Raw genomic sequence first — 57,671 nt, 5'->3', positions numbered from 1 at the left:
GCGCGCTGACCCTCGCGGCCGCGCCGTACCTGTTCGCGTTCTTCGCGGCGGAATTCTTCTCGACCCTTGGCACCGCGCTCGCGGTCGGCGCGAAGGCGAACCTGCTCGACGAACAGGGGAACCTGCCGAACATCAACCGGCCGTTCCTGGTCGACTCGCTCGCCGCGACGCTCGGCCCCGTGTTCGGCATTCCCGCGTTGACCGCGCTGATCGAATCGGCGGCGGGCGTCGAGGCCGGCGGCCGCAGCGGGCTGTCGTCGCTGGCCGCGGCCGTGCTGTTCGCCGCGATGCTGCTGTTCGTGCCGGTCGCGCTCGCGATCCCGAAGGAGGCGACCGCGCCGGCGCTGATCCTGATCGGGCTGTCGATGTTCGCGACGATCCGTCATACGCATTTCGACGACTTCACCGATGCACTGCCCGTGATGTCGATGGTGCTGCTCACGCTGATGTCGAACAGCTTCGGCACCGGCATTGCCGGCGGGCTGCTGTGCTACGTGCTCGTCAAGCTGCTGGCCGGCCGCCGGCGCGACGTGTCGTGGGGGCTCGTCGTGCTCGCGCTGCCGCTCGGCTATTACTTCTGGACCGTCGTGAAGCCGCACTGAGCGACGGCTTTCGCGACGCATCGACACTACCGCACAAGAGACTGAAATGAAGGGAACACCAGGCAACGTCCCGGCCGCGCGCACGGGCATCGAGATCACGCCCGTCCATCGGGCTTTCTTCCACGCGCTGCCGAAGGTCGAGCTGCATTGCCACCTGCTCGGCGCGGTGCGGCACGACACGTTCGTCGCGCTCGCGGAGCGCAGCGGCGCGCCGATCGAGCGCGCGGAGATCGACGCGTTCTATGCGCGCGGCGAAAAGCCGGTCGGCGTGCTGCACGTGCTGCGTGCGCTCGACAAATTCCTGCTCACGCGGCCCGACGACCTGCGGCGGATCGCGTACGAGTATCTCGAGGATGCGGCCGCGCACAACGTCCGGCATGCGGAATTCTTCTGGAATCCGACGGGCACGGTGCGCGTGTCGGGCATTCCGTATGCGGATGCGCAAGCCGCGATCGTCACGGCGATTCGCGATGCCGCGCGCGACTTCGGGATCGGCGCCAGCCTGATTCCGAGCATCGACCGCGAGCAGGATCCGGACGAAGCGGTCGCGATCGTCGACTGGATGAAGGCGCATCGCGCGGACGAAGTCGCGGGGATCGGGATCGACTATCGCGAGAACGACCGGCCGCCGGAACTGTTCTGGAAGGCGTATCGCGACGCGCGTGCGGCCGGGTTCCGCACCACCGCGCACGCGGGCGAGTTCGGGATGCCGTGGCGCAACGTGGAGACGGCCGTCGATCTGCTGCACGTCGATCGCGTCGACCACGGCTACACAATCGTCGACAACCCCGAGCTGTGCGCGCGCTATGCGGAACGCGGGATCGTCTTCACGGTCGTGCCGACGAATTCGTACTACCTCCGCACGCTGCCGCCAGAGCAATGGGCGGAGCGGCATCCGATGCGCAAGATGCCGGGCCTCGGGCTGAAGATCCATCCGAACACCGACGATCCGACGCTGCACAAGGTGAATCCGTCCGAGGCGTGGGAGCTGATGTTCAGCCATTTCGGCTTCACGGTCGCCGACCTGAAGCAATTCATGCTGAACGGGATCGACGGCGCGTGGGTCGACGACCAGACGAAGGCCGCGTGGCGCGCGGCGTGGGCGCCGGAGTTCGACGCACTGGCCGCGACGCTCGCGGCGGATTGAACGCGTCGCCAGCCCTATCGGCCGGCCGCGCGCATGATGCGACGGGCAGACGCTTCGGCAATACGGGCAACCGTCATGCGCGCCGGCGTTGACCGCCGGCGGCACGATCAGCGGAAAATTTTCAACCAGTCGAACAGGCCGGGGTGCGGACGCCGCCTCGGTGCCGGCGCCGGTGCGCTGCGCGGCCGGAAGTCGGGCGAGAACTGCGCATGCGGATCGATCGCACTCGCACGCAGCGCCGCATCGTAGAACGTACCGACGATCGGCAACGCGCTGTGCGCCCCTGCACCCCAGTAGTCGCTGCGCAGCGTCACGCTGCCGTCGTCGAAGCCGACCCACGCGCCGGCCACCAGTTGCGGATGCATCAGGATGAACCAGCCGTCCGTATTGTCCTGCGTCGTGCCGGTCTTGCCCGCGACGTCGATGCGAATCCCGTAGCGCGAGCGGATGTCGGCACCGGTCCCGTAATCGACGACGCCGCGCATCACGTCGACCAGCGTCTGGGCCGCGGCCACCGGTAACGCGCGTTCGGGCAGCGCGCTGCCGAATGCGGCGAGCACCTTGCCGTCGCGATCCTCGATGCGCGTGATCATCTGCGGCGCGACATACACGCCGCGATTCGCGATCGTCCCGTACGCGGACACCATTTCCTTCAGCGTGACGGGGCTCGTACCGAGCGCGAGCGACGGCACCGCGTCGAGCGGGCTGTCGCGCACGCCCATTGCGCGTGCGATCTGCGCGACCCTGGGCGCGCCTTCGCGCTGCATCACCTGCGCGGTGATGCGATTGCGCGACAGGGCAAGCGCGTCGCGCAGCGTCATCGGCGCGTCCGTCGGCGGCTCGGCATCGGTCGGTCGCCACACCGCGTGCGCGCCGATCGGGATCGCGACGGAGCGATCGACGAACGTATCGCCCGGCCGCATCCCGTCCGCGAACGCGGCGCCATAGACGAACGGCTTGAACGTCGAGCCCGGCTGGCGCCGCGCCTGGACGACGTGATCGAACGGCTCGCTGCCGAAATCGGGGCTGCCGACCCACGCGCGGATCGCGCCATTGCGCGGATCGATCGCGACGAAGCCGGCCTGGACCTGCGTCTTGCGCTCGCACAGCGCGCGCATGAACGCGCGATTCGCGCCGAGTTGCTTCAGCGCCGCCGCATCGGCGAGCCCCGCGTCGCGCGCAGCGCGATAGTCGGGCGTCTGCCGGATGAAGCCGCGGAACAGGTCGTTGCGCAGTCCGCAGCCGGACGGGTTGTGCCACGCGCTGTCGGCGATCGCCTGCAGGCGATCGGTTTGCTGCGTCAGCGCTTGCGTCGCCATGTCCTGCAGCTGCGCATCGAGTGTCGTGCGCACGACGAGGCCGTCCGAGTAGAGGTCGTAGTTGTTGCGGTCGGCCCAGGCGATCAGCCACTTGCGCAGCTGCACCGCGAAGTGCGGGGCGGGGCCCGGCTGCGCGGTCTGCGGCTCGAAGTCGACGCGCAGCGGCCGGCGCTGCAATTTCGCGAGTTGCTGCGGCGACAGCATGCCCATCGCCGCCATCCGCGCGAGCACGATGTTGCGGCGCTGGACCGCGCGCTCCGGATTCAGCACCGGGTTGTAGTAGCTGTTGCCCTTCAGCATCCCGACGAGCGTCGCGCTCTCGACGATGTCGAGCTGGTCCGCCGATTTGCCGAAATAGGTGCGCGCGGCCATTTCGACGCCGTACGCGTTGTACAGGAACGGCACGGTGTTCAGGTAGGTCTCGAGGATCTCGTCCTTGCTGTACACCGTCTCGATCTTGAACGCGGTGATCAGCTCCTTCATCTTGCGCGTGAGCGTCGGCGCGCGGCCGACTTCATCCGGATACAGGTTGCGCGCGAGTTGCTGGGTGATCGTCGAGCCGCCCTGGCGGCTGCCCGAGAACGTATGCAGCCCGGCCGCGAGCGTGCGGCGCCAGTCGATGCCGTGATGCGCGTAGAAGCGGTGGTCCTCGGTCGCGATCAGCGCGTTGACCATGTGCGGCGAGATCTGCTTGAGCGGCACCCATTCGCGGTTGACGGGCCGGAACTCGGCGATCAGCTGACCGTCGGCCGACAGCACGCGCGCGGGTCGGTCGATGCGCGCCTTGCGGATGTCGCCGATGCTCGGCGTGAACGGCACGAACGCGAGCAGGACCAGCAGGCCGAGCACCGGTATCGCGGCGAGCGTCAACGCGACGCCGCGGCGCGTCGGGTGGCGCAGGCGATGCCACGCGCCGGCGCCCAGCGCGCGGGCGCCGGCGCGGCAGCGAAGCCACAGATTGCGAAGAAACGGCACGAAGCGATTCACGGCGGCAGGAGCGCGAGCGGAAAAGGCGCGATCCTAGCAAACCGCGCGGCGTTGCCCCTGGCCAAAAAGCCCGTTTTCTTGCAGGAGTTACAGACGATTACGTTTGTTGCCCGTGGACAACTTTTGACCGTGTAATCGTCGCGATTCATCCGACGAATTACCGGCCGCTGCGTCGCCGACCACGTCCGCGAGCCGCTGCGCGGCCGCTTCCACCCGCGCGCGATCGAACCCGCCGAAGCCGAGCACGAGCCCGGGGCGCGCGGTGCCGGGCGCGAACATCGGCGACACCGCGCGCACCGCGACGCCCGCCTGCGCGGCGCGTGCCACCACGTCGAGATCGTCGATCCCTTGCGCGAGCCACAGCACGACGTGCATCCCCTGGTCGCCCGGTTGCACCCAGGCGAGTTCGCGCGGCAGCCGCGCGCCGAGCGTGTCGATCAGCAGCGCGCGCTGTTCCGCGTAGACGCCGCGCACGCGGCGAATGTGGCGGTCGAGATGGCCTTCCGCGATGAAGGCGGCGAGCACGTGCTGATCGGCGGTCGGCGCGTGGCGATCCATCAGCACGCGCGCGCCGCAGAACGCGGGCACGAGGTCGTCGGGCGCGATCACGTAGCCGAGCCGCAGCGACGGGAACAGGATCTTGCTGAACGTGCCGAGATAGACCACCCGGTCGGGATCGAGCCCTTGCAGCGACGGAAACGGATAGCCTTCGTAGCGCAGCTCGCTGTCGTAATCGTCCTCGACCACCCACGCGCGATGCGTACGCGCCCAGCCGAGCAGCGCGTTGCGCCGCGCCATGCTCATCGGCATCCCGAGCGGGTACTGGTGCGACGGCGTGACGAACGCCGCACGTGCGTTCGGCGCGAGATGGATGCCGGCCTCGACGTCGATGCCGTCCGCGTCGACCGGCACGCGGACCATCGCGTCGCGCCGCCCGGTGCTCTCGAGCAGCGCGGTGATGCCGCGATAGGCGGGATTCTCGACCCACGCGCGATCGTTCGGGCCGAGCAGCAGCTGGCTCGCGAGGTGCAGCCCCTGTTGCGTGCCACTCGTGATCACGACCTGATCGGCGCTGCAGCGCACCGAGCGCGAGCGGCGCACGTAATCGGCGATCGCTTCGCGCAGCGGCAGCGCGCCTTGCGGATCCGCATAACCGGACGGCGCACCGGCGCCGCGGGCGCGCAGCCGGTTGCCGAGCCGGCGCCAGATGTCGTCGGGCGCGGTGAGCCCGACCGGCACCGAGATCGCGAACGGCACGGCCGGCAGCGGACGGAATTCGCGGGCGATCCGCGCGAACGTCGCGGCCGGTTCGGGCAGGCCGGCGTGCGCGACGCGCTGGCGGGCGGCGGGTGGGTCGCCCGCTGGCGGCGATGGCTCGGCCAGCGCGTTCGCGACCCGCGTGCCGGCGCCGCCGCGCGACTCCAGGAAGCCTTCGGCGACGAGCTGCGCATAGGCGTCGACGACGGTGCCGCGCGCAACCTGGAGTGATGCCGCGAGCAGCCGCGTGGACGGCAGCGTGTCGCCGGGCCGCACGTCGCCGCGGCGCACCGCGTCCCGCAACGCCTGCGCGAGCTGGCGGCTCAGGTCGCCGGCTGCGCGGTCGAGCGCGCCGAGCGACGGGATTTCGACGATCCGGGCGGTTCTGGCCATGATTCTGGTCTGCTGAAAATTTTCTAAACCGGCTCTACAGCATAAACCAGTTAGCGATCACAATCGGGGCATGACGGGCCGGTTCCCGGCCTGTTCCCTCCGAACCCTGTCCGACCGTGGAGCCGCCATGTATGTCCCCGCCGAATTCGCCGAATCCCGTCCCGACGTGCTGCGCGAACTGATCGTCCAGCATCCGTTCGGCACCCTGGTCACGCACGGGAAGAGCGGGCTCGACGCGAACCACCTCCCGTTCGAACTGCTGCCGGGCGACGGCGGCCCTGACGAGCTGCATGCGCACGTCGCGCGTGCGAATCCGGTCTGGCAGGACGTCGCGAACGGCGACGAGGTGCTCGTGACCTTCCGCGCCGGCGATGCGTACATCTCGCCGAACTGGTACCCGAGCAAGCACGTCGCGCATCGGCAGGTGCCGACGTGGAACTACGTGGCCGTGCATGCACAAGGCCGCATCACCGTGCGCGACGACGAGAAGTTCGTGCGCGGCGTGGTCGCGCGGCTGACGCGCACGCACGAGGCGTCGCAGCCGGCGCCGTGGAAGATGGCCGACGCGCCGAAGGACTATCTCGACACGATGCTGCAGTCGATCGTCGGGCTGCAGATCGAGATCACGCGGCTGGTCGGCAAGCGCAAGCTCGGGCAGAACAAGGCGGTCGACGATATTCGCGGTGCGGGCGACGCGCTGATCGCGAACGGGAATCTCGCGATCGGGGAGGCGATGCTGGCGGAAGCGGAGGCGAAGCGGGGGTGAGCGGCGGTGAATCGCACGGGGGCGCAAGCCGTGCCCCCGCCGGCCCACGCTACTGCGTCCGCGTCGCGTTCTTCGTTTCGTTTCCCGCCTTCGCCTGCGCCAGCGCCCCGCGAATCGCCGCCTCCGTCTTGTCATATCCGCCCTCGCCATACCGCGTATAGACGACCTTCCCGTTCGCGTCGATCAGGTACAGCGCGGGCCAGTACTGGTTGCCGTACGCGCGCCACGTGTCGTAGCGGTTGTCCTGCGCGACCGGATACTGGATGCCGAAGCGCTTGAGCGCATCGGCGACGTTCTTCGCATCGCGCTCGAACGGATACTCGGGCGTATGCACGCCGACCACGACGAGCCCCTGGTCGCGATACTTCCGGTACCACTCGTTCACGTACGGAATCGTATGAATGCAGTTGATGCACGAGTACGTCCAGAAATCGACCAGCACGACCTTGCCGCGCAGCTGGTCGAGCTTGAGCGGTGCGCTGTTGTGCCAGCGTTCGATACCGGTGAAGTCGGGCGCCGGCGTGCCGGCCAGCGAGGCGGTCATGCCCGCGTCGTCGCGGGTGCCGGCGAACGCGGCGAGCCCGGCCGTGGCGGCGAGGGCGATCACGAGGGCGGCGGTCTTGAGTCTGGGCAGCATGGCGATTCTCCGGTTCGGCCGGCCGCCGCGCGAGCGTGTGGGCCGGACAGGTTTCGACAGCCCTCATTGGGCCGCGCCGACGTATCTGCGGTGTGTCCGGCAAGCCGTGCGTGTGCAATGTTGTATGTCGTCGCGGCGGCGCGATACATTGGGATACAAACGCGTGACCGCGGTGCGGTATAAAAGCGGACATCGCCAGCCGGAACCTCACGACAACGACACCGACTCATGGACAAGATCGACCACGTACTGATCGTCGACGACGATCGCGCGATCCGCGAACTGATCGCGGACTACCTCGAGAAGAACGGCATGCGCGTGTCGCTCGCCGCGAACGGCCGCGAGATGCGCAACGTGCTCGACGACGGCGCGCCCGACCTGATCGTGCTGGACCTGATGCTGCCCGGCGAGGACGGTCTCACGCTGTGCCGCGATCTGCGCGCCGGCAGGTTCCGCACGGTGCCGGTGCTGATGCTGACCGCGCGCGGCGAGGAAACCGACCGCATCATCGGCCTCGAGATGGGCGCCGACGACTATCTCGCGAAGCCGTTCGCGGTGCGCGAGCTGCTCGCGCGGATCCGCTCGGTGCTGCGCCGCGCGCGCATGCTGCCGCCCGGCATGCAGGTGACGGAGACGGCCGCGATGCTCGCGTTCGGCGAATGGCGGCTCGACACGACGGGGCGTCATCTGCTCGACACCGAGGGCACGCTGGTGGCGCTGAGCGGCGCCGAGTACCGGCTGCTGCGCGTGTTCCTCGACAATCCGCAGCGCGTGCTGACGCGCGACCAGTTGCTCAACCTCACGCAGGGCCGCCAGTCCGATCCGTTCGACCGGTCGATCGACCTGCTCGTGAGCCGGCTGCGCCAGCGGCTGCGCGACGGCGCGCGCGAGCCGCGCTACATCAAGACGCTGCGCAACGAGGGCTACGTGTTCTCGTCGGCCGTGACTGCCGTCGAAGGCGACGCATGAGCGCGCGCACCCTGTGGCACTGGCCGCGCTCGCTGTTCGCGCGGCTCGCGCTGATCCTGTGCGTGGGCCTCGCGCTCGCGCAGACGCTGTCGTTCTGGCTCACGATGACCGAGCGCGACCAGGCGACCACCAACCTGATGATGGGCTACATCGAGCGCGAGGTCGCGAGCTCGGTCGCGCTGCTCGACCACCTGCCGCCCGACCAGCGCGCCGCGTGGCTGCCGCGTCTCGCACGGCGCAGCTATGCGTTCATCCTCGGCCCCGGCGAGACGGGCACGCCAGCCGAGGCGCGACTGTCCGCGCGCGTCGAGCGCTCGATCTCGGACGGCATCGGCGGCGACTACCCGCTGACCGCGAACGCGATCCCCGGCGATCGCGAGCATCTGCAGGTGCATCTGCGCCTGACCGACGGCTCGCCGCTGACGATCGACATCCAGCCGATGTCGACGGTGCCGCTGTCGGGCTGGCTGCCTTACGTCCTCGCGCTGCAGCTCGCGGTGCTGGCCGCATGCTGCTGGCTCGCGGTGCGGCTCGCGACGCGGCCACTGAACCAGCTCGCGCAGGCGGCCGACGCGCTCGGCCCCGACCTGAAGGGCGAGCGCCTGAACGAGGACGGGCCATCCGAGGTCGCGCGCGCCGCGCGGGCGTTCAACGCGATGCAGGACCGCATCGCGCAGTACATGGCCGAACGCATGCAGATCCTCGCGTCGATTTCGCACGACCTGCAGACGCCGATCACGCGGATGCGGCTGCGCGTCGACACGATGGACGACGACGTGCAGGGCGCGAAGCTGCGCCAGGACCTGCTCGAGATGGAGCATCTGGTGAAGGAGGGCGTCGCGTATGCGCGCACGCTGCACGGCACGGAAGAGGCCGCGCGCCGCATCGATCTCGATGCGCTGCTCGACAGCATCGTGTGCGATTACACGGATGCGGGGCAGGACGTCGCGCTGCACGGCGGCGGGCCGCTCGCGCTCGTCACGCGGCCGAAGGCGCTGCGCCGGATCGTCGGCAACCTCGTCGACAACGCGCTGAAGTTCGCCGGCGCGGCCGAGATCGCCGTGCAGGCGGCGCCGGGCGGCGGCGCGGTCATTGCGGTGCTCGATCGCGGGCCCGGTATTCCGGACGATCAGCTCGACGCGGTGTTCGAACCGTTCCGGCGCGTGGAGACGTCGCGCAATCGCGAGACGGGCGGCACGGGGCTCGGCCTCGCGATCGCGCGGCAGCTTGCGCTCGCGATGGGCGGCACGCTCACGTTGCGCAACCGGCCGGATGGCGGCGGGCTCGAAGCGCGGCTGACGCTGGCGAATGCCGCGTGATGCGTGATGCGACGCCGCGTGCGGAGACGTCACGGGTGTCGCGGACGTCGAGTCGAAACGGGCGGCATCCGTCGCGCTGCACATGCGCGTCGATGGCGAAACGGTTGTCCGGTGAACGTAGCAGGGTGAGCGGCAGGCGGCGGCGATGCGTCAGCACCGGCCGGTGCGCAGCGCGACGCTCCAGTCGTCGCGGCCGCGCGCGGCTGCGGTGGCGGCGGCCGTGTGCCAGTCGTATTCGACCGCGTGGAATTCGGCGTGCCAGCCGGCCGGCGTGCGCGACACCATCGCGTAGCGCGCATGCGGCGAGCCCGTTTCGATCCGGTGCGGATGCGGTTGATCGTCCGTGTACGCCTGCAGGCCGACGCTGCCCGGGTTGACGATCAGACGGCCGTCGTCGAGCTTCGCGATGCGCGGCACATGCGTGTGGCCGCACAGGATCAGCGAGGTCGGCGCGTCGCCCGCGCGCCGCGCGATTTCATCGGGCGTCGCCGCGCGGCAGCCGTCGGGCGTCACCGTTTCGAGGAAATAGGCGAGGTCGCTGGCGGGCGTGCCGTGCACCATCAGCACGTCGTCGCCGAGCGTCAGGCGTTCGGGCAATGCGGCGATCCACGCGCGATGGTCGTCGCGCAGCGTGTCGTGCGCCCAGCGATCGGACAGCCGCATCGTGTCGCGATCGCCGGTCAGCAGTTGCCGTTCGTGATTGCCCTTGATGGTCGGCAGGTCGAACGCGATCAGGCGGTCGGCCGTTTCGGCCGGATGGAGCGCGCCCGATACGATGTCGCCGAGGTTGACGATCAGGTCGGCGCCGCGGCGGCGTACGTCGTCGAGCACCGCGTCGAGCGCGGCGAGATTGCCGTGGATGTCGGACAGCGCGGCGATTTTCATGGCGAGGCAGTCGATGCGGGGAACGGCGATTGTCGCCAATTCGGCGTGGCGCGTCCAATCGCGTCGACGGCGAGAGGTCCGTGCGGTCGAGCTGCCGGAGCGACAGGCCGGGAAAGCCGGAGCGGGGCGGCGCGCCGATTCTCATCGCGCACGCGTTGCGAACGATGCGGCGCGCATGCCGATGCCGCTACGCGGCATGACGCCGGTACAGCGCAAGCGACCCGGCCAGCGCGAGCAGCATCGCGCCGCACGTGCGTTCGAGCCACAGGGCGCCCGAGCGCTTCAGCAGCCGCACCGCGCGTGCGCCGAGCAGCGCGTAGCCGAACATCACCGCGCCGTCGAGCAACGCGAACGTGACTGCGAGCGCGACGTACTGCGGCGCGAGCGGCGCGGACGGATCGAGGAACTGCGGCAGGAACGCGGAGAAGAACAGATAGCCCTTCGGATTCGTCACCGCGGTCAGGAAGCTTTTCGCGAAGATCGACGCGTTGCGTTCGGGCGTCGCGCCGCCGTGCGCGGCGGCGACGTCGAGCGAGCCCTTCGACGCGAGCAGCCGGATGCCGACGTACGCGAGATAGGCGGCGCCGAGCCATTTCACCACCGAGAACCAGAACGCCGACGCCATCAGCAGCGCGCCGAGGCCGAGCGCGACCGCGACGATCAGCACGAAGTCGGACAGCATCGCGCCGGCGAAGCCGTAGGCCGCGCGGCGCACGCCGTAGCGCGAGCCGTTGGTCAGCGCGAGCAGCACGGTCGGGCCGGGCGTCGCGATTCCGACGAACGCGACGGCGGCGAAGATCAGCAGGGTCGTTTCATGCATGACGGAGGCTCCCGGTAGCAGGTGCGCGCTCGATTATCGAGTGCGCGTCCCCGCGCTGTACAGGGACGTTCGCTGCGCGACCCATTATCTCGATATTGGCAAGAAGCTGTTTTCATTATTGCGCTATCGACAGGAACCGGTTCCAACTACCATGGCGGGCCGCAGCGGGCTTGCCCGCCGCGACGTCGCGCGCGCCTTGTCGCATGCGCGCATTCCCGCGTGCGGACGCCGCCGGCCTCGCATGCCGGCGGATCTCGCCGAGCGCACGCGCTACTCGCATAGAACAACGGGTTCACGCCCGGAGACGCTAAAACCATGAACAAGCAACTGATCGCAGCACCGCTGCTGCTCTCGCTCGCGGGCATCGCCTCCGCGCAAGGCTCCGTCACGCTGTACGGCATCGTCGACGCGGGCGTGACCTATCGCAGCAACGAACGGGTCGGCTCGCCGGGCGCCTACACCGGGCATTCGGATGTCGGCCTGACCACCGGCAACCTGTCCGGCAGCCGCTGGGGCATCAAGGGTTCCGAGGATCTCGGCGGCGGGATGCGCGCGCTGTTCGTGCTCGAGAACGGCTTCGACATCACCAACGGCACGTCGGGCCAGGGCGGCCGCCAGTTCGGCCGCCAGGCGTTCGTCGGTGTCGGCAGCGACCGCTATGGCACGGTCACGCTCGGCCGCCAGTACACGTCGCTCGACGACTTCGTGAGCCCGGTCGGCCCGTCGTCGTTCATCGGCGGCTTCGGCGCGCATCCGGGCGACATCGACGATCTCGACCAGACCGCGCGCGTCGACAGCTCGATCAAGTACACGAGCGCGAACTACTCGGGCTTCACGTTCGGCGCGCTGTACGGCTTCGGCGGCCAGCCGGGCAGCATGAAGCAGCGCAACACGTGGAGCGTCGGCGCGGCGTACGCGGCGGGGCCGCTGCGCGTGGGCGTCGGCTTCGAACGCTCGGACAACAGCAAGACGGGCGCGACCGACCCGACTACGGGCAAGTGGCGGAGCACCGACGATGGCCTGTTCAACTCGTCGATCAACGAGGGCTATGCGAGCGCGCAGTCGCAGCAGGTCATCGCGACCGGCGCGACGTACGACTTCGGCCCGGCCGTGGTCGGCGTGAACTACAGCAACGTGCAGTACCGCAGCGGTGCGCAGTCGCTGTTCAGCGGCCATGCGACCTTCAACGTCGCGGGCGTGTTCACGCGCTGGAACGTGCAGCCGCAGACGCAGCTGTTCGCCGGCTACAGCTATACGCGCGGCAGCGACGTCGACGGCATCGACAACCGTGCGCAGTACCACAACGTCACGCTCGGCGCGGTCTACGACCTGTCGAAGCGCACCAGCGTGTACCTGCTCGGCGCGTACCAGCATGCGTCCGGCACGACGCTCGACGCGCTCGGCCGGCCGGTGGCCGCGACCGCGTCGGTGTCGGACAAGGCGAACGGCCACTCGTCCGACTCGCGTTCGCAGGCGATCGTGAGTCTCGGGCTGCGCCAGAAGTTCTGACGTCACGCGCGTGACCGGCCGCCCGCGCGCGATGCGGGCCGCCGGTCGCACGGCTCGCCGCCCATGCTGTCGCGACCTTTTTCCAGGAGACGCAGGAGACCGCGCGCGCGGCGCATCTTCTCCCTGTCTCCATCTTCAGCGGCAACGGCGTTCCGCCACGCACGCCTTACTTCGCTTGTTCACGATTTTCCCGGCAATGCGGCATGCATCCCGCACGCTCGATCGCGCAATGCAGCATGCACCGGATAATATTTTTTCTCTTTCATTTCAATTTCGATTTGTAATCATCGATACGATTTTCCGGCAATGAATATTCAATGCGGGCGCATCAGAAAAAATGACGCGTCTGCATCGGGGGATTCGGAACAAAATGCCGGCGATGACGAATCGCAACAGCGCTGCCGGACGGGGAGGTACGGTGCCGGTCCCGGCATGCCTCATCGTTGGTCGACCAGCGTTGCGCGGTAAAAGAACGTAACGAGTAGTTCGCAGTGGAAATGAACGGTTTTTTTCAAAAATCACCGATATTTCATATGCGGCGAATTAGAGTGTCGAGAAACGATCGTCCGGGAGCATCATTCATGGTATCGAAACAAATTCGCGCGGCATTGCTTGGGTTGTGCATGGCGATGCTGGCGCCGGTCAGTCACGCCCAGGCGCAATACACGACGGACTGGCTCGCGAACACGTTCGGCACACTGGCCGCGCATGTCGGCAACGGCGCACGCTCGCTGTGGGTCGCGCCCGAGGGCGTGATCTATACGGCATCGCGCTGGGACGAGAACGCGGGCGGCGTCGCGATCTACCAGAACGGGCAGACGCTCGGCACGATCGGCATCCATGACGAATTCCATGGCGGCGCGATCACCGGCAACGCGAACTCGCTGTTCGTCGCGCTCGGCTACAACCGCACGTTCGGCAGCGGCTCGGTCGGCCGCTACAACCGCAGCACGAACCAGCGCGACTTGCGCATTCCGGTCAGCACGTGGACGGGCATCCAGTACGCGGACGTGATCACGGGCCTCGCGACGACCGGCAACCTGCTGTACGTGAGCGACTTCTACGGCAACCGCGTGCGCGTCTACACGACGGACGGCGTGTGGCAGCGCGACATCGGCGTATCGGGGCCCGGCGCGCTGGCGCTCGACGCGGGCGGCAACCTGTGGGTCGCGCGCAAGAGCGCGGGCCTCGTCGCGCAGTTCAGCCCGACCGGCACGGCGATGAACACGATCCAGATGGCGGCCCGCGCGCGGCCGGCGTCGCTGTATTTCGATGCGCCGCGCGGGCAGTTGCTGGTGGGCGACGAAGGCCCCGACATGAACATCAAGGTCTACGCGCTTGCCGGCCAGCCCGCGCAGATCGGCACGTTCGGCGTGCAGGGCGGCTATCTCGACACGACGTCGGGCATCAAGGGGCAGGTCGGCGACAAGCGCTTCACGCGCGTCGCGGGCATCGGCAAGGACGCGGCCGGCAACCTGTACGTGCTCAACAACGCGTGGGGCGGCGGCTGGGATCTCGGGCGTAACGGCAGCACCGACCTCCATTCGTACGGCCCGACGGGCGTGCTGCAATGGAAGCTGCAGGCGCTGAACTTCGAGGCGGCTGCCGCGCCCGACCCGGCGACCGACGGTGCGTTCTTCTACAGCGGCAACAACGTGTATACCGGCACGGCGGGCGGCACGTTCGTCGCGAACACGATCGATCCGTTCACCTACCCGAAGGACCCGCGCCTCAACATGAACGACTACCAGCGCGGCCAGCATTTCGGTCAGCTCGCGCTGGTGAACGGCACCCGGATGCTCGTCGCGACCGGGCAGAACCCGGGCAACTACAACATCTATCACTTCAACAGCGCGAGCGGCTATATCGCGATTCCGGACGGCTCGATCCCCGGCAAGCCGTTCAACACGAACCTGCAGGTGACGGCCGGTTTCGCGCTCGACGACCACGGCGACGTATGGGCCGGGCTCGATCGCACCAACAACATCTCGCACTATCCGATGACGGGTTTCGACGCGACCGGCAAGCCGACATGGGGCAAGCCGACGCAGATCCCGATCCCGCGCACCGCGCTGCCGCTCACGCGGATCATCTACCAGGCCGACAGCGACACGATGATCCTCGCGCAGGGCATCTCCGGCAGCTGGGACTGGACCGCGATGAACGGGCACATCGAGGTCTATCGCGGCTGGAAGGCGGGCAACACGAGCACGCCGAACGTGGCGATCAACCTGACGAGCGCGAACCCGAAATCGATGGCGGCGGCCGGCCACTACCTGTTCGTCGGCTACGTGCACACGGTGCCGAACGTCGACGTGTTCGACCTGAACACCGGCAATCTCGTCACCACGCTGACGAACTCCAACACGGCGGCGATGGACGTGGGCAACGACGTCGACTCGATGTACGGCATCCGTGCGTACCTGCGCTCGAGTGGCGAATACGTGATCACGAAGGACAACTACAACGGGTCGAGCCTCGTCGTGTATCGCTGGCATCCGTGATCACGCGGGCCGTGTGCCGAACGGGCGTCATGGCGCGCCGAGCACGCGGCCGTTCACCTCGCGCCCGTACATCGAGTCGGGCGAATCGTGGAATTTCGCGCGCGTGTCCTGCACCGAGCCGGTGAAGCGCGGGTCTTGCGGACGCTCGTGGCTGTCCATGAAGGTCGCGACGTCCCACGCTTCCTGATCGGTCAGCGTGCCGCCGAGCCCGAGCGGCATGTTGGCCTTCACGAAGCCGGCCGCGTTGCGGATGTCGCCCATCCCCGCGCCCCAGTTGAACGAGCGCGCGCCCCACAGCGCCGGAAAGACCGGCTTGCCGCCGCTCGACTGTCCCTGGCCGTCCGCGCCGTGACACAGCGCGCAGTGCTGCGTATAGACGGCGGCGCCGCGCGCGTAGTCGGCCTTCTGCGCGGGCGGCGGCAGTTTCGGGAAACCCTGGCCGGGCAGCTTCATGCCGACCGGCGCGCCCTTCGCGAGCCAGTACGAATAGGTTTCGAGCGCAACGAGGATCGGGTCGCCGGCCGGCGGCGCCTTGCCGTTCATGCTGTATCTGAAGCACCCCTGCAGGCGCTCGGCGAACGTGTTCACGTGGCCATTCTTGATGCGGTAGGCCGGGTACAGCAGGTACGCGGCCCACATCGGGCCCGAATCGGGCCGGCGGCCCGCGTCGAGGTGGCAGCTCGCGCAGGTCAGCTTGTTGCCGACGTACTTGCCCGCGTACGCGGGCGTGTGCAGGAAGATCTGCTCGCCGAGCTTCACGGTCTTGCCGAAGTCGTCGGCCGGTATCGCGGATTCGGCGGGCGGCATGAACGGCTTCGCCGCCGCGGCGGGCAGGGTCGCCGCCGCGGGTGCGGAAGCGGCGGCCGGCGCGTCCTGCGGCGCGGCCGCGCAGGCGAGCGCGGGCAGCCAGGCCGCGCCGAGCAGCGCGGCGCGCGCGCCGCGGATCAGCTTCGTGCGGTCGATCATTGTTTTTCTCCGTTCGCGGCGCCGCCGCGCGCATAGTAGGCGGCCACCGCGTCGATATCGGTGTCGGACAGCTTGCCGGCGATCATCGGCATCAGCGCCATCGGGCCGGGTGCCCGCGTGCCGTGCTTCCAGCCGTTCAACTGGCCCGCGATATATGCGGCCGGCTGGCCGGCGAGCGGCGGAAACGCGGTGCCCACGCCGAGGCCGCCCGCGCCGTGGCATTGCGCGCACGCGGGCAGGCCCTGCGACCAGCGTCCGCGTGTCACGAGCCATGCACCGGTGTTCGCCGGATCGATCGAGGCGGCGTCGGACACGGTGATGGCGGGCGGCGCGGGCAGGCTCGCGAAATACGCGGAGACCGCGTCGCGATCGTGCGGCGACAGCAGTTTCGCGAGCGGCTGCATGACCGGGTTCTGGCGGCTGCCGTCCGCGAACGCGGCGAGTTGCGCGGACAGGTAGGCTGCGTTCGTGCCGGCGAGACGCGGGAAGCCGGCGGCTGCGTTGCCTTCGCCCAGTGCGCCGTGGCAGCCGATGCATGCGGCCACGCCCGTCGCCGTACCCTGGGTGGCGATCGTCTTGCCGAGCGCGATGCCGTCCGCGCGGGCGTTGCCCGCCAGCAGCGCGGCCGCGGCGAGCAGCAGCGGCGCGAACCGGCGTCGTGCGATGTCGACCGAATCGTTCACGTGTCCCCTCCTTGTTGTCTGTCTTGTTGCGCGTGTGCCCGCGCGGTCAGCCCGCGTCGGGCCGGTCCTGCCGTGGCGCAAGATGCGGCGTCGGCGCCGTCGCGTCGTACTGCCCGAAGCCGTAGCGCGCGAAAATCCGGAATGCCTCGGGCGACCGGATGAACGCGAGCCACGCGCGCGCGGCTTCCGGATGCGGTGCGTGCTTCACCATCGCGCCTGCATAGATCGCCGTCGTATTGTGTGCGGACGGAATGTCGATGTGCATCAGCGGATGCCCGACCTGTTCCTGGAACGCCGCTTCCGATTGCCACAGCACGCCGGCGTCCGCACGACCCTGCATCAGGAACAGCGCGGTTTCCCGGTGATGGATGTGCGTGAGCTCGGTCGTGCCGGCGCGCACCTTGTCGTCGTAGACGGTGCGCGCGAGCGGATCGCCGCCGGCCTTCACGAGCGACGCGCGGATCTGCCGCGCGACGCCCTCGAATGCCGGGTTCGGCATCGCGAGCTTCACGTCGGGCCGCGCGAGATCGTTCAGCGACGCGATGTGCTTCGGATTGCCCGCGCGAACCATGATCGTCAGCTGGTTTGTCACGTAGGGCACCGCCGGGCCTTCGAGCGTGCCGTCCGCGATCAGGTCGTCGATCTTGCCGAGTCCGGCGAAATACGCGTCGGGCCTGACCGTCCACGTCATGTTGCCGACGGTGATCGTGCCGCCCGCGTGAATCTGCTTCACGAGCAGGCCGGGCGGGATCGTTTCCCAGTAGAGGCGGCCGCGGTATTCGGGATGGTCTGCCTCGAACTGCGCGACGAGCGGCGCCATCGCGAAGAAGTAGTTGCCGCCGACGTACAGCACGAGCTTCGGCGCGGTGAGGTCGCCGTGGAAGTCGGCGAGCACGTCGACCTGCGGCACGGTGAATTCGAGGCCGCGATTCGTCGCGTCGTTGTTGCGGCCGTCCTGCCAGGGCGGAAAGATGCGGGTCGACGTGTCGCCCGGTGCGGCGAGCGACAGCGCCGACGTGCAGCAGAGCGCGGCCAGCGCGGCATGCAGCACCGTGCGCCACCGGCGTTGCAAGGGAGAACGCGTGCGGATCGATGTCATGGCGCGCGTCACTTCGCGTAAGTGAAACCGGCGTGCTGCAGCTCGGGCAGCGTGCCGACCGCGCCCGGCGTGACGATCGCCGACGGAATCACGTGGTTGGTCAGGTCGGCGGCGAGTGCGTCGAGCGGCAGCTTGTCCGGATTCGCGTTCGCGCGATCGAGCCGTTCAGCGAGCTCCCAGATCGCGTTGTGGCACGACAGGAACACGACGCCGCGCTGCAGCAGCGCGGCGATGCTGTTGTCGTGCGACGAGAACGCGCCGTCGGCCAGTTCGTGGTCGTTGGCGTCCTTCGACTGCGCGGGTTTCGCGGCGAGCAGCGTGTTGGCCGGGAACGCTGCGCCCGCGAATGTCGCGAGGCCGTATTTGTCCCACGCGGCTTGATCGAACAGCGCGAGGTGCGCGGTGCCGTGCGTGGCGGACACGACGAGGAAGTCCGGATGGCCGAATGCCCAGATCTGCGCGTTCAGCGCATTGCGCATCAGGTTCAGCCACGGGCCGCCGAGCTCGGTGTTGTCCCACACCTGCTTCGGGCCGCCGCGATAGCCGATCACTTCCATGAGTGCCGCGTGATCCCATTGATCGGGACGCTCGACGATCATCGGCACCGTCTTGAAGTCGCGCCGTCTCGGCGTGGCCGCGAGGCGACGGGTGAGGTCGGCGATGCGCGTCGCGCCGCCAGGCAGCAGCGCGCCGGGTTCGGGTGTCGCCGCATGGGCGACGCGCGAGGCGCCGAGCAGTGCGGTGCCGGCCGCGAGGCCGAGGGTCTTGAGCGCGCCGCGGCGCGCATGCCGGTCGGACATCGAACTCTCCCATATCGTTTTTGTGGGGGCGTGCCGCATTGCCGTGCCGCTGCGCAGCGTCGCCATCGCGTAGCCAGTCTAGAGGCGCGCGATCGATACCGGAAATCACGATATCGGATGGGAGATATTCGAGGGTCCGATGATTGGCTGAAACGACAAGGCCGCGCGATGCCGCTTCATGCGGCACCACGCGGCCTTCATCAAGCGTACGACATCAGTGCACGGTGCGTTCGCGCAGCACTTCCGACGGCCGCGCGTTGCGCACGAACACGGCGGCCAGCACCGCGCCCGCGAGTGCGATCGCGCCGGCCAGCACGAACGCGGACGCGAACGAGCCGCTGCGCTCGACGATGAAGCCGGTCACGGCCGGCCCGATCACGCCCGACAGGCTGCCCATGCAATGCAGGAAACCGCTGACGCCGCCGACGCGGGCCGGGTGCACGACGTCCTGCACGATCGCCCAGTAGATCGCGCCCGTCACGTACAGGAAGAACAGCGACACCGACATCAGCGCGACCGCGCCCTGCGTCGACTGCACGGTGCCCGCGACGGCCACGCACGCGCCGGCGCCGAGCAGGCAGGTGACGAGCACGATCCGGCGCGACAGCAGCAGGTTGCCGGTGAGCCGGTACAGCGCATCCGAGATCGCGCCGCCGCACGCGAGGCCGACCGTGCCGACGAGCCAGGGCACGACGGTGGCGACGCTCATCTCCTTGATGTTCAGATGGTGCGCGCGCACGAGGTAGCTCGGGAACCAGCTCAGGAAGAAGAACAGCACGTAGTTGTAGCTGAAGAACGCGGCGGCCGTCGCGAGGATGCGCGGCTGGCGCACGTAATGCGACAGCGTGTGCGTCGACGTTGCCGCGCCGGCGCCGGCGCCGGCGGCGGCAGGCGCGTGGGCGACCGCGGCCGTTGCGGCGGACGCGCGCGTTGCGTCGCCGACCGGTGTGGCCGGGCGGTCCGACGTCGACATCATCCACACGACGACCCACACGAGTCCGATCGCGCATACGATCCAGAACGCCGGCCGCCAGCCGAACTGCGCGGCCAGCAGGCCGACGATCGGCCCGGCGATCGCGCCGCCGAGCGGCGAGCCGGCGCTGAGCAGGCCCATCGCGGTCGCGGCGCCGTCGCGCGGCAGCCAGTTGTTGACCATCTTGTTCGCGGCCGAGCACAGCGGCCCTTCGGCCATGCCGAACAGCAGCCGCACGATCAGCAGGCTCACGAAGCCGACGGTGAGCGCGGTCATCCCGCAGAACACCGACCACAGTCCGACCGCCAGCACGTATACGAGCTTCGGCCCGAGCCGGTCGGACGCGAGCCCGCCGATGAAATTGAACAGCGCGTAGCCGATGAAGAACGTGCTGAACACGAGACCCATCTGCGCGGCGTCGATGCCGAGATCGGTCTGCACGATCGGCGCGACGATCGACAGCGCGACGCGGTCGAGATAGTTGATCCCGTACACCAGGAACAGCAGGAACACCGTGAACCACGCCTGCGACTTCTGCTTCATGTCTGTCTCCTTCGTGCCGGTGGGTCGGCCGTCATGTCATGTCTTGTCTTGTCGATCGTTCGCCGCGTCGTTACGGAGCGCGGCGGGCAGGGGGATTGCGCGATTCGCTTCGGTTGCGGCGAATCGGGGTGAGCGTTCGTTCAGCGCGCGTGCAGCGGCGCGAGCAGCGCGTCGGTGCCATGCGTGCGCAGCATCGACAGATGCGCACCGACACGCGCGATCAACGCATCGGGCCACGCCGTCGAACCGGCGAGCGCCGTGCTGCCGAGTGCGGCCCGAACCGCGCCGGTTGCATCGCCGGCATCAGACAGCGTCGCGCCGAGCGCGGCCGCGCCCGGATCGCTGATCGCGAGTGCGCGGCCCGCTTCGTCGCGCGCGGTGGCGACGTAGTGCAGCCACAGCGCGAGCGCGCGTTCCAGGTACGGGCGCTCGACGCCGGCCGCCGCGCTTTCGCCGAGTGCCGGCAGCCAGCGCAGCGGCACCTTCTGCGTGCCGTCCATCGCGATCTGTTCGGTGCGATGCGCGAGCGTCGGATTGCGGAAGCGCTGCACGAGCGTCGCGCAATAGCCGTGCGCGTCGTAACCGGACGGCACGTCGACGGTCGCGAGCAGGTCGCGCGTCATCACGCCGTCGACGAGTGCCGCGATCGCCGGATCGGCCATCGCATCCGACACGGTCGCGCGGCCGCGCAATTGCCCCGCATACGCGATTGCCGAATGCGAGCCGTTCAGCAGCCGCAGCTTCATCGTTTCGTAGGGCCGCACGTCGCCGACGAGGTGCGCGCCGGCGTCTTCCCAGCGCGGGCGCGGGCCGGCGAAGCGATCCTCGATCACCCATTGCGAGAACGGCTCGCAGACGATCGCGGCCGCGTCGCGCGCGCCGAGATGCGCGTGCGCCCAGTCGAGCGATTCGGGCGTCGCGGCCGGCACGATCCGGTCGACCATGCTGTTCGGGAACGCGACGTCGTCGCGGATGCGCCGCGCGAGCGCGCCGTCGATGCGTTGCACGTAGTCGATCAGCAGCGCGCGCAGCGTGTCGCCGTTCGACGTCATGTTGTCGCAGCAGACGACGGTCAGCGGTGCATGGGCCGGCCGCAGGCGCAGGCCGGCCGCGATCACGCCGAGCGCGGTGCGCGGTGTGTCGGGCGTCGCGAGATCCTGCCGGATCGCGGGATCGTCGGCATCGAGACCGCCGCCGGGACGGCGGCAATAGCCTTTCTCGGTCACGGTCAGGCTGACGATCGACACGGCCGGATCGGCGATCAGCGCGAGCAGCGCGGGCAGCGATTCGGGCGCGAACAGCGCGTCGTGCACCGCGCCGACGATGCGCGTGCGTGCGCCGTGGCCGTCGCGTTCGGTCACCGTGTACAGGTGATCCTGCGCGGCGAGCAGGTCGACGGTATGGCGCCGCCGCAACTCGACGCCGACGATGCCCCAACGCAGATCGCCCTGTTCGAGCACCGTTTCCGTATGCAGCGCCTGGTGCGCGCGATGGAACGCGCCGAGGCCGAGATGGACGATGCCGGTGCGGACCGCCCGCCGGTCATAGCCGGGGCGGCGCGTGCCGGGCGGCGCGGTGTTCAGGAAATCGGGGGCGGATGACATGGGGATCGGTAACGGTTTGTACCATGGTAGATGGCGGAATGCGTGCAGGTTATTTCGAGTTTCACGTCGAAGTTATCGGTGTAAACGCTAGATCGCCTGAGTTTAGCCATTTATGTACCATGGTAGATATCGATATCGAGTCGGATCAATCGCAACCATGAGCGAAACGGCAGCACTGGAAGAAGCGGACGTCGTGGTCACGGCGTTGCAGGGGTTCTCGCTGGACGAGAGCCGGTCGTATACGGAGCAGGTGCATGCGCTGCTGCGCCACGCGATCGTGCGCGGCGCGCTGCCGCCGCGCACCGCGCTGTCGGAGGCGGTGATCTCCACGACGATCAAGGTCAGCCGCACGCCGGTGCGCGAAGCGTTCGCGCAGCTTGCCGACGAGCGGCTCGTGCAGATCATCCGCAAGGTCGGCACGCTGGTCGCGCCGATTCCGGTGTCGATCCTCGAGGAAGGGCGCTTCGCGCGCAGCACGCTGGAATGCGCGAACCACGTCGAGCTCGCGCAGAAGATCACGCCGGCGCAGCTCGCGGAGTTGTCGCGGATCATCGACGCGCAGCGCGCGGCCGTGGACGCCGGCGATGTCGAAGCGTTCTTCGCGCTCGACGAGGCGATGCACGGCCGGATGTTCGCGTTCGCGGGCCGGCCGCACGTGTGGGAAATGCTGCAGCCGATGAAGCGCCAGTTCGACCGCGTGCGCTGGCTGCTGCTCGACCGCGTCGAGGATCACGCGCGGCGCGCGCTGCAGGAACACGAGCAGATCCTCGCGCACATCGCGTCGCGCAACATGGCGCTGCTCGGCGCATCGGTCGCGGCGCACGTTGACCGGATCGGCTCGCATCTGCCGGAAGTGCGCAGCCGCGCGCCCCATTACTTTGTCGACTGACATCTGAAACGCCCGCTGGAGGAGCGCAGTGAAAATCGAACGCTTGCAGACCATCGTCACGTGTCCGGGCCGGAACTTCGTGACGGTGAAGATCGTGACCGACGAGGGCGTCTACGGCCTCGGCGACGCGACGCTCAACGGGCGCGAGCTCGCGGTGCGTGCGTACCTGGAGGACCACGTGTTCCCGTGCCTCGTCGGCCGCGACCCGCGCAACATCGAGGACATCTGGCAATACCTGTATCGCGGCGCGTACTGGCGGCGCGGGCCCGTGACGATGACGGCGATCGCCGCGATCGACATGGCGCTGTGGGACATCTTGGGCAAGCTCGCGGGCATGCCCGTCTACCAGCTGCTCGGCGGCAAGAGCCGCGACGGCCTGATGGTGTACGGCCACGCAAACGGGCGCGATCACGAGGAAGCGGTCGACGCGGTGCGCGCGCACATCGAGGCCGGCTATCGCGCGATCCGCGTGCAGTCGGGCGTGCCGGGGCTCGACAAGGTATACGGCGTCGGCAAGACGGCCGGCGCGTACGAGCCCGCCGAGAAGGGGCTGCCGCCCGAGGAGCCGTGGGACACCGCGCTTTACCTGCGCCATACGCCGGACCTGTTCCGCAAGGTGCGCGACGCGGTCGGCGATGCGCCGCACCTGCTGCACGACGCGCATCACCGGCTCACGCCGATCGAGGCCGCGCGGCTCGGCCGCGATCTCGAGCCGCATCGCCTGTTCTGGCTCGAGGACGCGACGCCCGCGGAGAACCAGGACGCGTTCCGCCTGATCCGCCAGCACACGACGACGCCGCTCGCGGTCGGCGAGGTGTTCAACTCGATCTGGGATTGCAAGGACCTGATCCGCGACCAGCTGATCGACTACATCCGCGCGACGATCGTGCACGCGGGCGGCATCACGCACGTGCGGCGCATTGCCGACTACGCGGCGATGTACCAGGTGCGCACCGGCTTCCACGGCGCGACCGACCTGTCGCCCGTCTGCATGGCGGCGGCCGTGAACTTCGGGCTATGGGCGCCGAACTTCGGTATCCAGGAACTGATGCCGCACAGCCCGCTGACCGATGAAGTGTTCCCGCACAGCTACCGCTTCGAGGACGGCTATCTCGTGATGGACGACGTGCCGGGCCTCGGCGTCGACATCGACGAGACGCTGGCCGCGAAATATCCGTACGAGCGCGCGTACCTGCCGGTCGCCCGGCTGCGCGACGGCTCGATGTGGAACTGGTGAGCGCCGAAGATCCGAAGGAGAGAACCGAAATGTTGAGCGTCGTTGTCGATCGTCCGAACAGCATGGGCGTGCGCGAGGTGCCGCTGCCCGTGCCCGCCGCCGGCGAAGTGCGCGTGAAGGTGCGCTATGCGGGCATCTGCGGGTCGGACCTGCACATCTTTCACGGCAAGAATCCGTTCGTGTCGTACCCGCGCATCATCGGCCATGAATTCGTCGGCACGATCGAGTCGGTCGGCGCGGGCGTCGATGCCGCGCGGCTCGGCGAGACCGTCGCGGTCGATCCGGTGATCAGCTGCGGGCATTGCCACGCGTGCACGATCGGCCGGCGCAACGTGTGCCGGCACCTGAGCGTGCTCGGCGTGCATCGCGACGGCGGCTTCAGCCAGTACACGTGCGTGCCGGCCGGCAACGCGTACCGGATTCCGGACGCGATCGCCGACACCTGCGCGGCGATCATCGAGCCGTTCGCGGTGGCCGCGAACGCGACCTCGCGCACCGGCGTGCTGCCGGGCGATGTCGCGCTGATCTATGGCGCCGGCACCGTCGGGCTGACGATCCTGCAGGTGCTCAAGCGCGTGTACGGGATTCGCGCGTTCATCACCGACCGGCTCGACGCGCGTCTGCAACTCGCGCGCAAGTGCGGCGCGGCGGAGGACGAGATCATCAACACGAGCGTCGAGTCGCTGCCCGACGCGCTGGAGCAGCGCGGTGTCGACGGCGGCCCGACGCTGATCTTCGATGCGGTGTGCCATCCGTCGATTCTCGAGGAGGCGGTGAGGATCGCCGCGCCGGCGGGCCGGATCGGCGTGCTCGGATTTTCGTCGGAGCCGTCGGCGATCGTGCAGGCGGAGCTGACGAAGAAGGAGCTGACGCTCGCCGCATCGCGGCTCAATTGCGGGATGTTCCCGCAGGTGATTGACTGGATTGGCCGCGGACTGATCCAGCCCGAGCACATCGTCACGCACAAGGTTGGCTTTCGCGACGTCGCGCGGGCGTTCGAGATGGCCGAGCGCAATCCGGAGAAAAGCTGCAAGATCCTGCTCGATTTCGCGGGCGGCTGATACCGGTTCGTGTCGCCGGCCGGGATGCGTCGCGCGTGGCGCGCCATCCCGGCCGCATGACGCGATCGCTCGCCGCGGGCGAGCCGGGCGGCGCGAATCCCGCGCGCCGTGTCGAGGGCAGGTTCGGGATCGGAGACACCCACATCCAATATCAGGAGACATGCATCGTGACCCGGATTCCCTTCGAGGAAATGCAGCGTGCAATCCATGCGGCGTTCGTGAACGCCGGCATGCGCGAACGCGACGCCGAAATCTGTGCGAGGGTGCATACCGAATCGACCTGTGACGGCGTCAATTCGCACGGCATCAATCGCGTGGCGCGATTCGTCGACTATCTCGTCAAAGGGTGGGTGAACATCGACGGAGCGCGCGAGCGCGTCAAGCAGTTCGGCGCGATCGAGGTCTGCGACGGCCAGCGCGGGCCAGGCATTCTCAATGCGCTGTCCGCGACCGACCGGGCCATCGAGATCGCCGACGCGCAAGGCGTCGGCATCGTGGCGATGCGCAACGCGACCCACTGGATGCGGGGCGGCACCTATGGGTGGCACGCGGCCGAGCGCGGCTACATCGCGATCTGCTGGACCAACACCGAATCCTGCATGCCCGGCTGGGGTGGCAAGAACACGCGCGTCGGTAACAACCCGTTCGTGATGGCGGTGCCGCGGGACCGCGGCCATATCGTGCTCGACATGGCGATGTCGCAGTACTCGTACGGCAAGCTGCAGGCCACCCGCCTCAAGGGGAAGACCATGCCGTTTCCCGCCGGCTTCGACCGCGACGGGAAGCTGACCGCCGAGCCCGGCCCGATCGAAGCGTCGATGCGGATCTTGCCGATGGGCTACTGGAAGGGTTCGGGATTCGCGATCATGCTCGACGTGCTGGCTGCGGTGTTGTCCGAAGGGCTCGCGACGAACGGGATCGATGCGATTCAGCAGGGAAGCTGCACCGGGTGCTCGCAGGTCTTCATCGTGATCGACCCGCGCAAGCTCGGCGGCGAAGCCTTCACGAACCACGTGGCCGACGGCGTGGCGGACTACGTGAACACGTCCGAGCTCGCGGAAGACAGCAAGGAAGTGCTCTATCCGGGGCAGAGCGCGCTGCGCACGCGGATCGAACAGCGGCAGCACGGCATCGCCGTCGACGACGGGATCTGGGCCGACGTGCTCGCGCTCGCGGAGCGGCGGGCGTCGCCGCAGCGCTGACGACACGACGGCGGGCGCGCCGGAACGGACTGACGAATCACCCCTGTTGCTGCAGAGACGGTTGTTTTCATCGGGAGAACTGACCATGAGGGCGGATGTCGCGCTTGCGCTGGACGCAGGTATCGAGGCACGGAACGAAGACGCGTTGTACCGGAAAGTGATACTGAGGATCGTCCCGCTGTTCTTCCTCGGTTTCATCATGTCGTACCTGGACCGCGTCAACATCGGGTTCGCGAAATTGCAGATGGCGGCCGATTTCGGTCTGACGAATGCGTCGTTCGCCCTCGGTGCGAGCGTGTTCTTCTGGGGCTACATGCTGTTCGAGATTCCGAGCAACCTGATCCTGCGGCGTGTCGGCGCGCGGGCATGGATCGCGCGGATCATGATCACCTGGGGGATCGTGTCGATCCTGATGGTCTTCTCGAGGAACGAAGCCGCGTTCTATTCGCTGCGGTTCCTGCTGGGCGTCTGCGAGGCCGGCTTCGTCCCGGGCGTGATGTACTACACGAACACGTGGCTGCCGGCCCGGCGCCAGAGCGGCATGTACTCGCTGTTCCTGATGGCGTTGCCGATCGCCGTCGTGTTCGGCGCGCCGCTGTCCGGCGCGATCATGGAGACGATGGGCGGCGTGGCGGGGATCCACGGGTGGCAGTGGCTGTTCCTGCTGGAAGGGCTGCCGTCGGTGGTGCTGGGCGTCGTCATCCTGATGCTGCTGAGAAACAGGCCGGCCGACGTGGACTGGCTGACGCCGCGCGAGAAGCAGATCATCGAGGCGAACGTCGCGACGGAGGCGGCCTTCAAGTCGCATCGCGTGGCCGATGCATTCCGCTCGCCGAAGATCTATGCACTGATCGTCGTGATGATCCTGTTCAACACCGGGTTCTATGGCCTGACGTTCTGGATGCCGACGCTGTTTCACGATGCGGGCGTTGCGAACAGCCTGAACGTCGGGTTGCTGACGGCCATCCCGTTCGGCGTCGCAGCGATCTGCATGTACGTGAATGCGAAGCGCGCGGAGCAATCCGGACGGCTGCGGCGGCACGGCGTGGTGCCCGTCGCGCTGGCCGCGATCGGCTTGTTCGTCGCGACGATCGCGCACGACAACTTCTGGCTCGCGCTGGTGATGCTGACCGTCGCGACGTCGGGCATCCTGTCGCTGATGCCGATCTACTGGACGCTGCCGGGGCGCGTGCTGTCCGGCCCGGCGGCGGCGGCCGGCTTCGCGCTGATCAACGCGTGCGGGAGCCTGTCCGGCATTCTGGGCGCGATGATCATCGGCTATGCGGGCCTGCGGACCGGGATGATGATTCTGGCGGGCTTCCTGGCGTTGTGCAGTGTCGTGTTCTACCGGGTCTGCCCGCCCACGGCGGACTAGGTGTTTAGTCCCGGCATTTGATGGAGCGGATCAAGAATGAATCTTTTCGGCTCTGCTGTCGAGATCTTGCAGATGTATTCATAGGGGGTAAGCCCCTTGAGAGTCTTCAGGCGGCGTGCGAAGTTGTATGCCTGAATGAAGTCGTGAAGATGGATCTCAAGCTGATTGTGAGTCTCGTAGTGATAGCGCTTGACGGTCGCTTCCTTGATGGTGCGATTCATTCTCTCGACCTGACCATTCGTCCAGGGATGCTTGACCTTGGTCAGTCGATGCTCAATGCCGCTCTCCCTACATGTGCGGCCGAAGATGTGCTCGAAGGCGTAACGGTCTCGGGCACGATTCGTGAACTGAATGCCGTTGTCGGTCAGTATCGTGTGGAGCCTGTAGGGAACGGCCTTGATGAGATTTTGTAGAAACCGAGCCGCCTCTTGCTTCCCCGCCTGTCGATGCACCTCGATAAAAGCAAATTTGCTGGTGCGGTCGATCGCAACGAACAGATACAGCTTCCCTTCGGCTGTCTGCACTTCGGCAATATCGATGTGGAAGTAGCCGATTGGATAACGCTTGAACTTTTTCTTCGTGGGTTTGCTGCCCTCGACCTCAGGCAAACGAGAGATGCCATGACGTTGAAGGCAGCGATGCAATGAAGAACGCGTTAAAAGCGGGATTGTCGGCTGGAGCGCATAGAGGCAGTCATCGAGCGGCAGCAGCGTGCGCTGCCTAAACTCGACGATGATTGCCTCGTCCTCCGTCGAGAGCACGGTAGATTTCGGCTTCCGGGGACCTGCTGGAAGATCAGAAATTGAGGGCCGTTTCTTCCACTTCGAAACAGTCTTCTGGTTGATTCCATAGCGCTTAGCCAGCTTTCTCAGGCTCTCTTGACTACCTTGTATTGCTCGACGGATCGCCTCTGTCGTTGTGGCGCTTCCGTGAAGAACTTGGCCCATAGTGCATCTTTCCATTCCGAAGAGAGAATTGCACCATGAAAATTCGGGACCGTACACCTAGCCGCGAGCCAGGCCGCAGCCGTCCGCGCGAGGGTGGTCAGAACGACACCGTCGTCGTCAGCGTGACGAGCCGCGGCTCGCCGACCGCGACGATCAGGTTGCTGTTGCTCGACGGATAGTAGGTCTTGTCGAGCAGGTTCTTCACGTTGAGCTGGATGCGCGTCGGGAACTTGCCGATCGTCGTTTCATAGGCCGCGAACGCATCGACGGTCACGTAGCCGGGCAGCGTGAAGCTGTTCGCGGTGTCGCCGGGCCGCGCGCCGACGAGCCGCGCGCCGCCGCCGAAGCGCCAGCGTCCGGGCAGGTTCGCGATCGCCGTGTCGTACACCGCGAACAGGCTGCCCGTGTGGCGCGCGACGTTGACGAGCGGCGTGTTGCTGTCGCGATCGTTCGCGTTCGTGTACGCGTAGCTGCCGATCAGGCTCAGGTGCCGCGTGAGCTGCCCCGCGACGTCGAGTTCGATCCCGCGTGAACGCGCGGTGCCGATCGTCGACGTGATGTCGCCGACGGTCACCGCGACGTTGCGCTTGTCGATCTGGTAGGCCGCGAGCGTGCCGGTGATGCCGGGCTTCAGGCTGAACTTCAGGCCGGCTTCCAGCACGCGGCCGAATTCCGGTGCGAGCGGCGAGACCACATTCGACGCGACGTTCGGCTTGAACGAGCGGCTCACGTTCGCATACGCGGTCAGCGACGGCGTGAGCGCATACGCGAGCCCGAACTGCGGCAGCCACACGTTGCCGTGCGAGCGGTCGGCGAACACGAACGGACGCCCCATCCCCGATTCCTGCTGCCAGTCCTCCCAGCGCAGCCCGCCGACCGCGGTGAGCCGGTCGGTGATCTTCACCGAGTCCTGCACGATCATCGAATACGTGTGGACCAACGACCGCGAATCGCTCTGCTTCGCGTTCGCCGTGCCGCCCGGCGCGAGCAGGCCGTAGACGGGATCGTAGAGATCGAAGCCCTTGGTCGCCGTGCCGCGGATCGTGTCGCCGCGGAAGCTGCGCTGCCGCTCGTATTCGCCGCCGATGTAGAGCGCGTGGCTCATCCCCGCGAGTGTCAGGTTGCCGAGCAGGCCGAGCGTCGCGATCTGGTCGGAATCGTTGCGCCCGAGGTTCGCGTCGGACGAGCGCGACAGCGCGCCGGTCGTGCTGTTGAAGGCGGTCGCGCGGGTGATGTACTGGCCGTAGCGGTCGCGGCCCCAGCCGTAGGTCGCACGCACGCGCCACGCGTCGGAGAAGCGGTGCTCGACGCGCGCGCGGAGCGTTTCCTGGATCCCGCTGCTTTGCGCCCACGCTTCCTCGTAGCGGCGATAGCGCAGCGCATCGTCGAGGTGGCCGTTTACGAGCACGGTGCCGCGATCGAACGGCGTCGTGTAGTCGACGTACTGGTAGCTGACGTCGATCGACGTGTTCGCGTCGTGCCACGACAGCGCAGGCGCGATCAGCGCGTTGCGCTCGCGGCCGAAGCTGCGCCAGTAGCGGCTCGTGTCGTATTCGCCGGTGAGGCGGAACGCGAGCGTGCCGCCCGCGACCTGGCCCGGCTTGCCGAGCGGGCCGGTCAGGTCGAACTGGGCGCTGCTGCCGCCGTGGCTCGTGCGCGAGGCCGAGATCGAACCGCCGAAGGTGTCTTCCGGCTTGCGCGTGACGAGGTTGATCACGCCGCCCGGGTCCTGCATGCCATACAGCAGCGAAGCCGGGCCCTTCAGCACCTCGACGCGGTCGATCGTCGCGAGATAGCTGTGCAGCACCGGCGTGCGCACGCCGTCGACGAGCACGGAGCCGTCGTTGTTCGACCCGAAACCGCGCTTGATGAACGCGTCGCGCGTGCCGCCGAGCGTGTTGGTCTGCGTGACGCCGCTGATGTTGCCGAGCACGTCGTCGAGCGAGCGCGCCTGCTGGTCCTGCATCACGCTGCTGCTGACCACCGCGACGGACTGCGGGATCTCCTTGACCGGGCGATCGTCGCCGCCGGCGATGCTGCTGGTGCGCGGCTGGTAGCCGACGGTCGGATCGGCGACCGCCGATGCGCTGACGCTGATCGTCGGCAGTTCGCGTTCGGGCGGTGCGGGCGTCGACGTGGACGGGGCCGCCGATGCCGCCGCGGCAGGTTCGGCATCCGCATGCGCGCCGCTTGCGACGCAAAGGGTGATCAGGGCAGGCAGGCTCGCGCGCCACGGGCGCAAGGTCCGCGCGCGGCGGGGCGGTCGACGGGATGGCATGAATCGGTGAGTGACGGAGTGCTAAGGATGAGGGCGGGCCGCGGCGCATTGCTGGATCACGGCGGCAGGTCGCGAATGATATAGGTAATGGGAATCATTTGCAATTGGAATGAGGCCGATGCGGACCGTGAAGCGCGATTGCCGGGCCGCCGGCCGTCTGCTACCGTAGCGGCCAAAAACAGACGCAGTGAAATTCATCGAGAGCCGGGGGCCGCACCATGTCATCTTTCTGTCACGTCGCGTGCAGCGCGGCGTCGCGCACCGCAGTCGACCGTGCGGGCGGTGAAGTGATCGCAGCCGTGTGCCACGATTCGAACGATTAAACGGCAGCGAAGGTATCTGGCGTGCCGCTCCGGGCAGCCGGCGCAGCGCCTTCAATCACTTCAACCACCACGGTTGACGGGAGAGACCATCCCCATGAAAAAGTTTTCCGCGCCGTTCGCGGCGGCCGCACTTGCGGCATGCGCCGCGCTGGCAGGCATTCAGCAGGCCGGCCATGCGGCCGAGCCCGCGATCGATGCGCACTACGGCGCCGTGATCGAGGCCTATACGCAGGACATGGCCGCCGCGAAGACGAAATACGACGGCAAGCGCCTCGCGTTCGTCGGCGCCGTGATCCGGATGGGCGGCGACCCGGGTGGCACGTACTTCGGCGCGCTGACGGCCGACGGCGAACAGTTCGACACGCACTTCGATGCGGCCGACCAGGCTGCGCTGAAGCCGAAATTCCCCGGCGGCGAGATCAAGCCGTTCGTTACGTCGGCGGCTTTCCGGTTCAGTTGCCTGAACGAAGGCTATATCGACGCCCCCGTGTTGCCGGGGCTGAAGCTGGCACACTGCCGGCTGGAAGGCTGACGCCGGGCACACGCGGTTCGCGGGCGACGGCGAGCCGCCCGGAACGGCGCTGCCCGGATCGTCAGAACTTCTGCTGGATGCCGGCCATCACGCCGAGCTGGTTCATCCCGGTGCCGACCGTCCCGCCGGCGGCGACCGCGTTCGCGGCCAGCGTGCTGTTGAACATGTAGCCCACCGACGTATAGACGGTCGTCCGCTTCGACAGGAAATAGTTCGCGCGGCCGACGAGCAGCGTGGCGTTCGTGCCTTCGCTGGTTTCGCGGCGTTGCAGGTAGCGTACGCCCTGGAGGTCGAGCGCGAGATAGGGCGTCGCGTAGTACGTGCCGCCTGCGAACACGATGTCGGCCTGCAGGTGTGCGGCCGCCGCGAGGTTGCGGTGGATCCACCCGGCGCCGAGTTTCGCGGGGCCGATCTTCACATAGCCGGCGACGATGTCGCGCGTGTCGGTGTACGCCGGATTGTTCAGCGGCGCGAGCGCGCCGCCGCCGCCGCGCATCACGTCGTGCGATGCGGCCAGCCCGAAACTGCTCGCGTCGTAGGCGATCATCGCCGTGTACTGGCGGCACGCGACGATGTCGCCGGGCACCTGCCCGGCGCAGCCCGTCGCCGACGGTCCTGCCGGCCCGGCCGCGTCGCGGCCGAAGCTGTAGGTGGCGCCGAGCGTCACGCCGTGGAACGTGCCCTTGTAGCCGATCGCATTGTCGCTGCGCGCGTTCGGCAGATAGGAGTCGAAATCCGCCATCGAATGAATCGACGGGCCGATCACGTCGGCGTTGGTCAGCACGATCATCGACATGTTCATCTGGCGGCCGAGGGTCAGCGCGCCGAACGGGCTGTTCACGCCCACGTTCGCCTGCCGCCCGAACAGGCGCCCGCCATAGTTCAATGCGCCGGTGCCGGGCTGGAAGCCGTTTTCGAGCACGAAGAAGGCCTGGTAGCCGCCGCCGAGATCCTCCGTGCCTTTCAGGCCCCAGCGTGACGGCACCTCGCCGGTCAGCGTCGGCATCCCGGTGAACGACCCGCCGTGCGCGGCGTTGTTGTAGTAGGACACGCCGGTATCGATGATCCCGTACAGCGTGACGCTGCCTTGCGCACAGGCTGGTCCGGCCAGCGCCATCGCCGTCGCGACCGCGACGCCCAGTTTCGTTTTCATGGCTGTCTCCAAACAGTATGTAGATATGCTTATCGATTTTTTTATTGCGCCGGACATCTCCGGGATGCCGACGGGCATCGGCAGGACCGCGGGCGTCGCGCGTTACGACATCGCCGGATCGCGTTGCCGGCGCGGCGCCGCGGCACGCGCGCCCACCACGGCGACGGCGATCGCCGCGCCGGCCATCGGCACGAGGAAGGCGAGATAGAGATGGGACACGGACCAGCCGTCGTCCAGCAGCGCGCCGACCGTCATCGGCGACAGGATCGCGCCGAGGCGGCCGATGCCGACCGCGAGACCGATGCCGGTCGTGCGGATCTCGGCCGGATACGGCGTCGGCGACAGCGCATACATGCCGGCCACGCACGCATTGATCGCGGCGCCGAGGAAGACCGCGACCGTCATGCCGATGCCGAGCGAGCCGGTGTTCGCGCCGAACACGACCATCAATGCGCCGCCCAGCAGCAGCGTCGCGCCCAGCAGGTTGCGCAGGCCGAACCGCGTCGACAGCAGGCTGAAGAGCGAGGCGCCCGCGATGCCGCCGAGATTGAGCAGCACGCCGCCGGTCACGCCCTGCGAGGCCGACAGCCCGGCCTGGACCAGCAGCTTCGGCGTCCAGCTCACGACGAAGTAGAAGCTGCCCATCACGAGAAAGAACGCGATCCACAGCGCGATCGTGCGGCGCGTGAGCGGTGCGCGCAGCACGGCCGTCCAGGTCGATGCGGGGTTCGCCGTGTCGACGGAAGCGGTCGCGGCCGGCAGCGTGTCGATCGGCGCGCGCTTCATTCTCGCGAGGATGCGGTTGATTTTCTGCAGCGCGTTGTCGGGACGCCGCGCCAGCAGGAAGTCGAGCGATTCCGGCAGCAGCGCGAGCACCATCGGGATCGACATCAAGGTCAGGATGCCGCCGAACGCGAACACGCTGCGCCATCCCCACTTCGACAGCAGGTAACCGGCAATGACGCCGCCGGCGGTGGCGCCGATCGCGTAGCCGGTCGACTGCATGCCGATCGCGGCGCTGCGCCATTTGTTCGATGCGTACTCGCCGCTGATGACGGTCAGGCTCGCCAGCATGCCGCCGATGCCGAGCCCCGTATAGGCACGCGCGACCGCGAGTTGCAGCGTTCCGTGCGTGGCCGCGCAGGCCAGCATCCCGGTCGAGATCACGGCGAGGCAGAAGAGGATGATGCGGCGGCGGCCGACGCGGTCGGCCAGCGGCGCGATCAGCACCGAGCCGATGCCCATGCCGGCCAGCCCGGCACTCAGCAGCAGGCCGATTTCCTTGCCGCTCAGTTTCCACTCGGCCGCCAGATGCGGCGCGGCAAACGCGATGGCCAGCACGTCGAAGCCATCGAGCATGTTCAGCACGACGCAGGCCGTGACCGCCATGGTCTGGAACGCGCTCATCGGGGAGGCGTCGATCGTATTGCGGATATTTGCGCTCACGTCAAAGATCCTTCATAAGAATAGTATGACTAATTGAATGGGATGAAATCGAGGCGCTGCCGTAGCGAATGGGACGAAAGCGATTGCGTGGGCTGACGAGCAACCCGCGAAACGCCCGCTGCGACCGGCGGGCGTCGCTCGCGTGCCGGCGCGATGGTTACGCGGGTTCGGGTTGCAGCAGCAGCCGCTCGATCACGCGCCGCGCGCGATTGGGGCCCGCGTCGACATGAATGTCGATCTGGCCGCCGTCCGGAAACCGCAGCTGATTCCGGTATTGCGCTTCGATCACGGTCTTGTCCTCGTCGAACGTGGCCGCGGATTGCTCGATGACCGTCTGCGCGACGCGGTCGATGTCGTGCTGCGGATTGGTCGCGACGGTCCAGAAGTAGTGCGTCGTCGTTTCCGTTTCGGGCGTGATGCCGTGGAAGCCGCGCATGTGAAAGCCGCCGCGCGCCGGATCGTGCAGGTCGCCGGTGCCGGCGTCCATCGCACCGGTCCAGATCCGGATGTGCGACACGTGGAATTCGATTTCCTGCCAGCGATCGACGCGGCCCGCGAACGGCCACGCGGCCGTGTAGGTCGGCGGCGGGTCGGAATCCGGCATCCGGCGGACCAGCGTCACCGTGTCGCCGTCGGTGCTGACGCGGGTGTCCGCGCCCATGTGCAACGGTGCGTTGCCGCCGATCGTTTTCAGGTGGACATAGCCGAGGTGGCTCAGGTCCATCAGGTTGTCGTGAATCAGCTGATATGGTGCGTCGTAATGGTAGTTGCCGCCGCCGAACCGGTATTGCGGATCCGTGTGGAACGCATAGCGCGGCGGCGCGCAGGTCGGTCGAGCGTGCGCGTCGGCACCGATCCAGATCCACACGATCGCATCCTGTTCCTGCACCGGATACGACGACACGCATGCCTTCGCCGGAATCCGGTCCTGCCCGGGAATCTCCACGCACGCGCCGCCGCGGTCGAACAGCAGCCCGTGATAGCCGCAGCGCAGGCCGCGCGCTTCGAGCGAGCCGCACGACAGCGGCAGCGACTTGTGGCAGCAGCGATCCTCCAGCGCGCCGACTTCCCCGGACGGCAACCGGAACAGGACGACCGGGCGGCCGAGCAGCGTGCGGGCGACGGGCTTGTCCGTCAGTTCGGACGACAGCGCGGCGACCCACCATCGGTCGAGCGGGAATTGAGTACGGTTGATCGGTGATGGGGCGTGATGCGCCATGGATCGTCTCCAATATTGTGGTTTGCCGCCGCGCGTCGCGCGGTCCGTCTACAGATCGAGTACCAGCAGGTCGGTTCGCGATCGCGAACAGCACGGCATGAACTGGTCGCCTGCCGCCTGTTCCGCTTCCGTCAGGTACGAATCGCGATGATCGGGCTCGCCTTGCAGCACGCGCGTCACGCAGGTGCCGCATACGCCTTGCTCGCACGACGTCAGCACGTCCACGCCGTTGGCTGCCAGCGCCGCGACGACCGTGCATTCGGCCGGCACGTCGATCACCTTGCCGCTGCTCGCGATCCGGACCTGGAACGCGCGATCCGCGCCGGACGATGCAACCGCGCCGCCGAAGAACTCGTAGTGCAGCCGCGCGTCGCCCCAGTCGCGCTCGCGCGCCGCGCTCAGTACCGCATCCATGAAGCCGCGCGGGCCGCATACATACAGGTGTGTGCCTTCGGGCGCCGCGGCGAGCACGGCGGCCAGGTCGAAGCGTTGCGCGGGGGCGCCGTCGTCGACGTGGAAGCGGGCGCGATCATGGAACCCGGCTGCGTTGATCCGCTCGACGAAGGCCATGCGGTCGGTCGAGCGTGCGCAGTAGTGCAGGTCGAACGGCATGCCGGACGAGAACAGCCGTTCCGCCATGCACAGAATCGGCGTGACGCCGATCCCGCCCGCAAGCAACAGGTGGTGCGGTGCGTCGGGCGCGAGCGGAAATTGATTGCGCGGGATGCCGATCCGCACGGTGTCGCCTTGCCGGACTTCGTCGTGAATGGCGCGTGACCCGCCCCGGCCCCCGGCATCGCGCAGCACCGCGATCTGATAGCGATCGCCATGCTCCGGGTGGTTGCACAGCGAATACTGGCGCACGAGCCCGCCCGGCAAATGCACGTCGATATGGGCGCCGGCGTCGAAGCGCGGCAACGGCGAACCGTCGTCGCTGACGAATTCGAAACCGCAGATGTCGCGCGCTTCCTGCCACTTGCGGGCCACCCGGACAGTCAGCGTCGCCGTGCTCATGACGCCTCCTTGATCTGCGCGACCGGAATCACGGGCCGCTGCGGCCGCGACGCGTCTTCGTCGGCGAGCAGCCGCTCGATCACCTTGCGCGACAGCACGCCGCCGGCGTCGATGTTGAGCTTGAGCAGCTTGCGGTCCGGCCACTGCTCGAGGTTGAGCTGCTGGCGCTCGAGCATCTCGAGATCCTCGGCGAAGATCCTGCCCTGGCCTTCGCGGATCTCGGCGGTCAGCGCGTGATCGTCGGGCCGGAAGTTGCGCGCCATCCCCCAGAAATACCAGATCGAGGTGTCCGTCTCGGGCGTGATGAAGTCGACCACGATCGACGACGCCTTCACGTCGGCCGGCGCGTCGTAGCCGCCGTGGCCCGCATGCGCGACGCCCACCTCGATCATCACGTGGCTCGGCGGCGTGAAGCGGCAGATCTGCCAGCGGTCGACCGGCACGTCGTCGGCGAGGCCATTGCCGCGCAGCGCCATCTGCCAGAACGGCGGCGGCATCACGTTCTCCATGAAGCGGCTGGTGACGACTTCGTCGCCGTTGCTGGTCGTCTTCGGCGGCGCTTCATCGATTTCCTTCTGGCCGATGCTCGTCGCATGCACGTACGTTTCGTGCGTGAGGTCCATCAGGTTGTCGATCATCAGCCGGTAGTCGCAGCGGATGTGATACAGGCCGCCGCCGTGCGCCCAGGCCGGATCCTCGGCCCACGACAGCGTGGGCAGCTTGCCGGGATCGGCTTCGGACGCATCGCCCGGCCACACCCAGACGAATCCGTGGCGCTCGACGACGGGGAAGCTGCGGATCGGCGGAAAGCCGCCGACGCGCTGGCCCGGCATGCCGGCCGCCTTGCCGTTGCAGCCCATTTCCAGCCCGTGATAGCCGCACACGAGCACGCCGTCGCGCACGAATCCCAGCGACAGCGGCGCGCCGCGGTGCGGGCAGAAATCCTCGAGCGCCGCGACCTGGCCGTCCGCCGCACGGTAAAACACCATCGATTCGTTGCAGATCTTGCGACCCAGCGGCTTGCCGTCGATTTCATCGGGGGTGCATGCCACATACCAAGCGTTCTTGAGAAACACGTTCATCGTCTCCTTCAGGGCGGTGCCGCCGGTACGCGGCATCTCGTCATTCCGTGTACTGAATGTGATTCAGTGTACTCATTGAGATGGGCTCGGGCAAGGCGGGCGGTATACTGGTTTTCCCGGGAAATGGCGCGAGGCAGCGCCATGCCGTCGGCGCACGCAGCGGCGTGCGCCGCCTATGTCATCGACTCATTCATGGAAAAACCGAATCCCGCCGACGCGCCCGCTTTCCCGCTCGATCTGTACGACGAACCCGGGCACCTGATCCGGCGCGCGCACCAGATCGCGGTCGCGATGTTCTACGAGAAGCTGGGCCGGGACGTGACGCCCGTGCAGTACGCGGTCCTGCGGATGCTCTACGAGTGCCCGGGGCTCGACCAGGTGACGCTCGCGCAGCGGGTGGCGCTCGACACGTCGACGACCGCGGACCTCGCGGTCCGGCTCGAAGCGAAAGGATTGATCGTTCGCGAAGTGCTGCCGCGGCGTCAGCGGCGCTTGCTGCTGACGCCCACGGGCGTGGAACTGCTCACGCACCTGATTCCGTCGGTGAAGGAGCTGCGTGCCGGCCTGTTCGAAGGCATGGGAGAGGAGGACGCGCAGGAACTGGTGCGGCTGTTGCGCAAGTTCGTCCATCTGAACAACGAGCAGAGCCGCGCGCCGCTGCGGGTCAGCGAGGATTCGTAGCGGCCGGTCCCGCGAGACGCAGGAGAAGCGGCGGCGGGGCGGCAGGCGGGGCCTGCGCCGGCGTCACGCGCGTGACGCTTCCCCGTCCAGCCGCCGCACGGCTTCCGCGACCTCGTTCCTGAAGCGCACCAGCGCCGCCTGCTCCGGTGCGGGCGGCTGCACGGCCGCCCACAGCAGGTCGATCAGCTGCGTGGCCGTCGTTTCCGTATCGAGCTTGCGATGGCCGAGGATCGCATCCCACAGCACGTGCTCGATCGGCCCGAACACCATCGAGCGCAGCAGGCTCAGCGGCATGTCGTCGCGCACCTGCCCGGCCGCCTGGCCGCGCGCGAGCACGTCCATCAGCGGCGCCGTATAGCGGCGCTGCAGCGCGGTGAGCTCGTCGCTCAGCGCATGCTGCTTCGCACGCCCCTCCGACAGCACCAGCGCGCACAGCCCCGTGCCGTTCACCAGCATCAGCCGCAGGTGCGTGCGCACGATGAACGCGAACTGCTGCTGCACCGACGCTTCCAGCGGCATCCCGTGTTCGAACGCGGCAATGATTTCGTCATACCAGTCGGCGATCACGCGCGCGCACAGCTCGCGCTTGCCGCGGAAGTAGCTGAACACCGTCGCCTCCGACACGCCGACGCGCTGCGCGATCTCGGCGGCCGTCGCATGCTCGTAACCCTTTTCGGCGAACACTTCACGGCCGGCGCGCAGGATGTCCTGCACGCGCTGCTGGGACTTGCGCCCGGCGGGTGCGCGCGACGGGTCGGCGCGGTCGGCTTTGGCGGTGGCGGTCATGGTGTCGGCGGTGGCGGCTGTCATGGTGCAATGATATCTGAGTGTCACTCAAAAAACTATTGACGCCAAGCCGGACGAGGCGCGAAACTGTGCAAAATTTCCGCTGTATTGGCTTAATGAATCGACGCATTGATCCGATTTGAGCGAAACTCAGAAATCGGCGCATGCGACCCACTTTCTGGAGACGGAGGAGACATGATCAACCTGCCCGGCGTGCAATTCATGCTCGGTGAAGACATCGAGATGCTGCGCGACGCCGTCGCGACGTTTGCGGCGAAGGAAATCACCCCGCGCGCGGCGGAGGTCGACCGCACCGACCAGTTTCCGATGGATCTGTGGAAGAAGTTCGGCGATCTCGGCGTGCTCGGGATGACGGTGGCCGAGGAATACGGCGGCGCGAACATGGGCTACACCGCGCACATGGTCGCGATGGAGGAGATCTCGCGCGCGTCGGCGTCGATCGGCCTGTCGTACGGCGCGCACTCGAACCTGTGCGTGAACCAGATCCACCGCAACGGCACCGAGGCTCAAAAGCAGAAGTACCTGCCGAAGCTCGTGTCGGGCGAACACATCGGCGCGCTCGCGATGAGCGAGCCGAACGCGGGCTCCGACGTCGTCAGCATGAAGCTGCGCGCGGACAAGCGTGGCGACCGCTACGTGCTCAACGGCACGAAGATGTGGATCACCAACGGCCCCGACTGCGACACGCTCGTCGTCTACGCGAAGACGGACATCGACGCCGGCCCGCGCGGCATCACGGCGTTCATCGTCGAGAAGGGGATGAAGGGCTTCTCGGTCGCGCAGAAGCTCGACAAGCTCGGCATGCGCGGGTCGCACACGGGCGAGCTCGTGTTCCAGGACGTCGAAGTGCCGGAGGAGAACATCCTCGGCCAGCTCAACGGCGGCGTGAAGGTGCTGATGAGCGGCCTCGATTACGAACGCGCGGTGCTGTCGGGCGGGCCGACGGGCATCATGGCTGCGTGTCTCGACGCGGTGGTCCCGTATATCCACGACCGCAAGCAGTTCGGCCAGTCGATCGGCGAATTCCAGCTGATCCAGGGCAAGGTCGCCGACATGTACACCACGTTCCAGGCATGCCGTGCGTACCTGTACGCGGTCGGCCGCCATCTCGACTCGGCCGGCAGCGACCATATTCGCCAGGTGCGCAAGGACTGCGCGGGCGTGATCCTCTACACGGCGGAGAAGGCCACGTGGATGGCCGGCGAGGCGATCCAGATCCTCGGCGGCAACGGCTACATCAACGAATACCCGGTCGGTCGCCTGTGGCGCGATGCGAAGCTGTACGAGATCGGCGCCGGCACGAGCGAGATCCGCCGGATGCTGATCGGCCGCGAGCTGTTCGCGGAAACGATGTAACGCCCCACGTCACGCGAACGGAGCCCCGTCGATGCCGATCATCGAATCGAAACTGAACCCGCGTTCGGAAGACTTCCGCGCGAACGCCGCGGCGCTGGAGGCGGTCGTCGCCGACCTGCGCGCGAAGATCGAACAGCTCGCGCAAGGCGGCGGCCAGGCCGCGCGCGACAAGCACCTGTCGCGCGGCAAGCTGCTGCCGCGCGACCGCATCGCGCAACTGCTCGATCCCGGCGCGCCGTTTCTCGAGTTCTCGCAGCTCGCGGCAAACGGCATGTACAACGACGACGCGCCCGGCGCGGGCGTGATCACCGGGATCGGCCGGATCGCGGGCCGCGAGTGCGTGATCGTGTGCAACGACGCGACGGTCAAGGGCGGCACCTACTACCCGATCACCGTGAAGAAGCACGTGCGCGCGCAGGAAATCGCCGCGGAAAACCGGCTGCCGTGCGTGTACCTCGTCGATTCGGGCGGCGCGAACCTGCCGAACCAGGACGACGTATTTCCCGATCGCGACCACTTCGGCCGCATCTTCTTCAACCAGGCGACGATGTCCGCCGCGGGGATCGCGCAGATCGCGGTCGTGATGGGCTCGTGCACGGCGGGCGGCGCGTACGTGCCGGCGATGAGCGACGAGTCGATCATCGTGAAGAACCAGGGCACGATTTTCCTCGGCGGCCCGCCGCTCGTGAAGGCCGCGACCGGCGAGGAAGTGAGCGCCGAGGATCTCGGCGGCGGCGACGTGCACACGCGCCTGTCGGGCGTGGCCGACCATCTCGCGCAGAACGACGCGCATGCGCTGTCGATCGCGCGCAGCATCGTCGATCATCTCGCGCCGAAGATCGCGCCGCCGGTGGCGCTGCGCGAACCGAAGCCGCCGCGCCATGACGCGAAGAGCCTGTACGGCGTGATTCCGGTCGACACGCGCAAGCCGTTCGACGTGCGCGAGGTGATCGCGCGCATCGTCGACGATTCCGAGTTCGACGAATTCAAGGCGCGCTTCGGCACGACGCTCGTCACGGGCTTCGCGCACATCTGGGGCCATCCGGTCGGGATCATCGCGAACAACGGCATCCTGTTCTCCGAATCGGCCGTGAAGGGCGCGCACTTCATCGAGCTGTGCTGCCAGCGCAAGATCCCGCTCGTGTTCCTGCAGAACATCACGGGCTTCATGGTCGGCCGCAAGTACGAGAACGAAGGCATCGCGCGCCATGGCGCGAAGATGGTGACGGCCGTGTCGAACGCGAAGGTGCCGAAGTTCACGGTGATCATCGGCGGCTCGTTCGGCGCGGGCAACTACGGGATGTGCGGCCGCGCGTTCGGTCCGCGCTTCCTGTGGATGTGGCCGAACGCGCGAATCTCGGTGATGGGCGGCGAGCAGGCCGCGTCCGTGCTCGCGACCGTGCGCCGCGACGGCATCGAGGCGAAGGGCGGCACGTGGTCGGCTGAGGACGAGGATGCGTTCAAGCAGCCGATCCGCGACCAGTACGAGCGCCAGGGGCATCCGTACTACGCGAGCGCGCGGTTGTGGGACGACGGCGTGATCGACCCCGCGCAGACGCGCGACGTGCTGGGGCTCGGCCTCGCCGCGTCGATGAACGCGCCGATCGACGACACGCGCTTCGGCGTGTTCCGCATGTAACGGCCGGGAGGGCTGACCGATGCGATACGAAACGATCAAGGTAAGCGAAGCCGGCCGCGTGGCGACCGTCACGCTCGCACGGCCCGACGTGCGCAACGCGTTCAACGAGACGACGATCGCCGAGCTGACCACCGCGTTCGAGTGGCTCGACGCGCACGCCGGCGTGCGCGCGGTCGTGCTCGCGGCGGAAGGCGCGGCGTTCTGCGCGGGCGCCGATCTGAACTGGATGAAGAAGATGGCCGGTTACTCGGACGACGAGAACCGCGCCGACGCGCGCAAGCTCGCGCGGATGCTCGAGGCGATCCATCGCTGCGGCAAGCCGGTGATCGCGCGCGTGCATGGCGACGCGTATGCGGGCGGGGTGGGTCTCGTCGCGGCGGCCGACATCGCGATCGCCGCCGATGGCGTGAAGTTCTGCCTGTCGGAAGCGCGGCTCGGGCTGATCCCCGCGACGATCGCGCCGTACGTCGTGCGCGCGATGGGCGAGCGCGCGGCGCGCCGCTACTTCACGACGGCCGAAGTGTTCGACAGCACGCGTGCGGCATCGCTCGGCTTCATTCACGACGCGGTGCCGGCCGACGCGCTCGACGAAACGGTCGCGAAGCTGGCCGCGACGCTCGTCGCGAACGGCCCCGACGCGGTGACGGCGTGCAAACGGCTCGTCGCCGACGTGGCCGGCCGCGCGCTCGACGCGACGCTGATCGAGCAGACCGCCGACTGGATCGCGAAGACCCGCGCCGGCGCGGAAGCGCGCGAAGGGATCGCGTCCTTCCTCGAGAAACGCACGCCGTCGTGGCGTGAATGACGGCGTGCCAATAACTTTCCGGACGACATCGAAGCCATGTTCGACAAGATTCTGATCGCCAATCGCGGCGAAATCGCCTGCCGCGTCGCCGCGACGTGCAAACGTCTCGGGATCGCGAGCGTCGCCGTCTATTCCGACGCGGACGCGAACGCGAAGCACGTCGCCGCATGCGACGAAGCCGTGCACATCGGCGGCTCGGCGGCCGCGGACAGCTACCTGCGCATCGAGCGCATCATCGAGGCCGCGCGCGCGACCGGCGCGCAGGCCATCCACCCGGGCTACGGCTTCCTGTCGGAGAACGAGGATTTCGCGCACGCGTGCGAAGCGGCCGGCATCGCGTTCATCGGGCCGCCGGTCGACGCGATCGCGGCGATGGGCTCGAAGGCGGCCGCGAAGGCGCTGATGCATGCGGCTGCGGTGCCGCTTGTGCCCGGCTATCACGGCGACGACCAGGACGTGGCCAACCTGCATCGCGAAGCCGACGAAATCGGCTACCCGGTGCTGCTGAAGGCGAGCGCGGGCGGCGGCGGCAAGGGGATGCGCGTGGTCGAGCGCTCTGAGGATTTCCCGGCGGCGCTCGCGTCGTGCCAGCGCGAGGCCGCAAGCAGCTTCGGCAACGATCGCGTGCTGATCGAGAAATACCTGACGCGCCCGCGTCACGTCGAAGTGCAGGTGTTCGGCGACACGCACGGCAACACCGTCTACCTGTTCGACCGCGACTGCTCGGTGCAGCGCCGTCACCAGAAGGTGCTCGAGGAGGCGCCGGCGCCGGGCCTGCACGATGACATCCGTCGCGCGATGGGCGAGGCGGCCGTCGCGGCCGCGCGCGCGGTCGGCTACGTCGGCGCGGGCACCGTCGAGTTCATCATGACGGGCCAGGCGTTCTACTTCATGGAAATGAACACGCGGCTGCAGGTCGAGCATCCGGTCACCGAGATGGTCACGGGGCTCGATCTCGTCGAGTGGCAACTGCGCGTCGCATCCGGCGAGCCGCTGCCGCTGAAGCAGGACGAGCTGCGCGTGCAGGGTCACGCGATCGAAGCGCGTCTCTACGCGGAGAACCCGGCGCGCGGCTTCCTGCCGTCCACCGGCACGTTGAAGCACCTGCGGCTGCCGGAAGGCGTCGAGTTCGCGATCGGCGCGCCGGTGCGCGTCGACAGCGGCGTGCGCGAAGGCGACGCGATCACGCCGTTCTACGATCCGATGATCGCGAAGCTGATCGTGCATGGCGCGGACCGCGAGGAAGCGCTCGGCCGGATGTCGCGCGCGCTGCGCGCGTGCGAAGTGGTCGGGCTGCACACGAACGCCGCGTTCCTGCAGCGGATCGTGGCGTGCAAGCCGTTCGCGATCGCTGATCTCGACACGGGCCTGATCGAGCGCAACCACGAGGTGCTGTTCGCGCCGCAACAGCCGCCGCGCGCGACGCTCGCGCTGGCCTGCGCGGCGCTGCTCGCGCGCGAGCGCGGGGCGGCCGCACGGGAGGGCGCGTCGCCGTGGCGTGCGCTGCCGGACTGGCGGCTGAACGGCGGCTATCGCCGCACGCTTGAATGGCATGCGCCCGAGCGTGAAGCGGACGTGACGGTCACCTACGAGGACGACGGCGGCAGCGCGCGCCTCGCCACCGGCGATGCGGCCGCGCAGCCGTTCGCGTGGACGCGCGGCGCGACGCCGCTCGACTTCGACCTGACGCTCGACGGCGTGCGCAGCAGCGGCCGCGTGTATGCGGACGGCGACAGTTTCCACGTGTTCACGCAGGGTGTCGCCGAGACGTTCGAATGGCGCAACGTGCTCGCGCACGCAGGCGATGCCGAGCATGGCGGCGGCCGCCTGACCGCGCCGATGCCCGGCAAGGTGATCGCGGTGCTGGTCGAGCCGGGCCAGAAGGTCGAGGCCGGCACGCCGCTGATCGTGATGGAGGCGATGAAGATGGAGCACACGATCGGCGCGCCGGGCGCGGGCGTCGTCGCGGAGGTGCTGTACGGCGTCGGCGACCAGGTTGCCGACGGCGCGCAGCTGCTGATGATGGCGGAAGGCTGACCGCGGCGCGCGTCGCGCACGGGCCGGCGTGGCGTCTTCCGACGCGACGCCGGCCTTGTCGCATCTGGCCGCCGGCCGCGCGGCACGGGGAACCCCATGTGGTGCGGCCGGCCCTCGACCGGCGCTTTCCGCTCGCTTCCGCACCGCGTATGACCATGCATGACAGTCTGGCGGCGGGGGCTCCGCTAGACTGGCGGATCGCTCGCGTGGCCGCCTGCCGCGCGCTACACTGCGTCCATTCAATTTCCCATCCCGCCGACGATGACGTCTCCTGTCCTGAACGGCCTGCGCATCGGTATCACGATCGGTCTGCGCACCCCCGATGAAAGCCTGTGGATCAACGGCATCAAGCAGAACGCCCTGTTTCTCGCGAAGCTGCTGATGGCGTCGCCGCATGGCTATCGCGTGACGCTGGTCAACACGACCGACGTGCCGCTCACCGACGCGCTGCCGTGGGACCGCACCGTGTACGACACGCGTGCGTTCGCCGACATGAAGGATGCGCTCGACGTGGTGATCGAGCTCGGCGGCCAGATTGACGGCGCGCAGACGGCCTACCTGAAGGCGCGCGGCGCGAAGATCGTCAGCTATTGCTGCGGCGTCGAGTACATCAACGCGATGGAGTCGATGCTGTTCGGCCGCCGGCTGTGGGATTCGCTGTTCATCAACCGCGGCTACGACGAGGTATGGGCGATTCCGCAGATCGCGCCGTCGTCGCTGCCGTTCCTGCAGTCGCTGCGCCGTTGTCCGGGGCGCGTCGTGCCGTTCGTGTGGGATCCGATGTTCCTCGGCGCGCGCGCGGCGGCGCTGCCCGAGCACGGCGAATACCGGCCGCGCAGCGAGCCGGGCAAGCGGCTCACGGTGATGGAGCCGAACCACAACGTCGTGAAGTTCTGCGTGTACCCGATGCTGATCATCGACGAAGCCTATCGGCGCGACCCCGAGGCGATCTGCTTCACGCACGTGACGAACGCCGACCGCCTCGTGCACGACAGCCCGGAGTTCGTGATGCTGATGAACTACCTCGACATCGTGCGCGCGGGCAAGGCGAGCTTCGTCGGACGCTTCGACACGCCGCTGTTCCTGGCCGACCTGACCGACGTCGTCGTGTCGCATCAATGGTCGAACCCGCTCAACTACTTCTATTTCGACGTGTGCTGGCAGGGCTATCCGCTCGTGCACAACGCGAGCCTCGCGCCCGATCTCGGCTACTACTATCCGGACAACGATGTGCAGAAGGGCGCGGAGGCGCTGCTGCACGCGCTGCACACGCACGACGACGACTGGCAAGGTTACACGCGGCGCCAGCGCGAGATCCTCGGCCGCTATACGTCGGCAAACCCCGCGCTCGTCGCCGAATACGACGCGCTGCTCGCGAACCTGATCGGCGCGACGGCCGCATGAGGTCAGGCGACGCCTGCCGCATCCGGGTTGCCCTGGGTTAATGTCTGATGAAATGACGCCGTTAAAAAAGAAACCGCCGAACCGGGGAGATTCGACGGTTTTTGAAGGCACGAAATTGACGGCTCCGAGGGAAGTCCGTCGAAAATCATTTTAGAGGTTAACGAGTCTGAAAGATTGTTAAAGATCTTTCAATCGATAATCATCATATAATTCGTGGCGATATTTTCATTTGATTTTGCCTGATTATTATTCGGATATTATCAATATCGTTTGAAACGGCGAAATTGAATTCCGTTGAGACCGAATGCTCCGTGTGACCCGTTGGCAGCATGGTCTGCAGGCGCCGCGACGAATCCGGGCGAGGTGGCCGGATACGGCTTTGCCGCCGCGTATTGATCATACGAAATTGCGGGCATTCGGTTTTTGAAACGAGACTTCGGTAAATTGCTTTGCTTGAAGCTGTTTGGGCCGGGAAAATGAGCGATATCGGTCGAGGTTTTGCCGATGGTTATGTGTAACCTGCCGCACTGTCAGTAACGTGCATGTGTGGTGTATTTTCCCTGTTTGAATATCGTTGACAATATTGGATTTGACGGCGCGCTGAAATGAAAAGTACGCTCCCGGAAAAGATCGAAACAAGAGGATGGGCCGGGTAGGCGGTGGTGCGTGTCGTGGTCGGCTCGCGCCACATGTATCGAGAGCGCGGGCCGTCATCGGCGGTCCGACAATTGCCGGAGCGCCGGATGAATGCGGTCGAACCACGCCTGGAGGCGAACAGCGTAGCGAATCGGGACGAAATCGATCTCGTATTCGGCGCGCCTGACGATCACCCCGACCTTGCGTCGGTACGCAGTTTCGTCGAAAGCCGGCTCGGGTTCGCGCGCGAGCCGGTCTGCCGCGCCGACCTGTCGGGAGGCGTCCTGTATCACGAATGCCTCGCGCGGCTGCGCTGGGGATCGCGCGACGCGTTGCCGCCGCTTGCATTCCTGCCGCGCCTCGAGTCACTCGGGCTGATGCGCTGGTTCGACCGGCTCGTGGTGGGCCGGACGATTGACGCGTTGCGCGCCGATCCGACGGCCGTGTATGGCTGCAACGTCGCGGCGACGAGCGCGGTGGTGGACGACGCTTGGCTGGCCATCTTCAGGCGGCTCGAGCGCGAGCCGTCGGTCGCGGCGCGGCTGGTCGTCGAGATTACCGAGACGGGGCCGCTGAACCCCGTCGCGGGCCGGTCGTTCGTGAATCGGTTCCGTCAGGCCGGATGCCGCGTCGCGATCGACGACTTCGGCGTCGGCTTCAGCGCGCTGAACAACCTGGTGGTCGGCACCCCCGATATCGTGAAGCTCGACAGGTCGGTCCTGTCGCTGATCAAGCGCAACGCGATCGGGCGCTACCAGTTTCGCCGGCTGATCGCGTTTGCGCATGAAAGCGCGCGGCACGTCGTCGTCGAAGGCGTGGAGAACGAGATCGACCGGCAGATCATCCTGGATTCCGGCGTCGCGTGGGCGCAGGGCATTCGCTTCAGATGGCGGTCGCCGGCCGCCGCATGACGCCGTGGCGCGGGCGCAGGGCGCCGGCATCGGGCAACGATGGATCGCAAAGGGGCGTGGGCATGGCGGCGATGAAGAAGGCCGGGCACGGAACGGATACGCAGGCGGCCGATGCGCGCGAGCTCGTCGCGATCGCCGAGCTGGCCGACATGTTGTGGCACTTCGGCGCCGAATCGACCGATGCGCCGATCGACGTCGCGCCGTATCTCGACGGCCTGAAGGCCGTCGCGCACCGTATTCACGGCATGAAGCCGCTCGACGCCGATGGCCGCGAACTCGCGGCACGGCACTATTACGCCGGCGTGTTTGCAGGCGCCTGCGGCGACGATTCGGCGATCGCGCGCGGCGTATCCGGCAGCCTCGCGCGGCAGGCCGTCCGGGTCAGCCGCGCCGCATTGCGCTGTTTCGCGGGGCTGGCGCGGATCGGACGCCGGCATGGCCGCGCGTTCGCCGCGCGGCGCGGCGATCGGGTGCCGGCCTAGCGCCGGATCGCGCGTCGCGCCCGGTGCGCGGATCCCCGTCGACGATGAACGGACCGTGGACCGGATCGATCGCGACGAAGGCGCGCCTGGACGCGCTCAGCCGAGCGCGCGCCCGGCGAACAGGTGCTGGATCTGTTCGGAATACGCGCGGACGTTGTGGTCGGCGAGCGTGTCGACCTGTTGCAGGCAGCGGCGGGCCGCTGCCGCGTATTCGTCGAGCCGCGCGTCGTGCGTCTGCGCGGCGGTCGCGATCGCGCGCGCCGCATCGAAGATCTCGAAGTCCGGGTAGTAATAGCCGACGTCGTGCAGGAACGGCGAGTTGTGCACGAGCGGGTAGTTGCCGTACAGCGCGTCGTACAGCAGGTAGTTCAGGCCGTTTTCCCAGTGATGCGACACGACGATGTCGGTGTGATGCGCGGCCCACGCGACGAACGGCGCACGCACGTCGGCCGTCGCCTTGCCGTCGCGCACCATCTCGAGGCCGAGCGCGAGATGCTTGAAGGCGACGTTCTCCTTCTTGTCGAACGTGTTGGTCATGTACACGTGTTCGACGAGCTCGGGGTGCTCGACATAGCACGCATTCGCGGCGAGCATCGGCACGATCGAACTCTTCACGACGTTCAGGTTCGGCTCGAAGAACGCGATGCGCTTGGCCGGACCGTGGTTGCGGTAGCCGAAGCGCGCCTTCAGTTCGGGATCGGCGTCGAGGCTGCGCTCGATGAAGTACGGCGACCAGATGTGCGGCAGCTCGATCACCGGCGCGCGATAGACGGCCTGGAAGTAGGCCGCGCACGTATGCATGTGCTGCGGGTTGGTCCAGATCTCGTCGAACTGCACGCGGTGCGGGTTCGGCCGCCAGTTGTTCTTCTCGAAGTTGATCGTCTCGACCGCGATCACGTAGTCGTTGCCGAAGCGGTACGACACGCACTTGCCGCCGCGCCGGCGCACGGCATCCGCGTGCGACGGGTCGATGAACGCGTTCATCTCGATCAGCAGGTCCGTCTGGTGGGCGATCGCCGACAGCGGACGCAGCGCGTCGCCGAACGCGTCCATCATCAGCGCCTGCGGGTAGTCGGTGATGCCGTCGTCGTGCGCGAGCCAGACTTCGCCGACCAGCGGCGAGCTTTTCAGCAGCATGTACAGGTACACGCAATGCTGATTCGCGCCGTTGTACCAGATCGACTGCGTCGCGTCGCGCTGCACGTTCATCGTTATCGCGACATTGATTTTCATCGGCGGCTCCGGGCGGGCGGTGCGCGGCTTACGGCGCGTAGTTCTGCGACTGGCGCGGCACGTAGCCGGTCAGGTGCCAGCGGCCGTCGTCGTCGAGGCGGAAGCTCAGCTTTTCGTATACGGTCGTGCCGGTCGTCAGCGTCGTCGCGTAGTCGAGGTTCGCGTACAGTCCGTCGGGCATCGTCGCTGCGTTTGTGTAATGGATGCGGGTGATCTGCGCCCAACCGCGATGGCGAACCGTGCCGACCGACTGGCGCGCGCGCTGCATGTCCGCGGCGAACAGGTCTTGCTTGATGCGTGCCTTCACGAATGCGGCGGAATCGGCCCACACGGCGCCGTACTGGCCGGCGTCGAGCTGTTTGAACACCGCATCGGCATCGCGCAGCAGCGCGTCGGCCGATTCGCCGCCGGATTGCGCGTGCGCGCCGATCGCGATCGCAGCGACGGCGCAGCCGATCAGCCATTTCGCGCGGGAGAGGGGCGGGTGTGCGTTCATGTCGGAGTCGGGAGAGGGCGGCGCGTCATGCGTCGCGATAGAGCGACGCGATCGCGTCGGAATACGCGGCGACGTTGTCGGGGTTGTAGATGCTGACCGAGTCGAGCACGTGCTTCGATTGCTCGCGGTATGCGTCGAGGTTCGCGTCGTGTTCGGCGAATGCCTGCAGCAGCGCGCGGCCGCCGGCCTGGCAGTCGAAGTCCGGATAGAAATACCCGGCCTTGCCGAGGAACGGCGAGTTGTGGATCAGCGGATAGTCGCCGTACAGCAGTTCGTAGTACAGGTAGTTCTGCGCGTTTTCCCACGTGTGCGATACCACCGCATCGCCGTAGGCGGCCATGAACTCGTACACGGCGTAGCGGCTTTCGAAGGTCGTGATCCCGTGGTTCACGATGTCGAGGCTCTTCGCGAAGTGGACGAACGTCGCATGTTCCTTCAGGTGCAGCGTGTTGCACACGCGCACGAACTCGAGGAATTCGGGCTTCGCGCGATACGCTTCCTCGGTCACCAGCATCGGGATGATGCTCGTCTTCACCATGCAGATGTTCGGCTCGAACATCGTCACGCGCCAGCGCGGCTTGGCCGGCTGATAACCGAACGACAGGCCGGCGCCGAGCGTCGCGCGCGCCTTGTCGAACAGCATCGGATGCCAGATGTGCGGGACGATCGTCACCGGCGCGCGCAGGCCCGTCTGGTAGTAGTGCAGGCACGAGCGCTCGAATTCCGGAATCGTCCACACCGCGTCGTACGGCGCGCCCGAGAACAGGAAGCCGGACGGCTTGTCGAACATCGCGCGCTCGATGTCGATCACGTAGTCGTTGCCGACCCGCATCGTGACGACCTTGCCGCCGCGGTCGCGGAACGCGCGCAGGTAGTCCGCACCGAACTGCGCGCTCATTTCGATCAGCACGTCGCAGCGCTGCAGCGCTTCGTCCATCGACAGCAGCGGCACGTCCCATTCGCCGAGCATCATCTGCGGATCGGCGAGCTGTTCGCCGCCGTTCACCATCACGGCTTGCGCGACGAGCGGTGACTGGCGCAGCAGCAGGATCAGCAGCAGGCAGTTCTGGAAGATGCCGTTTTCCCACAGCGACTGGCCGGCGCCGCGCACGAACAGCGACACGCCGACGACGAGACGCTTGCCCTCGCCGGGCGCTTGACGGGCATTGGAGTCCGACATGCGTATGCTCCGGTTCAGGCGACCAGGCGCGCGACGAACGCGTCCAGGTTCGCGGGGTTGTCGACCGAGACCGACTTCAGCAGCCGGTCGGCTTTCGCGCGATAGTCGTCGAGCCGCTCGTCGTGATGCAACCATGCATCGAGGAGCGCCTGGCCGCCCGCCACGGAATCGAAATCCGGGTAGTAGTAGCCGGCGTCGCCGAGCAGCGTCGAGTTGTGGATCAGCGGATAGCCGCCGTACAGCACGTCGTAGTACAGGTAGTTCTGCGGATTTTCCCAGTGATGCGACACGACCGCATCCGCGTGGCGCGCCATGAAGCCCGGCAGGTCGATGCGCGGCTCGAACGTCGCCTTCTGCTGGCGCACGAGATCGAGGCTGTTCGCGAAGTGCACGAAGGTCGGATGGGCCTTCATGTGCATCGAGTTGACGACGAACAGATGCTGCACGGCGTCCGGATGCGCGCGGTAGAACTCGTCGCACGCGAGCATCGGGTAATGGCAGGACTTCACGACGGAGATGTTCGGCTCGAGCGTGGCGAGATGCCACGGGCGGCGGCCGGGCCGGTAGCCGAACGTCACGCCTTCGCTCGCCAGCGCGGCGATGCGGCGATCGAGGAAGTACGGCGACCATAGATGCGGAATCGTATGGACCGGTGCGCGCGTGAGCGTGCGCAAGAGCGGCACGTCGATCTTCCGCGACTTCTCGAGCACCCACACTTCGTCGAACTGCGTGCCGTTGAAGATGTGCCCCGACGGCTTGTCGAAGATCGGCGTTTCCGCGAGGCCGCTGTAGGTATGGCCGACATAGCACGCGACGAGTTTCGTGCCGAGCGCCTTCACGTGCCTGAGCCATTCGACCGGCAGTTGCGCGCCCATCTCGATCACGACGTCGAGCTCATGCGTGACGTCGGCGGGCTTCACGAGCGGCACGTCGAGGCCGTCGAGTTCGAGGCCGACCGGCAGCGCGTTCGCGTCGCCGCCGTTCAGGAAATAGACGGGGCCGACGCGGTCCGAGCGCTCGAGCATCATCGCGAGGTACGCGATGTTCTGGTGAATGCCGTTTTCCCAGATCGCCTGGCCGTCCCGCGCAAACAGCGAGATGCCGACGGCCGGCCGTTGCTTGCGGGTGCCGCCCGAGGCGGCTTGATTGATGTCCGTCACCGGTTGGTTTCCTCTGCGGCGTCGTGCGTTCGGCCGTGGCGTCGAGCGCCCGGCCGCGTAACGGCGCGCCGTGGATTGTCGTGGTTGCGTTCACGGCGGCGCGCGCAGGACAACGAGTCGAGCGACGCGGATCGCCGGGCGGCCGGCGGATTCCGGTGTGTCGTCGGGCGGGACTGGCACGGCGCGCGACGCGGGCGGAATGCCCCGGCAGCTGTCTGCGGCGATTGTGGCACGGAAGTCGCCGGTTTGTGGAGAGGGCTGACGAACTTTGACATAGCCGCCGGCGCGGGCGCCGGGGCCTCGGCGAAGCGGTGTCGGCGCGTTCCTGCGGGGCGGATGTCGCCTGCCGGTCAGGGCCGTCGCGTGCGGATGCGAGTTGTGCCGGGGCCGCGACGGCCGGTTGCTCAGCGTTGCAGCGAGATGTCGACGCGGCGGTTGCTGGCGCGGCCTTCGGCCGTTGCGTTGGACGCGACCGGATCGGCGCTGCCGCGGCCCGTGACCGACACGGCTTGCGCCTTCAGCCCGTGCGCGTTCAGGTAGCCCGCGACGGTTTCCGCACGGCGCTTCGACAGCGCGAGATTGGCGGCGTCGTTGCCGACCGAATCCGTATGGCCGGTGACCGTCACCTGCGTGTACGTGCGGTCCTGGCGCTCGCTCAGCAGCTTGTCGAGCGATGCGCGCGCGGCCGGCGTGAGCGTGGCCAGGCCCGTTGCGAACAGCGCGTCGCCCGCGAGGTTCACGTGTTCGACAGCGGCGGGCGCGGGTGCAGGTGCTGGCTGGGCGGCCGACGCCGCTTCGGCCGGCGCGGCGCCGCACTGGAACACCAGCGTCGCGGGATCGGATTGGTCGCGCAGCGCGCGGGCCGCATCGACCGTGCGCACCGGCTGGTCGCCGCAGATCTTGCGGGCGGCCTTCATGCAGGTCTGAGGGCCTGACAGCAGCCCGTGGCAGTCCACCTGGAAGGTGCGCACGCCATCGCGCGGCTGCAGTTCGGATGCGCTGTAGGTCGGGCCGGATGCGGTGGAGCACGCGGCGAGGGCCATCGCGGAAAGCGCGAGCGCAAGAGCGAGTTTGTTCACGGTTACGTCCTCAATGCTTGGGTTGACTGACGCCCGCCGCGGGGTGCGCGGCGGGCTCGTCCTGCCGTCGGGGCCGCCGCGCGCCGTCCGGCTCGTGAGCCGGGCGGCGGGGCGGCGCGACGGGTTACTTCCACTGGTACAGCATGCCGGCGCCGATCACCTTCTGACCGCCGCTGAAGCCGCCGTTGATCGACGCCTTCAGGTTCTCCGTGATGCGCGCCTGCATATTGACCGCCATTGCCTTCTGACCGAGGAAGGTCGACGTGCCGACACCCATCCCGAAGTTGGCGTCGCGATCGAGCTGCGGGATCGACGCCATCGCGCCGACGGCCGCGATACCCTGCTTCGCCATCTGGTCGGTCTGCTGCAGTTGCGAACCCAGCGAGTTGATCTGTGCCTGCTGGCCCGACAGTGCCGTCGACAGCGTCGTCTGCACCTGCGTCAGCTGGTTCACGTTCACCGCGTCCGTGCCTTGCGTACCCGGCGCGACGTTCGTGATCTGGCGCTGCTGCGTGTCGCTGCCGACCGACACCACGTTCGAACGGCCGCCGTCGTTCGACGCCGCGCCGATTGCCACCGAGTTCGAACCGGCCGTGACGACCGGCTTGTCGTTGCCGGTACCGTTCATGTCGACGGCGATGCCGTTGTTGTTGGCCGTGCGGGTCGTGTTGTTGTTGATCGAGGTCGACAGCTGGCTCACCTGGTCGCCGAGGTTCGTCACGCCCGTCGACAGCGAGGCCACCGTGCTGTTCGTCGTGCTCAGGCCGGTCGACAGCGAGCCGATGCCCGTCGAGGTCGACGTGGACAGCGACGTGAGGTTGCTGTTGGTCGAGCTGAGGCCCGTCGACAGCGAGTTGATCGCCGTCGAGGTCGACGTGGACAGCGACGTGAGGTTGCTGTTCGTCGAGCTGAGACCCGTGGACAGCGAACCGATGCCGGTCGACAGCGACGAGATGTTCGACGCGGTCGACGTGGACAGGCTGTTGACCGCCTGGTTCGTCGCGTTGAGCTGGCTGCCGTTGATCGCGTCCGTGCTGGTGGCCGATACCCGGCCTGCCGCGACGTTCGTGATCTGGCGCTCCTGACCCGGTGCGCCGACGCTGAAGACACCCACCGGCGACGTGCCGTAGACCGGGTACGTGATACCGCCGACCGTGACGCTCGACACCCCGACCGCGGCGCTCGTGGTCGAGTTCGCGCCCATTGCGATCGAGTTGGCGACGTTGGCCTGCGCGTTCGTGCCGAAGGCGAGGGCGTCCGCGGCCGTGGCCTTGGCGCCCGAGCCGTAGGCCTGTGCGCCGGTGGCGCTGGCCGTCGACTGGTTGCCCAGCGCGATCGTGTTGTCCGCGGTGGCCTGGTTCGAGCTGCCGAGGGCCAGCGCGCTGTTGCCGGTGGCCGTGTTCGCGTTGCCGAGCGCCACTGCGCCGGTGCCGGTCGCCGTGTCGTTCGCGCCCAGTGCCACTGCGCCGGTACCCGTTGCAACGCTCGGGTCGCCGATCGCGACCGCGCCGTCGCCGCTCGCGGTGTTGCCGGAGCCGATCGATACCGCCTTGCCGCCGGTGGCCGATGCGTTCTGGCCGATCGCGACCGCGCCGTTTGTCTGGGCGTTCGAACCGTCGCCGACCGCGACGCTGCTGGCGCCTGCCGCGCTGGCGTTCACGCCGGCTGCGAGCGAGTTGACGCCCGTCGCGCCGTCGTTGGCGTAGTTGCCTTGCTGCGTGCCGTTGTCGTTGACGCTGTAGTAGTGCGTCTTCGCGGCTTCGATCGCGGTCGACGTCGACGTGGACAGCGACGTGATCGAGCTGGTGGCCGACGACAGACCCGTCGAGGTCGACGTGGACAGCGACAGGATCGTGCTGGTGGCCGTCGAGAGACCGGTCGAGGTCGACGTCGACAACGAACCGATCGAGCTGGTTGCCGACGACAGGCCCGTCGAGGTCGACGTGGACAACGAGCTGATCGAGCTGGTTGCCGACGAGAGACCCGTCGACGTCGAGGTCGACAGCGACGCGACCGAGCTGTTGGTCGAACTCAGGCCCGTGGACAACGACGTGACGCTGTTCGAGGTCGACGTGGACAATGACGTGAGCGAGCTGTTGGTCGAGCTGAGGCCGGTGGACAGCGAGCCGATCGAGCTCGTCGCGGTCGAGAGGCCGGTCGAGGTCGACGTGGACAGCGAGCTGATCGAGCTCGTTGCCGACGACAAGCCGGTCGACGTGGACGTCGAGAGGGAAGCGACCGAGCTGTCGGTCGAGCTCAGGCCGGTGGACAGCGAGTTGATACCCGTCGAAGTCGAGGTGGACAGCGAGCTGATTGAGCTCGTTGCCGACGAGAGGCCGGTCGACGTGGACGTCGAGAGGGACGCCACCGAGCTGTCGGTCGAGCTCAGGCCGGTGGACAGCGAGTTGATACCCGTCGAGGTCGAGGTGGACAGCGAGCTGATCGAGCTGGTCGCCGACGACAAGCCGGTCGACGTCGACGTCGAGAGCGAAGTCACCGAGCTATCGGTCGAGCTCAGGCCGGTCGACAACGAGTTGATCGAGCTGGTGGCCGACGACAGGCCGGTCGACGTCGAAGTGGACAGCGAGCTGATCGAGCTCGTTGCCGACGACAAGCCGGTCGATGTGGAAGTCGAGAGCGACGCGACTGAGCTGTCGGTCGAGCTCAGACCCGTCGACAGCGAATTGATACCCGTCGAAGTCGAGGTGGACAGCGAGCTGATCGAGCTGGTTGCCGACGACAGGCCGGTCGAAGTGGAAGTTGAGAGCGACGCGACTGAGCTGTCGGTCGAGCTCAGACCCGTCGACAGCGAGTTGATACCCGTCGAAGTCGAGGTGGACAGCGAACTGATCGAGCTGGTTGCCGACGAGAGGCCGGTCGATGTGGAAGTCGACAGCGAAGCGACCGAGCTGTCGGTCGAGCTCAGGCCGGTCGACAGCGAATTGATACCCGTCGAAGTCGAGGTGGACAGCGACGTGATCGAGCTATTAGCTGACGACAAGCCGGTCGACGTCGAAGTGGACAGAGACGCGATCGAACTGTTAGCCGACGACAGGCCGGTCGACGTGGACGACGACAGCGACGTAACCGAGCTGTCGGTCGAGCTCAGGCCCGTCGACAACGAGTTGATGCCCGTCGAAGTCGACGTGGACAGCGACGTGATCGAGCTATTAGCCGACGAGAGGCCTGTCGAAGTCGAAGTCGAAAGCGAAGCAACTGAGCTATTGGTGGAGCTCAGTCCCGTGGAGAGCGAGTTGATGCCCGTCGAAGTCGACGTCGACAGCGACGTCACCGAGCTGTTGGTCGAGCTGAGACCCGTAGACAACGAAGTGATGCCGGTCGACAGCGACGCGATCGCGCTGCTGGACGACGACACCGTCGTCGACAGCGAATCCACGGCCGAATTGGTCGCGAAGAGCTGGGAGCCATTGATCGCGTCCGTGCTGGTCGCCGTGATTTGACCTGCCGCGACATTGGTGATCTGACGCGTGGTGCCCGTGCTCGCGTTGCCAACGCTCACTACGCTGCTCGGATTGCCGCCCGCGAACGTGCTCGTCACGCCGCCGACGGTACCGGTCGGCGTTGCGTTCGGGGTGTCGGTGACGGAGCCGCTGCCGAGCGCGACGTCGCCGTTGTTGTTGGCGATGGCATTCGGACCGATCGCGACCGAGTCGGTGCCGAGCGCCTGGCTGTCCGTGCCCGTCGAATTCGCGTGGAAGTACTTGATGCCCTGGCTGTTGATGCTGTCGATCGCCGAGCCGACGCTGTTGGCGGTCGACGTCGTGCCGTTCGCGTTGTACGTGGTGTACGACGGAGCGGAGACGGTGCCGGTGGCCGGGTCGTAGCTGGCGCCGCCACCGAGGGCTGCGGCGGTGCTGTTGCCGAGATTGTCGGTCTTGGTCGCGACCGTGCTGATGCCGGTGGACAGCGAATTGATACCCGTCGAGGTCGACGTGGAGAGCGACGTGATCGAGCTGTTGGCCGACGACAGGCCAGTCGACGTCGACGACGACAGCGAAGTCATCGAGCTATTGGTCGAGCTGAGGCCCGTGGACAACGAATTGATACCCGTCGAAGTCGACGTGGAGAGCGACGTGATGGAGCTGTTGGCCGACGAGAGTCCCGTCGACGTGGACGACGAAAGCGAAGTCACAGAGCTATTGGTCGAGCTGAGGCCCGTGGACAGCGAATTGATACCCGTCGAAGTCGAGGTGGACAGCGACGT

General features: G+C 67.6%; 46 protein-coding genes (1 of these 46 running past the window's edge). 21 read left to right on the top strand and 25 right to left on the bottom strand.

Features of this window, described 5'->3' with window-relative positions:
* Both DIE22_RS27360 and add read left to right on the top strand, forming a co-directional pair.
* On the top strand, positions 1-602 hold the 3' portion of the coding sequence (locus DIE22_RS27360; protein WP_124494882.1) for an NCS2 family permease. It extends 748 nt beyond the left edge of the window; the window shows 602 of its 1,350 coding nt (coding positions 749-1,350); the start codon falls outside the window, past its left edge; it ends in the stop codon at positions 600-602.
* Positions 603-648: 46 nt separating this feature from the next.
* Positions 649-1,749, top strand: coding sequence for an adenosine deaminase (add, locus tag DIE22_RS27355; RefSeq protein WP_124494884.1), 1,101 nt, complete (start codon positions 649-651; stop codon positions 1,747-1,749).
* A 107-nt stretch (positions 1,750-1,856) separates the two neighbouring features.
* Here the strand turns inward: add and DIE22_RS27350 are convergent, their stop codons facing one another.
* Together DIE22_RS27350 and DIE22_RS27345 are read right to left on the bottom strand one after the other, a co-directional pair.
* Complete coding sequence (locus DIE22_RS27350) at positions 1,857-4,055, bottom strand: penicillin-binding protein 1A (protein ID WP_124494886.1); 2,199 nt, start codon at positions 4,053-4,055, stop codon at positions 1,857-1,859.
* A gap of 87 nt (positions 4,056-4,142) precedes the next feature.
* Positions 4,143-5,705, bottom strand: coding sequence for a PLP-dependent aminotransferase family protein (locus DIE22_RS27345; protein WP_260426778.1), 1,563 nt, complete (start codon positions 5,703-5,705; stop codon positions 4,143-4,145).
* 127 nt (positions 5,706-5,832) lie between these two features.
* On the opposite strand from DIE22_RS27345, the gene DIE22_RS27340 reads away from it, so the two are divergent.
* Positions 5,833-6,471, top strand: a complete 639-nt coding sequence (locus DIE22_RS27340) for an FMN-binding negative transcriptional regulator (RefSeq protein ID WP_124494888.1) — start codon at positions 5,833-5,835, stop codon at positions 6,469-6,471.
* Between the two features lie 49 nt (positions 6,472-6,520).
* On the opposite strand, the gene DIE22_RS27335 is transcribed toward DIE22_RS27340, so the two are convergent.
* Entirely contained in the window at positions 6,521-7,108 is a 588-nt protein-coding gene (locus DIE22_RS27335) for a thioredoxin family protein (protein ID WP_124494890.1), read from the bottom strand.
* A 228-nt stretch (positions 7,109-7,336) separates the two neighbouring features.
* Here DIE22_RS27335 and DIE22_RS27325 point away from each other — a divergent pair, with 228 nt between their 5' ends.
* Both DIE22_RS27325 and DIE22_RS27320 read left to right on the top strand, forming a co-directional pair.
* Complete coding sequence (locus DIE22_RS27325; RefSeq protein ID WP_124494894.1) at positions 7,337-8,077, top strand: response regulator; 741 nt, start codon at positions 7,337-7,339, stop codon at positions 8,075-8,077.
* Positions 8,074-9,396 carry an ATP-binding protein gene (locus DIE22_RS27320; RefSeq protein WP_124606508.1) on the top strand — a complete coding sequence of 441 codons (1,323 nt, stop codon included), beginning with the start codon at positions 8,074-8,076 and terminating at the stop codon, positions 9,394-9,396. The genes DIE22_RS27325 and DIE22_RS27320 overlap by 4 nt, the downstream gene beginning before the upstream one ends.
* Positions 9,397-9,546: 150 nt before the next feature.
* On the opposite strand, the gene DIE22_RS27315 is transcribed toward DIE22_RS27320, so the two are convergent.
* Both DIE22_RS27315 and DIE22_RS27310 read right to left on the bottom strand, forming a co-directional pair.
* On the bottom strand, positions 9,547-10,281 hold the full coding sequence (locus tag DIE22_RS27315; RefSeq protein WP_124606507.1) for a metallophosphoesterase family protein: 735 nt from the start codon (positions 10,279-10,281) through the stop codon (positions 9,547-9,549).
* Positions 10,282-10,468: 187 nt separating this feature from the next.
* Entirely contained in the window at positions 10,469-11,101 is a 633-nt protein-coding gene (locus DIE22_RS27310) for a LysE family translocator (RefSeq protein ID WP_124606506.1), read from the bottom strand.
* Positions 11,102-11,416: 315 nt separating this feature from the next.
* Between DIE22_RS27310 and DIE22_RS27305 the strand changes: the two genes are divergently transcribed.
* Together DIE22_RS27305 and DIE22_RS27300 are read left to right on the top strand one after the other, a co-directional pair.
* On the top strand, positions 11,417-12,610 hold the full coding sequence (locus tag DIE22_RS27305) for a porin (RefSeq protein ID WP_124606505.1): 1,194 nt from the start codon (positions 11,417-11,419) through the stop codon (positions 12,608-12,610).
* 581 nt (positions 12,611-13,191) lie between these two features.
* Complete coding sequence (locus DIE22_RS27300) at positions 13,192-15,114, top strand: SMP-30/gluconolactonase/LRE family protein (RefSeq protein WP_124606504.1); 1,923 nt, start codon at positions 13,192-13,194, stop codon at positions 15,112-15,114.
* Positions 15,115-15,141: 27 nt separating this feature from the next.
* On the opposite strand, the gene DIE22_RS27295 is transcribed toward DIE22_RS27300, so the two are convergent.
* From DIE22_RS27295 to DIE22_RS27270, 6 genes are all read right to left on the bottom strand, one after another.
* On the bottom strand, positions 15,142-16,080 hold the full coding sequence (locus tag DIE22_RS27295; protein ID WP_124494907.1) for a c-type cytochrome: 939 nt from the start codon (positions 16,078-16,080) through the stop codon (positions 15,142-15,144).
* On the bottom strand, positions 16,077-16,763 hold the full coding sequence (locus DIE22_RS27290) for a c-type cytochrome (protein WP_124494909.1): 687 nt from the start codon (positions 16,761-16,763) through the stop codon (positions 16,077-16,079). The genes DIE22_RS27295 and DIE22_RS27290 overlap by 4 nt, the downstream gene beginning before the upstream one ends.
* A gap of 46 nt (positions 16,764-16,809) precedes the next feature.
* Positions 16,810-17,862, bottom strand: coding sequence for an extracellular solute-binding protein (locus DIE22_RS27285; RefSeq protein ID WP_124494911.1), 1,053 nt, complete (start codon positions 17,860-17,862; stop codon positions 16,810-16,812).
* An 8-nt stretch (positions 17,863-17,870) separates the two neighbouring features.
* Positions 17,871-18,662 carry a transcriptional initiation protein Tat gene (locus DIE22_RS27280; RefSeq protein ID WP_124606503.1) on the bottom strand — a complete coding sequence of 264 codons (792 nt, stop codon included), beginning with the start codon at positions 18,660-18,662 and terminating at the stop codon, positions 17,871-17,873.
* A gap of 214 nt (positions 18,663-18,876) precedes the next feature.
* Positions 18,877-20,178, bottom strand: coding sequence for an MFS transporter (locus DIE22_RS27275; protein ID WP_124606502.1), 1,302 nt, complete (start codon positions 20,176-20,178; stop codon positions 18,877-18,879).
* A gap of 140 nt (positions 20,179-20,318) precedes the next feature.
* A complete protein-coding gene (locus tag DIE22_RS27270; protein ID WP_124606501.1) occupies positions 20,319-21,782 on the bottom strand; it encodes a mannitol dehydrogenase family protein in 1,464 nt (487 codons plus the stop codon).
* 157 nt (positions 21,783-21,939) lie between these two features.
* Between DIE22_RS27270 and DIE22_RS27265 the strand changes: the two genes are divergently transcribed.
* From DIE22_RS27265 to DIE22_RS27245, 5 genes are all read left to right on the top strand, one after another.
* Positions 21,940-22,671: a GntR family transcriptional regulator gene (locus DIE22_RS27265; protein WP_124494919.1), complete on the top strand. Its 732-nt coding sequence runs from the start codon at positions 21,940-21,942 to the stop codon at positions 22,669-22,671.
* 28 nt (positions 22,672-22,699) lie between these two features.
* Positions 22,700-23,908, top strand: a complete 1,209-nt coding sequence (gene manD / locus DIE22_RS27260; RefSeq protein WP_124494921.1) for a D-mannonate dehydratase ManD — start codon at positions 22,700-22,702, stop codon at positions 23,906-23,908.
* A gap of 29 nt (positions 23,909-23,937) precedes the next feature.
* Positions 23,938-24,969 carry a Zn-dependent oxidoreductase gene (locus DIE22_RS27255; protein WP_124494923.1) on the top strand — a complete coding sequence of 344 codons (1,032 nt, stop codon included), beginning with the start codon at positions 23,938-23,940 and terminating at the stop codon, positions 24,967-24,969.
* 167 nt (positions 24,970-25,136) lie between these two features.
* Positions 25,137-26,171, top strand: a complete 1,035-nt coding sequence (gene yiaK / locus DIE22_RS27250; protein WP_124494925.1) for a 3-dehydro-L-gulonate 2-dehydrogenase — start codon at positions 25,137-25,139, stop codon at positions 26,169-26,171.
* 85 nt (positions 26,172-26,256) lie between these two features.
* On the top strand, positions 26,257-27,546 hold the full coding sequence (locus DIE22_RS27245; protein ID WP_124606500.1) for an MFS transporter: 1,290 nt from the start codon (positions 26,257-26,259) through the stop codon (positions 27,544-27,546).
* On the opposite strand, the gene DIE22_RS27240 is transcribed toward DIE22_RS27245, so the two are convergent.
* The gene (locus DIE22_RS27240; protein ID WP_124606499.1) at positions 27,543-28,493 is read right to left on the bottom strand and encodes an IS481 family transposase; all 951 of its coding nucleotides are present in this window, start codon (positions 28,491-28,493) and stop codon (positions 27,543-27,545) included. The two genes, DIE22_RS27245 and DIE22_RS27240, sit on opposite strands and share 4 nt — an antisense overlap.
* Before the next feature lie 97 nt (positions 28,494-28,590).
* Positions 28,591-30,771, bottom strand: a complete 2,181-nt coding sequence (locus DIE22_RS27235; protein ID WP_124606498.1) for a TonB-dependent siderophore receptor — start codon at positions 30,769-30,771, stop codon at positions 28,591-28,593.
* Between the two features lie 417 nt (positions 30,772-31,188).
* Here DIE22_RS27235 and DIE22_RS27230 point away from each other — a divergent pair, with 417 nt between their 5' ends.
* Entirely contained in the window at positions 31,189-31,626 is a 438-nt protein-coding gene (locus tag DIE22_RS27230) for a hypothetical protein (protein ID WP_124606497.1), read from the top strand.
* A gap of 61 nt (positions 31,627-31,687) precedes the next feature.
* On the opposite strand, the gene DIE22_RS27225 is transcribed toward DIE22_RS27230, so the two are convergent.
* From DIE22_RS27225 to DIE22_RS27205, 5 genes are all read right to left on the bottom strand, one after another.
* Positions 31,688-32,779, bottom strand: a complete 1,092-nt coding sequence (locus tag DIE22_RS27225) for a porin (protein ID WP_124606496.1) — start codon at positions 32,777-32,779, stop codon at positions 31,688-31,690.
* A 102-nt stretch (positions 32,780-32,881) separates the two neighbouring features.
* Positions 32,882-34,225, bottom strand: coding sequence for an MFS transporter (locus tag DIE22_RS27220; protein ID WP_124606495.1), 1,344 nt, complete (start codon positions 34,223-34,225; stop codon positions 32,882-32,884).
* 157 nt (positions 34,226-34,382) lie between these two features.
* Positions 34,383-35,444 (bottom strand): Rieske 2Fe-2S domain-containing protein, encoded by a 1,062-nt coding sequence (locus DIE22_RS27215; protein WP_124606494.1) that lies wholly within the window; start codon positions 35,442-35,444, stop codon positions 34,383-34,385.
* A gap of 48 nt (positions 35,445-35,492) precedes the next feature.
* Entirely contained in the window at positions 35,493-36,458 is a 966-nt protein-coding gene (locus DIE22_RS27210) for a PDR/VanB family oxidoreductase (RefSeq protein WP_124606493.1), read from the bottom strand.
* A complete protein-coding gene (locus tag DIE22_RS27205) occupies positions 36,455-37,534 on the bottom strand; it encodes an aromatic ring-hydroxylating dioxygenase subunit alpha (protein WP_124495382.1) in 1,080 nt (359 codons plus the stop codon). The genes DIE22_RS27210 and DIE22_RS27205 overlap by 4 nt, the downstream gene beginning before the upstream one ends.
* 198 nt (positions 37,535-37,732) lie before the next feature.
* Between DIE22_RS27205 and DIE22_RS27200 the strand changes: the two genes are divergently transcribed.
* On the top strand, positions 37,733-38,221 hold the full coding sequence (locus DIE22_RS27200) for a MarR family winged helix-turn-helix transcriptional regulator (protein WP_124494941.1): 489 nt from the start codon (positions 37,733-37,735) through the stop codon (positions 38,219-38,221).
* Positions 38,222-38,284: 63 nt separating this feature from the next.
* Here DIE22_RS27200 and DIE22_RS27195 read toward each other — a convergent pair whose 3' ends face one another.
* Positions 38,285-39,031 carry a TetR/AcrR family transcriptional regulator gene (locus tag DIE22_RS27195; RefSeq protein WP_124494943.1) on the bottom strand — a complete coding sequence of 249 codons (747 nt, stop codon included), beginning with the start codon at positions 39,029-39,031 and terminating at the stop codon, positions 38,285-38,287.
* Between the two features lie 171 nt (positions 39,032-39,202).
* Here DIE22_RS27195 and DIE22_RS27190 point away from each other — a divergent pair, with 171 nt between their 5' ends.
* The 7 genes from DIE22_RS27190 (at position 39,203) to DIE22_RS27160 (ending at position 48,298) form a co-directional block, all read left to right on the top strand.
* Positions 39,203-40,384: an isovaleryl-CoA dehydrogenase gene (locus DIE22_RS27190; RefSeq protein WP_059599720.1), complete on the top strand. Its 1,182-nt coding sequence runs from the start codon at positions 39,203-39,205 to the stop codon at positions 40,382-40,384.
* A 31-nt stretch (positions 40,385-40,415) separates the two neighbouring features.
* Entirely contained in the window at positions 40,416-42,023 is a 1,608-nt protein-coding gene (locus DIE22_RS27185) for a carboxyl transferase domain-containing protein (RefSeq protein WP_124494944.1), read from the top strand.
* Positions 42,024-42,042: 19 nt separating this feature from the next.
* The gene (locus DIE22_RS27180; RefSeq protein ID WP_124494946.1) at positions 42,043-42,828 is read left to right on the top strand and encodes an enoyl-CoA hydratase/isomerase family protein; all 786 of its coding nucleotides are present in this window, start codon (positions 42,043-42,045) and stop codon (positions 42,826-42,828) included.
* 36 nt (positions 42,829-42,864) lie between these two features.
* A complete protein-coding gene (locus DIE22_RS27175) occupies positions 42,865-44,865 on the top strand; it encodes an acetyl/propionyl/methylcrotonyl-CoA carboxylase subunit alpha (protein ID WP_124494948.1) in 2,001 nt (666 codons plus the stop codon).
* Positions 44,866-45,126: 261 nt separating this feature from the next.
* Complete coding sequence (locus tag DIE22_RS27170) at positions 45,127-46,269, top strand: DUF2827 domain-containing protein (RefSeq protein WP_124606492.1); 1,143 nt, start codon at positions 45,127-45,129, stop codon at positions 46,267-46,269.
* Between the two features lie 743 nt (positions 46,270-47,012).
* The gene (locus DIE22_RS27165; RefSeq protein WP_124494952.1) at positions 47,013-47,816 is read left to right on the top strand and encodes an EAL domain-containing protein; all 804 of its coding nucleotides are present in this window, start codon (positions 47,013-47,015) and stop codon (positions 47,814-47,816) included.
* A 62-nt stretch (positions 47,817-47,878) separates the two neighbouring features.
* Complete coding sequence (locus DIE22_RS27160) at positions 47,879-48,298, top strand: hypothetical protein (protein WP_124494954.1); 420 nt, start codon at positions 47,879-47,881, stop codon at positions 48,296-48,298.
* 96 nt (positions 48,299-48,394) lie between these two features.
* Here DIE22_RS27160 and DIE22_RS27155 read toward each other — a convergent pair whose 3' ends face one another.
* From DIE22_RS27155 to DIE22_RS27125, 6 genes are all read right to left on the bottom strand, one after another.
* Positions 48,395-49,531: a DUF2827 family protein gene (locus DIE22_RS27155; RefSeq protein ID WP_124494956.1), complete on the bottom strand. Its 1,137-nt coding sequence runs from the start codon at positions 49,529-49,531 to the stop codon at positions 48,395-48,397.
* A 28-nt stretch (positions 49,532-49,559) separates the two neighbouring features.
* Complete coding sequence (locus DIE22_RS27150; protein WP_124494958.1) at positions 49,560-50,027, bottom strand: DUF4019 domain-containing protein; 468 nt, start codon at positions 50,025-50,027, stop codon at positions 49,560-49,562.
* Between the two features lie 25 nt (positions 50,028-50,052).
* Entirely contained in the window at positions 50,053-51,207 is a 1,155-nt protein-coding gene (locus tag DIE22_RS27145) for a DUF2827 domain-containing protein (protein ID WP_124494960.1), read from the bottom strand.
* 14 nt (positions 51,208-51,221) lie between these two features.
* On the bottom strand, positions 51,222-52,367 hold the full coding sequence (locus tag DIE22_RS27140) for a DUF2827 domain-containing protein (protein ID WP_124494962.1): 1,146 nt from the start codon (positions 52,365-52,367) through the stop codon (positions 51,222-51,224).
* A 404-nt stretch (positions 52,368-52,771) separates the two neighbouring features.
* Complete coding sequence (locus DIE22_RS27130; protein WP_124494964.1) at positions 52,772-53,446, bottom strand: OmpA family protein; 675 nt, start codon at positions 53,444-53,446, stop codon at positions 52,772-52,774.
* Between the two features lie 124 nt (positions 53,447-53,570).
* Positions 53,571-57,671, bottom strand: a 4,101-nt coding sequence (locus DIE22_RS27125) for a YadA-like family protein (protein WP_185640698.1), incomplete at its 5' end; no start/stop codon positions are given.

This window comes from Burkholderia sp. Bp9142, from assembly GCF_003853415.1.
Lineage (GTDB): Bacteria > Pseudomonadota > Gammaproteobacteria > Burkholderiales > Burkholderiaceae > Burkholderia.
Note: the sequence above shows the minus strand (reverse complement) of the source record. Positions and strands in the feature narration are given on the sequence as shown.

Coding starts and splice junctions, on each gene's coding strand:
- DIE22_RS27165 (WP_124494952.1), top strand. CDS start 47,013: ATGAATGCGGTCGAACCACGCCTGGAGGCGAACAGCGTAGCGAATCGG.
- DIE22_RS27210 (WP_124606493.1), bottom strand. CDS start 36,458: ATGAGCACGGCGACGCTGACTGTCCGGGTGGCCCGCAAGTGGCAGGAA.
- DIE22_RS27185 (WP_124494944.1), top strand. CDS start 40,416: ATGCCGATCATCGAATCGAAACTGAACCCGCGTTCGGAAGACTTCCGC.
- DIE22_RS27325 (WP_124494894.1), top strand. CDS start 7,337: ATGGACAAGATCGACCACGTACTGATCGTCGACGACGATCGCGCGATC.
- DIE22_RS27175 (WP_124494948.1), top strand. CDS start 42,865: ATGTTCGACAAGATTCTGATCGCCAATCGCGGCGAAATCGCCTGCCGC.
- DIE22_RS27315 (WP_124606507.1), bottom strand. CDS start 10,281: ATGAAAATCGCCGCGCTGTCCGACATCCACGGCAATCTCGCCGCGCTC.
- DIE22_RS27295 (WP_124494907.1), bottom strand. CDS start 16,080: ATGATCGACCGCACGAAGCTGATCCGCGGCGCGCGCGCCGCGCTGCTC.
- DIE22_RS27335 (WP_124494890.1), bottom strand. CDS start 7,108: ATGCTGCCCAGACTCAAGACCGCCGCCCTCGTGATCGCCCTCGCCGCC.
- DIE22_RS27225 (WP_124606496.1), bottom strand. CDS start 32,779: ATGAAAACGAAACTGGGCGTCGCGGTCGCGACGGCGATGGCGCTGGCC.
- DIE22_RS27170 (WP_124606492.1), top strand. CDS start 45,127: ATGACGTCTCCTGTCCTGAACGGCCTGCGCATCGGTATCACGATCGGT.
- DIE22_RS27190 (WP_059599720.1), top strand. CDS start 39,203: ATGATCAACCTGCCCGGCGTGCAATTCATGCTCGGTGAAGACATCGAG.
- DIE22_RS27270 (WP_124606501.1), bottom strand. CDS start 21,782: ATGTCATCCGCCCCCGATTTCCTGAACACCGCGCCGCCCGGCACGCGC.
- DIE22_RS27265 (WP_124494919.1), top strand. CDS start 21,940: ATGAGCGAAACGGCAGCACTGGAAGAAGCGGACGTCGTGGTCACGGCG.
- DIE22_RS27195 (WP_124494943.1), bottom strand. CDS start 39,031: ATGACAGCCGCCACCGCCGACACCATGACCGCCACCGCCAAAGCCGAC.
- DIE22_RS27240 (WP_124606499.1), bottom strand. CDS start 28,493: ATGGGCCAAGTTCTTCACGGAAGCGCCACAACGACAGAGGCGATCCGT.
- DIE22_RS27300 (WP_124606504.1), top strand. CDS start 13,192: ATGGTATCGAAACAAATTCGCGCGGCATTGCTTGGGTTGTGCATGGCG.
- DIE22_RS27180 (WP_124494946.1), top strand. CDS start 42,043: ATGCGATACGAAACGATCAAGGTAAGCGAAGCCGGCCGCGTGGCGACC.
- DIE22_RS27340 (WP_124494888.1), top strand. CDS start 5,833: ATGTATGTCCCCGCCGAATTCGCCGAATCCCGTCCCGACGTGCTGCGC.
- DIE22_RS27255 (WP_124494923.1), top strand. CDS start 23,938: ATGTTGAGCGTCGTTGTCGATCGTCCGAACAGCATGGGCGTGCGCGAG.
- DIE22_RS27150 (WP_124494958.1), bottom strand. CDS start 50,027: ATGAACGCACACCCGCCCCTCTCCCGCGCGAAATGGCTGATCGGCTGC.
- DIE22_RS27200 (WP_124494941.1), top strand. CDS start 37,733: ATGGAAAAACCGAATCCCGCCGACGCGCCCGCTTTCCCGCTCGATCTG.
- DIE22_RS27160 (WP_124494954.1), top strand. CDS start 47,879: ATGGCGGCGATGAAGAAGGCCGGGCACGGAACGGATACGCAGGCGGCC.
- DIE22_RS27280 (WP_124606503.1), bottom strand. CDS start 18,662: ATGTCCGACCGGCATGCGCGCCGCGGCGCGCTCAAGACCCTCGGCCTC.
- DIE22_RS27215 (WP_124606494.1), bottom strand. CDS start 35,444: ATGGCGCATCACGCCCCATCACCGATCAACCGTACTCAATTCCCGCTC.
- DIE22_RS27320 (WP_124606508.1), top strand. CDS start 8,074: ATGAGCGCGCGCACCCTGTGGCACTGGCCGCGCTCGCTGTTCGCGCGG.
- add (WP_124494884.1), top strand. CDS start 649: ATGAAGGGAACACCAGGCAACGTCCCGGCCGCGCGCACGGGCATCGAG.
- DIE22_RS27345 (WP_260426778.1), bottom strand. CDS start 5,705: ATGGCCAGAACCGCCCGGATCGTCGAAATCCCGTCGCTCGGCGCGCTC.
- DIE22_RS27230 (WP_124606497.1), top strand. CDS start 31,189: ATGAAAAAGTTTTCCGCGCCGTTCGCGGCGGCCGCACTTGCGGCATGC.
- DIE22_RS27235 (WP_124606498.1), bottom strand. CDS start 30,771: ATGCCATCCCGTCGACCGCCCCGCCGCGCGCGGACCTTGCGCCCGTGG.
- DIE22_RS27275 (WP_124606502.1), bottom strand. CDS start 20,178: ATGAAGCAGAAGTCGCAGGCGTGGTTCACGGTGTTCCTGCTGTTCCTG.
- DIE22_RS27305 (WP_124606505.1), top strand. CDS start 11,417: ATGAACAAGCAACTGATCGCAGCACCGCTGCTGCTCTCGCTCGCGGGC.
- DIE22_RS27310 (WP_124606506.1), bottom strand. CDS start 11,101: ATGCATGAAACGACCCTGCTGATCTTCGCCGCCGTCGCGTTCGTCGGA.
- DIE22_RS27285 (WP_124494911.1), bottom strand. CDS start 17,862: ATGACATCGATCCGCACGCGTTCTCCCTTGCAACGCCGGTGGCGCACG.
- DIE22_RS27245 (WP_124606500.1), top strand. CDS start 26,257: ATGAGGGCGGATGTCGCGCTTGCGCTGGACGCAGGTATCGAGGCACGG.
- DIE22_RS27155 (WP_124494956.1), bottom strand. CDS start 49,531: ATGAAAATCAATGTCGCGATAACGATGAACGTGCAGCGCGACGCGACG.
- DIE22_RS27145 (WP_124494960.1), bottom strand. CDS start 51,207: ATGTCGGACTCCAATGCCCGTCAAGCGCCCGGCGAGGGCAAGCGTCTC.